The following is a 57,671-nucleotide window of genomic DNA, read 5'->3' as shown; positions in this document are numbered from 1 at the left end:
TTCGACCGCCAGGACTGGAGAACCCATGGCAACCGACCTGCTGACCCGAACCCGGGGTCGCATCGACACGTACTTCGGCGTCGGCCAGAACGGCTCGACGATGCGCCGCGAACTGATGGCGGGCACGGTGACGTTCCTGGCCATGTCCTACATCCTCGCGGTCAATCCGGCGATCCTCGGTGACGAAGGCCCGTTGGGCGACAAGGGTATTCCGATGCAGGCGGTGTTCACCGCCACCGCCGTGGCCGCGCTGTTCGGCACCCTGGTGATGGGACTGTGGGCGCGGTACCCGATCGCGCTGGCGCCCGGCATGGGGCTCAACGCGTTCTTCGCGTTCTCGGTGGTGCTGGGCATGGGCATTCCGTGGCAGGTCGCGCTGTCGGGGACCTTCCTGTCCGGCGTCATCTTCTTCGTGCTGGCCGTCACCAAGGTCCGCGAGAAGATCCTCAATGCCATTCCGCTGCAACTGAAGCTGGCGGTGGGCGCGGGCATCGGCATGTTCGTCGCGTTTCTCGGGCTGAAGAACGCGGGCATCGTCACCGCGAGCGAGGCGACCTTCGTCAAACTGGGCGATTTCACCGCGGGCACCACGCTGCTGGCGCTGTTCGGCCTGCTGGTGACCGTGGTGTTCCTGGTCAAGGGCTGGCACGGCGCGGTGCTCTACGGCATCGTGCTCACCGCGCTGCTCGGCATCGTCACCGGGCTGGTGGAGCTGCCGGAAGGCATCGCAGCACTGCCGCGCGGACTCGACGAGACCTTCGGGCAAGCGATCATCCACCTGCCCGACGCGTTCACCGCGCAGATGGCCGTCGTCGTGCTGACCATGTTGTTCGTCGACTTCTTCGACGCCTCCGGCACACTCATCGGCGTGGCCAACCAGGCCAGGCTGCTGGACATGGACGGCAAGCTGCCGCGCGCCGCGAGCGCGTTCGCCGCCGACTCGGTCGGCACCGCGGCGGGCGCCGTCATCGGCACCTCGACCACCACCGCCTACGTCGAATCCACGGCGGGCGTCTCGGCGGGCGGCCGGACCGGGTTGACCGCGGTGACGACCGCGGGCTGGTTCCTGCTCGCGATGTTCTGCTATCCGATCTTCGCGGTGGTCGCGGGGTCTCCCGAGGTGACCGCGCCCGCGCTGATCGTTGTCGGCGTTCTGATGGCGCGTTCGCTCGGCGAGATCGATTGGAACCGGCTCGAGTACTCGGTGCCCGCGTTCATCACCGTCATCATGATGCCGCTGACCTATTCGATCGCGAACGGGCTGGCCATGGGCATGATCTTCTACCCCGTGGTGATGGTCGCGCGCGGCCGGATCAAGGAGATCCATCCCGCCATGTGGGCGCTGTTGGTCATCTTCGCCGGATATTTCTTCTTCCTGGCCGAGTAGCCGGAATAGATCCCCGCAACGCGGAGTTGGCACAAACTGTGTGACAATCGGACCGCGGTCCGATTAGTTGCCGAAACTGACGATCGTGTCCACGACCACGTTGCAGGGATGAGGAACCAGCATGACCACGAAGTCCACGGCACTGCCCGATATCAAGACCACCAGCTCGCTCGACGGCGTCTCGAGCGACATCGGCCTGCTGATCCTGCGGGTCGTCTTCGGCGCGCTGCTCGCCGCGCACGGCGCGCAGAAACTGTTCGGCTGGTTCTCCGGCTACGGGCTCGAGGCCACCCAGGCGAGTTTCGAGCAGATGGGCTACAACCCGGGCAAATTGTTCGGCACCCTGGCCGGTCTGACCGAGGTCGTCGGCGGTCTGATGCTGGTTGCCGGTGTGCTCACCCCGCTGGCGGCGGCCATCGTGCTCGGCACCATGCTCAACGCGATCAACGCCACCTGGGGTCCCGGCCTGTTCGGCCAGGGCGGCTGGGAGATGCCGCTGCTCTTCGGCGCCGTGGCCGCCACACTGGCCTTCACCGGCTCCGGCAAGTTCTCGGTGGACGCCGGACGGCCTTGGGAGCGCAACGGTTTCGTGTGGGGCGCGGGCGCGGTGGTGCTCGCCGTGGCCACCGGCATCTTCACGCTGATCCTCAAGTGGGTGCTCTGAGCAAGGCCTGACGTGGGCGGCGCGGCGATCGGATCGCCGCGCCGCTTTCGTTTGTCACACCCGGCGGTGCCGCGTCGTCGTCTGGGTGCGGCCCGATCAGAGATTGAAGGAGACAGTCGGATGACCATCGAGATCAGCAACCCCGCCGAACTGCACGACCCGACCGGGTTCGGCTACAGCCACGTCGCGCGGGTGTCCGGGGAGCTGGTGCTCATCGCCGGGCAGTACGACTCGGACGCCGAAGGACACACCACCACCGAGGACTTCGCGGGACAGGTGGACCGGGCCTTCGCCAACCTCGGCATCGCCCTGCGCTCGGCGGGGCTGGACTACGCCGACGTGGCGCAGCTGCGCACGTTCATCGTCGAGCACGATCTCGACAAGCTCACGGTCCTCGGCAAGAAGATCGCCGAGATCTGGGGTGAGCGGCCGCCGACGCAGACCTTGCTCGGTGTCGCGGCGTTGGCGTTGCCGGGCATGCTTTTCGAGGTCGACGCGGTGGCGGTGCGGGGCTGAGTTCCCGGTGCCGGGCGGGTGCCGTGCGCATCCGCCCGGCTCGGCTTGCAACATCGAATCGGCCGTGCGCGAGGCTGACGGCCGAATCGCGTGGGCCCGCTCCAAGCTGCGGACATTACGATCGCTGGATCATGAGTGCGGAAATCGAGCTGGTCGCCGTCGCGGCGGGGCGGGTGAGGCTGTCGGATCGGCGCACCGAGCGCAGTTGGGAGGTGGATCTCGCGCCCTATCGAATCGGCGCGGTCGCGGTGACGCAGGAGCAGTATCTGTCGGTCACCGGGCTGCGGCCGAGTTCGGTCGAAGGGGATCGGTCTCCGGTGGAAAGCGTTTCGTGGTTCGGCGCGGTCGGCTTCTGCAACGCGCTGTCGGAACGTGCGGGGCTCGCGCCCGCCTATGGGGTGGACGGGTCGGCTGTGGAATGGGATGTGTCGGCGGACGGCTTTCGCTTGCCGACTGAGGCGGAATGGGAATATGCCTGCCGCGCGGGCACTTCCGGTCCGCGTTACGGTGAGCTCGACGAGATCGCTTGGTATCGCGGTAATTCTGGCGGGCGCGCGCACGAGGTCGGCGGGAAAGTGCCCAATGCCTGGGGTTTGTACGACATGCTCGGCAACACCTGGGATTGGTGCTGGGACGTGTACGACGCCGAGGTGTACGGGGAATATCGGGTGCTGCGCGGGGGCGGGTGGTCCGATCAGCACTGGAGCTGCCGTGCGTCGGTGCGGCGGCGGAGCCATCCGACCTTTCGGATCGATGACGTCGGGTTCCGGGTCGCTCGCTCGGGGTAGCATCGGCACGCTTGCCGGTGGATGGACGAAGGAGGGGGCGGCGTGCTGCACGAGGGGGAGGTCTTCGCGGGCTACGTCATCGAGCGACAGCTCGGTCGCGGCGGCATGGGCTCGGTGTATCTGGCCAGGCATCCACGTCTGCCCCGACGTACCGCGCTGAAGCTGCTGAACCAGGAGATGTTCGCCGACAACGAGATTCGCGCCCGCTTCGAACGGGAGGCCGACCTCGTCGCACAACTGGACCACCCGAACATCGTTACCGTCTACGACCGCGGGATCGAGGACTCGCAGCTGTGGATCTCGATGCGGTACGTCGACGGTTCCGACGCCGCCGAAGCCGACCCGAACTCGCTCGCGCCCGACCACGCCATCCGGATCGTCGCCGAGACCGCCGAGGCGCTGGACTACGCGCACGGCACGGGCATCCTGCACCGCGACGTCAAACCCGCCAACATCCTGCTCGCTCGCGCTGGCGTCGACCGAGAACGCGTCTTCCTCACCGATTTCGGCATCGCGCGCCTGCGCGACGACGCGGGACACCTGACTCAGACCGGCACCTTCACCGCCACCCTGACCTACGCCTCCCCGGAACAGCTGACCGGCGCGCCACTCGACGGCCGCACCGACCAGTACTCGCTGGCTTGCACGCTGTATTGGCTACTGGCGGGCGTGGTTCCGTTCGATTCCACCAATCCCGCGGTCGTCATCCAAGGGCATTTGCAGCAGCCGCCGCCTCCGCTGAGCAGTCTTCGTCACGGCCTGCCGGTCGCGTTGGACGGTGTGCTCGCGAAGGCGTTGTCGAAGCGGGCCGAGCAAAGGTTCGGTAGCTGTGGGGAATTCGCCGAGGCGGCGGCGCGGGCGCTAGCGGGAGTGGCGGTAGGGGTTCCGATCGGTGGCGCGACGGTGACACCGCCCCAGCCGTACTTCGCGGCTGGCGGGGCGCCGATGTCGCATGGGCCGGTTGCTCCGGCGCCGAGCCGAGCGCCGATGTCGCACGCGCCGGTTGCGCACGGGCCTGTTCCCGCGCCGAGCCGAGCACCGATAGGACACGGACACGTCCCTCCGGCACGAATGGGACCGGGCGGCATGATGCCCATGGGCGCTTCGCCACAACGGCGTTCGCCACTCGTCCTTCTCGCCGTCTTGTGCGCCGTCGCGGTGCTCGCCGTCGGCGGTGTCGCCACCGCGATGGCGCTCAACAGCTCCAAGGACCCCGCCGACGTCGACCTCATCCACCAAGAGTTCCCCGGCATGGTGCCCGCCGACCGATTGGATCCGGGCTTCCGAAATGCGAAGTGCGACAAACGCACCACCCGGAGTACCGAGAGTTCGAACATGCAGCAGCGCCCGGACTTCGGTAGTTGGACCGAAGCTTGGTTCTGCTACAGCGGCGACGGTGTCGGTCCGAACAGCCTCAACCCGCCCTACTACGAGTTCTATCGTTACCGGTCCGCCGCCGACGCCCGAGCGGTCGTTGCCGCACTCCCCAGCAACAAACGCTCCGAGGACGCACACGGATCGAAGACGTACACCAACTACACCCTCGACCGCCAAGAAGCCGGCTTCACCTACACCCGCATCGTCACCGTCTTCACCGGTGACGCCGACCGCGAAACCGTCCTCATGTACACCCACAGCATGGAAGGCTCCCTCCACCTCGACCTGGACGGTGTGCGGAAATGGTGGCGCGAAGCGCCGCTCTCGTGAGGACGACCCACGAGGCGCCGATCGCCGTACTCGGCGCGACTACAACGCTCGAGGCAGCGCCATCCAGATTCGGTCCGTAATCCGATCGTCGGGCTCGGCGCCGTCGCTGACTCCAGCCGAATGCAGGACGTGAAGTAGGCTTTCGCCGAATCAGGAGGGGGTGGCCAGTGCGGCGACTGAGACATGTTGGTGACCGCTTGATCGGTGACCAGTACCGTCCCAATAGTGGTGACTTCGAAGCGGATCCGCTACCGCCGACTCCAATGGTGTATCAGCGGCCGTGGACGCACGAGAACGATGTGACGATCAAGCTGCGCCGGTGCCGGGAGCCCTTGCCGAACACCCGAGCCCATTGGATGAAAACGGACCGGCCGCTACGCGTCGAACCGCTCGAACTGGAGATCGCGCAGCCACTGCCCGACGTGTGTCCCGGGCATGGTCGCTCGGCAGTGTCCCGAAGCGCGGTGCGGGCTTGCTTCTACGACACCGACCTGCATCCTCGCTTCCATAGCTCGAACTTGCCGCGAGACATGGCCAAGACAGTCGTGTCGCCGAGAAGGCTTGGCATCTCGCCTGTTTCGACGATCGTTGTCGGTGAGTGGCCCGTCTGTGACCGATGTGTCCGCACTGCCCGGCTATACCGCTGGCTCGCCCGCGCACTCCTGTTGCTGATGGCCGTCAATCTCGTCGCGGTGGTGATAGCGAGCGTGGCGAACATTGATCCCTTGCTCGGCCCGGTGGTATTGGCGCTGTTCCCGGGTTCGCTTCTGGGCTTGGTGGTGGTCGTTCACCTGTTCCGCAAGAGTGCCCAGCGAGTGACCTACCGGCCCATCTATGACGAGAGGTTCGCCTTCGTCCAAGCGCACCCTCGCTTCCGTGCGGCGATCGAACAAGATCCGCGCTATCACCCTCCGCTTGGTGCAGATCCCGACACGCCGTGATCAGTGCAGTGGTGGTGAGAGGCGCCAGCTCTGCTGAGCCGTTGGGCGCTTGGTCGCCGTCGGATAAGCTGGGCGGGCCCTAGTGGGAACCGAGGGGGATTCTGTTGCGTCCTATCCTGTGAGGGCTTGTCGGCGCTGGATGTCAGGAGGGGTATGCGAGCCATGGGGATGTCGAAGAGGTTCGCGGTGCGTCTGGCTGTTGGCGCGGCTGCCGTGAGTTCTGTGCTGGCGGGTTGCATGTCGACCGTTGGTGGTAATGCTACGGAGGAGGGGAGTAGTCCGGTCTCGCACAACGAGTCCGTGCCGCTGTTCAATCCGTGTACGGAACTGTCGGATGAGGTGTTGCGGGGGGACAAGTTGGATCCGGCGACCAAGCAGGTGACCGCCGACCGTGAGTCGAACGATGAGGCTTGGTGGAAGATCTGCAATTGGCGGTCTACCGAGGGCCCGTATGCGGTGAGCGTCTTCTCCACTCGCCGCACTGTCCCCGAGCGGCGAGCGAATGACCAAAGCCTCATCATCGGAGACGTCGCCATAGGATCGAGGGCTGGTGTGGTGCACACCAAGAGGCACGATCCTGACCAGCTGACCTGTTACGTCAGTGTTCCTGCGACGCAGGGGATGTTCGAGGTCGGAATCGCTTGGCGATACAGCGAGCGTGAATCCATGCCGCAATCACCGCCCTGTGGCTTGGCTGAGCGACATATGACGTACTTCGAACAGGTTCTGCCGAAATAGGGTTCGACTTTCTGGAGGCGGCCGAGCGGCCTCCTTTCGCGACGAGTGCCGATGTCGCGGTTCACTTCGAAGACTGGTCAGAGAGGGAGGGGCTGATGGCGCATGAAAACCAACCTGCAGGGACTCCGCAGAACCCTCAGTCAATAGATGATTCCTTAGCGCAGTGGCGCGGCTATAAGCAGAAGGCCGAGTCAGGTGAGTTTCGGATGGATCCCCAGATCGGCGATGCGTTGCGCAACCGCGCCGAGACGATGCTCAACGGACTCGAGGATGTCCTTCTCGTCAAGGCATCTGATCTTGGCCAAATAGGCGGTTTCGGGACACTTCCTTCCGCCCTAGCATTGAAGGGGAAGTTCGAGAACAAGGCGGTCAACGACTCCGACTCCGCGGTCAATCAGCTGAAGAAGCACATCGATCTCGTTACGTTGATGCGCGATACCTATGCCTTGTCGATTCGCAAGCTTTCCGACACCGATCAGGCCAATGCCAGTCAGTTCAATAACTCGGATGTATAAGCAGGCGTAATGGGGACTCCTCCGCACGAGTGGCTGGCCAACGTCGCCAGCTATGGCGTTCCAGTGATCGCGGTTCCGCGTCACGCGTACAACTTCTTCCACGCGCGATCCGAAGCGCAGACCCAGGAGGAAGACTTCAACGATCGCCAATCGAAGTACCAGAACCAGTGGGATACCGACCGGCAGTTCGTCAACAAGACATGGTCGGATCTGCAGTCGCAGTACGACGGACGATACGCGGACCGAGTGATCGTGGGGGACAAGAAGGAATCTTTCCTCTCGCAGTCGCACGAGTGGATCTACGACCACTTGAAGGACGTCAAGCAACCCGAGATCAACAAGGCCGCCGACGGCTGGCGCGATATGGTCCGCGCCGCCGAACGTCTCGTCAACGACTTCTCCACCGGCGTGCAACGCGACATCGACGACTTCATGGAGGGCAAGACCGCCAACGCGGTGGTCGAATCCACCAAGTCCTACGCGGACGAGATGAAGAAGCTGATCGTCACGTTCAACATGGTCGCCCGTGGACTGGATCTCACCGAGGGGTATCTGACCCAGGCGCAGCAGACCGTCGACGAGCCGCACAGCCTGTCGTTCATCGATCAAGTGATCGGTCACATTCCCGGCAACGGGGTTTTCAAGAGCGCCCAGTACCGCGCCGACGAAGCCGAGAATCGGGTGCGGGACTTCATGGATCGGGTGTATCAGCCCGGGGTCGTGGACGAAGTAGACCCGTACACGCCGATCCTGCCCGAGCCGAAGAGCAAGATCGACGACAAGAAGGACGAACCGGTCATCCCCGGACCTGGTCCAGGCCCCGGTCCTGGTCCCGGTCCGGGACCAGGACCGGGTGATCCTGGCACCGACGACCCGACGGACACGGAAACCCCTGAGTACCCGACGACCGACGACCCGCAGAGCACGACTCCGCAGAGCACGACTCCGACCGATCCGACGTCGACCACGCCGGCCTCCACCACACCCGCCGCGACGGTTCCCGACACCAAGCTGCCGAGTACGGGTCTGCCGACGCCCTCTGGGCCGGGCCCAGGCCCGGGGGCTCCCGGGCCGGGCGTGCCGACGATCCCGTCGCCCGGGCGGTCGGTGCCGGGCGGGAATGTTCCGGGACAGTCGGGGCCCTCCGGCGGGTTGGCCAACAGCCGCCCGGCGGGCACCGGCAGAGCGGGCATGCCCGGCATGGGTGCTCCAGCCGCTCGCGGTAAGGGTGATGACGACGATGAGCACAAGACGCCCGACTATTTGATCTACGACCATGGAGATGAATTGCTCGGGACTCAGCCGCCCGCGCTTCCGCCGGGTGGAGTGATCGGCGGATGAGTGAAAACCATTGGCGTCTGGATGGTTTCATGTTCCAGCTGGCGCTGGAGGCGTTCGGGCGTGACCGGCTGCCGTATCCGTTGCGCTACACGGTCGAGGGTATCGAGGCGCACGACGACTACCTACGTGCGCGCGCCGAAGCCGGGCAGCGACTCGGCCGGATCGCCGATCATCGCTTGCACGGCGCATTGCAGGTGCTACTCGAGCCACAAGTCCGCGTCGAGGTGCACGGCTTCTTCGGGCGCGATTTCGCTCAGGTCGTTCGCATTCACGCGGGCGTGGAAGGTGATTGGGCGGCCGTCGCGGTGCAGTTGCCGGGGCCGACTCAGCAGTACGGCCGCGACGTGCTGCTCTGGCACTGTCCCGCACGAGCCGTCGGTCGGCATATCGTTGCCCATCTACCGAGATGCGCGGAAGGTCGGCATTCTCCGATCCGGGGGCGTCGCTCCGATCTGGGCCGGACGGATTACGCCCAGCACCCCACCCGCTTGTCCCACACCGAGGAGTTGAACCGCATTCTGCGGCGTCCCCGATCCGGTCTCGGAGAGATCACCGCCTATCGGGGTGCGGCGTACGACAGCAGGCCGACGAACGACGGGCGTGGATTCCATTGGCTGGATTACCTTCCCGCGGACGGCAGGTATCTGCTCTATCACCAAGGCGGCGAGGATTTCACCGTCACGCCCGGTGGCCCGGAGGAGATCGAGCGTCAGTTGACCACCCTGATCGAGTCGACACACCGCCCGGTTGCCCGTCGCTGGTGACAGCCGTCCTCAACGGAGCCACAGGACGCCAGTCGCCGTACTCGGCGAGTGCGACGCCCTGAAGCCATCGCCACCCTGGCTCGGTCCGCAACCAGGCACCCGGGGTGTGGTTGGCGCCCTGGGCCGCCCGGCATCACCGTCCGAGATACACCACGACACCCGCGACGATCATTGCCGCGAACAACCCCACGATCACCCAGCTGAAACGCATCCAGTTGAGCGCGGGATAGCGTTTCGGCTCCGCGCCGATCGCACCCTGGTAGTACTGGAGACCAGGCGACCGGTAATAGACCGGCGTCTGCGCGCCGGGATGTACCGGCACCTCGGCCACCGCCTGCCCCATGTCCTCCCACCACACCCGGTTGATGGTCCATCGCACCCATGCCGCGGGCGGGCGAGTGCGGACCTCCACCGTATAGCGACCGGGCTGGGTGGGGATGTGCGTCTCACCCCAGCTGGTATCCGGTATCTCGTTGCCGTTCAACAGGATTCGCGGTCCGGTCGTGCCGTAGACGAAACCCAGCGGCCACGGCCGGTAGTACTGGGCATCGACCCGGATGCCCGTCGGGCCCGGCTCGGGACGATAGGCCTCGAGCGGGTCCGGCGGTGCGGTGGGCAACATTCGCCACCGGTTCCGCGTCCCACCCGGTAGACCGTCTGCCGCGTGATCCGGCCGTGACTCATCCTGCTGTTTACGCACAGCGATCTTCCTCCTATGCACCGCATAGCGGTTCGACTCCGGCTAGGCGGGTTGTGGTTGCGGCTGCTGTTGTTGCGCTTGGTCTTCCGCGATCCCGGTGATGACCGCCGTGAGGGCTTCCTTGTACGGGCCCAGATCCTTCAGTGCCTCGAGCATTTTCACGATCAGCATGGAAACCTTGACCGAGTCGCGGGCGATCCGCGCGCCAGCGGCAGGACCCACATGCACGATGGCGGCACCGGCGGTAACGATCAGCTCGAGCGTCCAGCCGATCAGGGCGCCGGCCAGACTCGCCAGCACGTCCTGGACCAGCGTGCGGAAAGCGTCGATGACCTTCTGCACGATCTCCATGATCTTGCCCATGGAGGCGGAGACACCGCCTGCGGCCGAGATCTTGCCGATCAGCGCGTTCGCGGTGGCTTTGTACGCTTCGCCAGCATCGCCGGTCCAGGTGGAGATGTCCTTGGCCAGGCCCGTCTCCCAGCTCGTCGCCGTCTCGACCATCTTCTCGGCGATCTTCGTCCACGAATCCGCGTAGGCCTGGACCATATCGGGGGATCCGGCCAGTTCGTCGAGCCACAGCCGGAGCGGCTCGACGTGCGTGAGCATCCAATCGACGATCTGCTCGGCCACGAAGGCGAAGGGATCTATGAAGGCGTCGGCGATGGTGACGCCCGTGGCGATGCCGCCGGTGACCACCGACAGCACATCACCCTTGCCGAGGTCGGCGAAGACTTTCCAGGCGTCACCGGCGACGGTGCCATCGATGACCCCCGGTACGCCGTCGTCGTTGCTCGCGAAACCGACTTCGTGCAGCCAGGAGACATCCTCCTGGTAGTAGTTGTTTCGATGGTCGACCGCGAGCTCGTCGTCGTCGTTCTTCAGTAGTTCGTTGTCGGGCGCTTCCGCGTCGTTGTGCGCCATGGTCTACTTCGTTCCCCCGGATTCGCCGATGGTCTCGCGCAGGTCGCTCAAAGCCTTACCGAAACTGGCGTCTTTGGCTTCGAACGTGGTGGCCACCGTTGTGAGTTTGTCCGGCAGCGCCGCGACGCTCTCGGCGACTTTTCGAATCGCGGAGACGGCGCCCTCGAAGTTGTCGTCGAGCAGCCAGCTCACGACCGGGCGCGGTATCTTCCCGTACCCGTCGTCGGCGTTGCCCAGGTAGGAGGCTGCCTCCAAGGCCAGGTCCAAGTCCTGGATCACGGACTTCAGATTCTCCGCGTGGTTGCGGACCTCGTCGGGATCTACCGACAGTGCTTCGCCGCCCATGTCTACACCAGCCAGGATTTCTTGTTGAAGTAGTCGTCATCGTCGTCCGGTTCGTCCGGGGTGACGATTTGCTCGCGGTCGGGCTTGCGCGAACGCGGTTGCGGCGCAGGCGGTTCGCCCGGCCAACCCGGAGCATGACCGAACGCGGGCGGCACCGGTGGCGGCACCGGATTCGGAACAGGTGGCGTCGGCGGCTGGACAGGTGGCGGCGGGGTGACCTGCTCGGCCGCTTGCTCCTCGGGGAAGCGCTCCCTGAAATTCTGGATGATCGCGGCACCGACCGGGTCGTCGCCGACGGAATTACGCACGGTATCGGACACCGCAGTGCGCAGACGTGCCTGCGCACTGCGCATGGTGGACATGATCTCGGCGGCCAGCGTCGACGGATCCGCGCCGCGCGCGGCGGCCGACAGGGTGATCGCGGAGGGAACGCCGTTGTTGTCGACCGTGACGGTGACCCGGCCGCTCGGGCTCGACCCCGTAGCGGTGACCGCCGCCATCCGCCCCTGCAACTCCTCGAACTGTCTGGCTCGGCGTTCCATATCCGCCGCGTAGCGCTCCATAGCTTCCGCGGTGAATCCGACCATGAACACTCCCCTCATCGCAGCCTCGACGACTGTCGTCCTACACGGCGATCTCCCGCCGCACACACCATGTCGTCTGGGGTCGTCCCGCGCAAATCTCGCTCCGAAGGTTTCGGAGTGCGGGTTACTACTTCATTCGACGTGACGGCGATCCGATCGGTTCCATCGAATTTCGGCGCCATACGGCACCCGCCGAGCACACCGTCTCCGCCAGCCGCTGCCCGGCGGCTCGAAAACGCCTACGTTGCCCTGTGATCCAGACGCCGCGCTGGCGCATCCACACCGCGTCGGTACGCGGCCGACCGGACGCTCACCCTCGTTTCCGGGGCAGCGATCGAACAAGACCCGCGCTGTCGTCCTCCGCTCGGCGAACAGCCCGGCACACCATGACCAGCGGCCGTTGTGCGGAGAAGCGCGACTCTCCGGAGCTGTTGGGCGCTTGGTCGCCTTTGGATAAGCTGGCCTTGCCCGAGTGGGAACCGAGGGGGATCCGGCGCGTAGAACGCTGGCTGGGTGCTCCGCGTCGAGCATCAGGAGAATCATGGGAACGAGCGCTGTGAGCAGGGGAGTGGCGGCGTTGTTCGCCGGGGTTGCGTTGGCGGGGAGTGTGGTTGGGTGCTCGTCGGTGGTGGACGGGAATGCGCGAACCGAGGGGGCGGCGAGTCCGACCAATGGTGAGAAGACTGTGATGTTCAATCCGTGCACCGATTTGTCCGCGGATGCGTTGAAAGCCGCCAAGGTCGATCCCGCTTCGAAGGACACCGTGACTGATCCGCCGTCGGGAGCAGCGGCCTGGCGTGCATGCCAGTGGGTCTCTACACAGGGTCCTTACCTCATGACAGTCGCAGCCTCGACTCGTACGCAAGACGAGGTCCTGCAGAACAGCACCGTGACCGGTTTCCAGCCGGTGACGATCGGTGCGAGGGCCGGACTTACGTACCGAGACAAGAACGATCCGGACCAGCTCGAGTGCTACGTCAGTTTTCCGTCGGCGGATGGCATGTTCAACGTGATCGTTGGTTGGCGCTACAGCGAGCGCGCGTCCATTACGCAGGCTCCTCCGTGCGACCTCGCGGTGCAGCATGCCAAACAGGTCGAGCCGTTCCTGCCGAAGTGATTGGCGGCGAGCAGGTCTAGGGAGAAAACGAAAAGTGGCGACTGAGCAGCCTGGCGCGCGAGTCCAAGGGATGGTGGCCCATTGGCAGACCTTGAAGCAACAGGCCGAATCCGGTGAATTGCGGATGGATCCAGAGATTGGCCGCGAACTGGCCGGTCACGCCGAACAGATGGGCAAGAAGCTTGACGGGTTGGTCCGGCAGGCCGGGTTCCTCGCATACGTGAGCGGGTTCGGCACACTGGCTTCCGCGGTGGCACTGAAGGACAAGTTCGCGCTCAAAGCCTCGGATGGTAATGACGCTGCCGTCTTGCGACTGAAGCAGAGCATCGAAGTCCTGACCCTGATGAAGCAGACCTACGAGCTCGCGGCGAAGACGATGTCCGAGACCGACCAGGCCAATGCGCAGCAGCTCTCACAGCAGGGCCAGGAGTGGTAAGTGATGGTTGCTTTCGAAGACTGGAAGTACGCATTCGGCGTTACCGGCATCGTCGGCGATTCGATCCTGGATGCGGGTAAAAACGAACGCGACGACAAGAATCGCGAAGAGCAAGAGAACAGTAAGTGGAACCAGGATCGGCAGATCGTCGGCAGCGAATGGGCGGGATTGCTTGCCGAATACAACAACTCGCGGTTCGCGGACACTGTCATCAAGGTCGACGATCCCTTCGACACCATGTCGCATGAGGAAATCTACAACGCGCTCGAAGGGGTCAACCACAGCGAGATAAACAGCAAGGCGAACGGTTGGCGTGACCTCAGCCGCGATTCGCGTGCCGCGGTAGACGAGTTCAAGACCGCAGTCGAAAAATCCATCGAGGAAAAGTGGAACGGCAAGTCGGGGACCAAGGCCATCGAGGCCACCCGCCAGTTCGCCACGACGTTTACTCAGCTCGCCGCATCGTTCCAAATGGTCGCTCACGGTTTGGATCTCATCGAAGGCCATCTCGAGCAGGCAAAATCCTCGGTCGGCAAGCCCGACAACCTCACCGTCGGCGACAAGATCATCGATGTCCTACCCTTCCAGAACATCGTGAAGGGTCCCTCGTATCGCGCCGAGGAAGCGGAGAACCAGGCGCGATACGTCATGAAGACGTACTACATGCCCGGCGCGAAGGACGTGGACAAGAACACGCCCATCCTCCCCGAACCGTCCAGCACGACCGACGGCAAGAAAGACGAACCGGTAATTCCCGGACCCGGTCCAGGTCCCGGCGGTCCTGGCCCCGGTCCGGGCCCAGGACCGGGTGGTGATCCGGGCACCGACGACCCGACGGACACGGAAACGCCCGAGTACCCGACGACGGACGACCCGCAGAGCACGACTCCGCAGAGCGCGACTCCGACCGATCCGACATCGACCACGCCTGCCTCCACCACGCCCGCCGCGACGGTTCCCGACACCAAGCTGCCGAATACGGGTCTGCCGACGCCTTCTGGGCCTGGCCCTGGCGGGCCGGGTCCGGGTGTGCCGACGATCCCGTCGCCCGGGCGGTCGGTGCCGGGCGGGAATCTACCGGGACAGTCGGGGCCGACGGGAGGGTTGGCCAACAGTCGCCCGGCGGGCACCGGTCGGGCGGGCATGCCCGGTATGGGTGCGCCGGCCGCTCGCGGCAAGGGCGATGACGACGATGAGCACAAGACGCCGGACTATCTGATCTATGACCATGGCGATGAATTGCTCGGGACGCAGCCGCCGGCGCTGCCACCGGGTGGAGTGATTGGGGCATGACCGAACACCGTTGGCGTTTGAGCGGTTTGATGTTCGAGTTGGCGGTGGAGGCTTTCGGCCGGGATCGATTGCCCTATCCGCTGCGCGTCCTCGTGGACGATCCGAGCATCGAGGGTGCGGAGGACTACGAGCGGCTGCGCAGGCAGACGGCGCGGGAGATGTCGGGCTTTGCCGGGCGCGAGTTGTTCGATGCGTTGAATGTGCTGTTGGAGCCGCAGGTTCGGGTCGAGGTGCACGGTTTCTACGGGCGTGACTTCGAGCAGGTGGTCCGGGTGCACGCCGGAATCGTCGGCGACACCGCGACCGTGGCGGTACAACAGCCCGGGCCGAACCAGAACTACGGCCGTGACATCGCGTTGACGGTCTGTCCGTCGCAGGGCGTGGCCGCGCATGTCGCCGCAGCGCTGCCGAAATGTGCTGCGGGACAGCTGCGTCCGGTGACAGCCCGGCGATCCGAGGTGAATCGTGCACCGCACGGGGAACGTCCGGCCTCCTACACCGAGGAGGCCCGTCGGATCGTGCAGCGGCCGCGTTCGGGGCTCGGGGAGATCAACGTCTTCCGCGGCGGCGCCATCGACTCCAGGCCGACCACGGACGGCCGCGGGTTCCACTGGATGGACTATCTACCCGCCGACGGTCGGTACCTGTTGCACAACCACGACAAGGACGAGTTCACGCTGACGCCCGGCCCCGCCGAGGAGATTCAACGGCAGCTGCAGCATTTGATCCAAGCGCATCGCCCCGTTGCGCGCAGTTGGTGAGCGGCCGAGGCGCTGCCCCATGGATCGTTTCCGTCGCTGGTCACGCTCGCTGACCGGTGATCTCGCGGATGCGTCCAACAGGTCGAGTCGGCATCGAGCGGAATCATCCGGCCGCGGGTCAATTCTGGTTCGGGTGTAGGACGAGCATGGTGGTCGCCCCGTGGTGGAATTCGTAGCCGGTGGGGCGGAGGGTGGTAGGGATTCCCTTGTCGTGGAGACTCTTTCGGAGATAGGTGACGAGGTTGTCTTGGGGGTGGCCGGTGTGGTCGACGAGGGGGTAGAGGCGGGTTTCGCCGTGGGTGACGCGGGCGAGTTCGAGTAGGGCGGCGAGGTGGAAGTCGGCGTCGAGGCGGTCGGCGTAGGTGAACAGCAGGTGGGAGCTCAGGGCGAGGTCGAAGCTATTGTCCTGGAAGGGGAGTGCCGGGAGCTGGGCGGCGACGTAGCGGTCGGGGTGGGCCGTGAGGTCGGCGCCGAAGCGGGTGGCGGCGGACAGCCGGACGGACTGGAGGTTGTCCGGGTCGCCGTAGAAGTCCCAGCGGTAGCGAGTGTGGTGGGCTCCGGCGTAGGCGCTTCCGCGTTCGGTCTCGGTGCGGGCGAGCTCGCGCAGTTCGGCGGCGGTCCTGGCGTAGATGGGGTCGGTGGCGGTGACGTCGGCGTCGAGCGCGGCGGCTTCGGCGGCGAAACTCGCTGCGCCGCCGGGGCAGTCGAGTATGCGGCGGCCGCGCAGGTCGGCTTCGGAGAGTTCGAAGATGGCGCGATACTCGGCCAAAGATCTTGCGCTGATCAGGAATTCACCGAGTGCGTCGGTTTCGGTGGGGTGCTTCATCTGGAAACCGTCTCATACGCCGCAGGGGTGCGACAGCGAATTTTGCGCCGAGAAAGGTTCTTGGCGATATCCCCGCGCCGCGTGCAGGGCTTGGCGCGGGGATCGCCGATACGTCCGGTGCGGGAATTGGGGTCCACCGAAGTACCACCACCCAATTTACTTCCATGCGGAATCAACGACAGTTGATTGTGAGAGGTGTCACAGCTTGGTTCCCACAGTGCGGTAGGCCGGGATTCGCGATCCGGCCTCGACGGCCGGGCAACGTAGGGCACGAGCGGAAACCGACCGCCGGTGAGTCCGGTCGAGCGTCTTCCCGGCGGGGACGTACGCGGTCAGACGTTCGCCGTGAGACGTTTCAACGCCTTCACGACTACCTCCGGATCCGCGGTCTCCCAGTACGGCGGGAGCGTGGCCCGCAGATAACCCCCGTAGCGGGCGGTGGCCAACCGGGAGTCGAGGATCGCGACGACGCCGCGATCGTCCACGCTGCGCAGCAGCCTGCCTGTGCCCTGGGCGAGCAACAGCGCCGCGTGATTGGCCGCGACGGTGAGAAAACCGTTGCCGCCGCGGGATTCGACCGCGCGCTGCCGGGCGGCGAGCAGCGGGTCGTCGGGCCGGGGGAACGGAATGCGGTCCAGGATCACCAAGCTCAGCGACGGGCCGGGCACGTCGACGCCCTGCCACAGCGACAGGGTGCCGAACAGCGAGGTCTCCGGATCGTCGGCGAACTTGCGCACCAGCGCGCCCGTCGAGTCCTCGCCCTGACAAAGCACCGGGGTGTTCAGGCGGTCGCGCAGGGCGTCGGTGGCGGCGCGGGCGGCGCGCATCGAGGAGAACAAGCCGAGCGTGCGTCCGCCCGCCGCGTCGATCAGGCGCTCGATCTCGTCGAGGTAGGCGGGCGGCAGACCGTCGCGGCCCGGCGGTGGCAGATGCTTGGCGACGTAGAGGATGCCGGATTTCGCGTGGTCGAAGGGGGAGCCGACGTCGAGCGAACTCCAGCGCACGGTCTCGGTGTCGGACGGCGCCTGCGCGCCGTTGGCCGTCCCGGTGTCGGGGCGGTTCGGGGATTGCGCGGGCAGGCCCCAGGTGACCGCGAGCCCGTCGAAGGACCCGCCGATTTGCAGGGTGGCCGAGGTGAGCACGACGGTGGCGGTGCCGAACAGCCGCGAGCGCAGCAGTCCGCCCACCGACAGCGGCGCCATGCGCAGCGTCTTGCGCGGCACGCCGCCGCGCGCGTCCTCGGCCGCCAGCCAGATGACGTCGCGCCGGGACGCCGGATCGGGTTCGTCGAACGCGGTGAGCGCGCGGACGGCGCTGTCGTGGATCTCGTCGATCGCGGCGACCGCCAGGTTGCGGGCGGCCGCCGTCTCGGGATCGCCCTGCGCGGTGCTGCTGCCGGGCGGCGCGAGTTCGGTGCGGGCGTTCCACGCGGCATCGCGCACCAGGGCGAGCACCTGCGCGACGCCCTCGGGCATCGTGTCCCAGCGGGCGGGCGGCAACGCGTCGAGGACCTCGTGCCAGGCCTCGGCCGCCCCTTCGAGCCGATCCAGCTCGCGTTCGTCGATGAGCTTGGCGCAGCGGCGGGCGGCGGCGCTGATCGCGGTCGGCGCCAGCTCGGCGGTGGCCACCCCGGTGACCCTGTCGACGAGCTCGTGCGCTTCATCGATGACGACGACATCGTGTTCGGGCAGCACCTGGATGCCACTGATGGCATCGATGGCGAGCAGCGCGTGGTTGGTCACCACCACGTCGGACTGTGCGGACTCGGCGCGGGCGCGCTCGGCGTAGCAGTCCTGGCCGAACGGGCAGCGCGATTTGCCCAGGCACTCGCGCGAGGACACGCTGACCTGGCGCCATGCGCGGTCGGTCACACCCGGCGCGAGTTCGTCGCGATCGCCGGTCTCGGTGTTCGAGGCCCAGTCGTTGAGGCGCTGCACCTCGCGGCCGAGGCGGGAGATGGCGAACGCGTCGAACAGCTCGGCCTCGGCGGGCTCGTCGGGAATGGCGCTGTTGATCTTGTTCAGGCACAGATAGTTGTTGCGGCCCTTCAGAATCGCGAAGCGGGCCGGGCGGCCGAGCGGCTTGGCCAGCGCCTCGGCGAGGCGGGGGAGGTCGCGGTCGACCAGCTGGCGTTGCAGCGCGATCGTCGCGGTCGACACCACCACCGTGCGCCCGGTGCGCACCGCGTGCCGCAGGCTCGGCACCAGGTAGGCCAGCGACTTGCCGGTGCCGGTGCCGGCCTGCACGGCCAGATGCTCCTTGGTATCGATCGCGTGGTCGACGGCCGTCGCCATCGTCACCTGCCCGGAGCGCTCCTTGCCGCCGAGCGCGTGCACGGCGGTGGCCAAAAGGTCGGAGACTGGGGGCAGTTCGGGCACGCGTGCAGCCTACTGCTCGGCACCGACACGGTTCACCGGTCGGGCCGCACGAAGTCGTCCAGGTTGGCGCGCGTGTACTCCAGCACGCGTCGCTGGAAATCCGCGGGTTCGTTGGCGTCGTAGAGCGCGTCCGCATGGTTCTTCCGCGAGCTGTCCGGCGGCTGCCTGATCTGGTCGGGGTGGTCGAGCACGGCGTACTCGTCGTCCCACAGTCGATCCAGGTCGGCGTCGTCGTGCGATTCCGCGAGCGCTTCGTACCCGGCGACCACCACCGCCGCCGCCAGCCCCGGCATACCCGCGGCCCGCAGCGCGCCGGGTACCCAGGGGAGTTCGTCGACCCGCCGCGCGAGGTAGCGGCCGAAGCCGCGGTCGCCGACATGCTCGTCCAGCGAGGCGAGCACCATCAGGTTGGCGAAGGCGGGCGGCAGCGCGGTGCGGCGGCGGACCGGGTCGGCGCGCAGTTCCTCGGTCGCCGGGTTGGACCAGAAGACGATGTCCGCGGCGCGGGCGATGTCGTCGGCGTCGGCCAGCGCCCGGGCGACGGCTGCGCGAGCGCTCGCCGGAAATCGGTAATCCACGGGCGGGACTCTAAAGGGCAGCCGAAGGTCCGGCCGTGCCGGGACGAGCGGCGGTGTGACCAACCGTCTAGCGAACGGGCAGTTCCCCCGCGACCTCGATGCCTGCGGTTCGCATCTCATCGATCGCCTTGTCGGTCGTGGCCTGGGCAACGCCCGCGGTCAACTCGAGCAGCACGCGCGTCTCGAACCCGGCCGACCTGGCGTCCAGCGCGGTGGCGCGCACGCAGTGATCGGTGGCGATGCCGACCACGTCGACGGTGTCGATGTCGTGCTCGCGCAGCCACTCGGCGAGAATGACGCCTTCGGCGGTCGAGCCCTCGAAACCCGAATAGGCGGCGGAGTATTCGCCCTTCGAGAAGACCGCCTGGATCGGCGCGGTGTCCAGATTCGGGTGGAAGTCGGCGCCCGGGGTGCCCGCGCGGCAGTGCGGGGGCCAGCTGTCCACGTAGTCCGGGTCGGCGGAGAAGTGCGCGCCCGGGTCGACGTGATAGTCGCGGGTCGCGACGACGGCGGCGTAATCGCCGGTGGTCGCGTGGTCGCTGATGCGATCGGCGACCGCGGCGCCTCCGTCGACGGCCAGCGAACCGCCTTCGCAGAAGTCGTTCTGTACGTCGACGATGATCAACGCCCGGTTCATCTCATGACACCTTTCGCGTGATGTAAGCGAAGACTACCCCGCCGGTGATTACCTCTTGCCGCCTCGTCTCACCCGGCGAATTCGATTCGTACGGAGGGAATCATGAGCGCCAACCCGACCTTCATCCCGCCTGACACGCTGGAGGTCACCTCGAGCCGGTGACCACTCAGCTCAGGAACGTCGTCGGAATGGCGGGCTCGCCGTCGGAGAGCTTGAGGCCCTCCCACGGCAGGCTGATCAAACCGCTCGACACCAGCGCGCGGCCCTCGGCCAAGGTCGGCAGCCCGTCGACGACTTTGCCGTCACGCACCAGCGGGACCAGCAACTGCCGCGCCTCGAATTCCCCCGACGCGGGCGCGGGGCCGGTCGCCGGGTAGACGATCTCCTCGACGATGGTGCCGGTGTCGCGCGCCAGCCGAACGGCTTTCTTGGTGCCGCCGCGCGATTCCTTGTGGCTGCTGCGCTTGGCGACCGGCAGCCCGTCCACTTCCACCAGCTTGAAGACCATGCCTGCCGTCGGCGCGCCCGATCCGGTGACGAGCGCGGTGCCGACGCCGTAGACGTCGACGGGTTCGGCGCGCAGCGCGGCGATCGCGTTCTCGTCCAGATCGCCGGAGACGATGATGCGGGTCTTCTTCGCGCCGAGTCGGTCGAGCTGATCGCGCACCTGTCTGGCCAGCACGCCGAGATCACCGGAATCGATGCGCACACCGCCCAATTCGGTGCCCGCGACCTCGATCGCGGCGGCCACGCCCCTTGTGATGTCGAACGTGTCGACCAGCAAGGTGGTGCCGACGCCGAGCGTCTGGACCTGGCTGCGGAACGCGGCGGCCTCGTGCGCGCCATCGGCGCCGCTGTGCAGCAAGGTGAAGGCGTGCGCGCTGGTGCCCGCGCCCGGCAGTCCGTAGCGACGTACCGCCTCCAGGTTCGAGGTGGCGTCGAAGCCCGCGAGATAGGCGGCCCTGGACGCCGAGGGCGCGGCCAGTTCGTGAGTGCGCCGCGAACCCATCTCGATCATCCTGCGGCCCGCGGCGGCGCTCACCATGCGTGCCGCGGCCGAGGCGATCGCGCTGTCGTGGTTGAGGATCGACAGCGCCAGCGTCTCCAGCACGACGCACTCGGCGAAGCTGCCGCGCACCGAAAGAACCGGTGAACCCGGGAAATACAGTTCGCCTTCGGCGTAGCCGTCGATGTCGCCGGTGAACCGGTAGTCGCGCAGCCAGTTCAGGGTCCGCTCGTCCAGGAATTCGGCGACGATCGCCAGTTCCGATTCCCCGAACCGGAAGTCCGCGAGCGCCTCGAGCAAACGTCCGGTTCCGGCGACGACGCCATAGCGACGGCCGTGCGGCAAGCGCCTGGCGAATACTTCGAAGGTGCACGTGCGATGCGCGGAGCCGTCGGCGAGCGCGGCGGCCAGCATGGTGAGTTCGTACTGGTCGGTCAGCAGCGCGGTGCTGGCGACGGCGTCGCGGTGGTCCACACCGGCCACTGTAGCCAGCGGGACTCGCGGGGCGGGCGGTGCGCGGGTGTTGTATCTCCGGAGTCGAGTCGTACCCTGGACGTTATGAGCTTGTGCGAAACGAACTCGACACTGTCGGCGGCACAGGCGACTCCGGAAGCGGTCGAGTACACCGAGATCCTGGAGGCGGAGGACCGTCCGTGGGTGACCGTGGTGTGGGACGACCCGGTCAACTTGATGCACTACGTCACCTACATCTTCCAGAAGCTCTTCGGGTACAGCAAAGCCAAGGCGACCGAATTGATGCTGCAGGTGCACAACGAAGGGAAGGCTGTGGTGTCGTCCGGATCGCGCGACAAAATGGAGCAAGACGTCCGTCGACTGCACGCGGCTGGCCTGTGGGCGACCATGCAACGGGACGACTGATCGGTACGACTACCCTGGCGCTCGTGCGTGAACGGAGCAGGCGCGGTGCGTAAGTGGAGCCGCAAGAACTCGTTGAGCGGCCTCAAATTGCGGACCGAGATGGACGCGAGAGAGGCCGGGGTACTGCGCTCCCTGGTCGGCGCGGTGTCCGGGCTGCTGACCGAGCGTTCGCAGTCGGCGCCCGAGGACGAACTCGCCGCGCTCACCGGCCTGCGCACCGGCAACACGGCCCCGCCGGACGACCCGCGGCTGTTGCGGCTGCTGCCGGACTTCCATCGCGCCGAGCCCGGTTCCCCGGATGCCGATCGCGCCGATCTCAACAGCGCGCTGCGCGGCCTGCACGAGCCGGAGATCATCGATAACAAGCTCGCCGCGGGCGCGGTGGTGCTCGACACCGTCCCGCCGGACGGCGGCAAGATCGTGCTCACTCCGGAACAGGCCGACGCGTGGCTCACCGCGCTCACCGACGTCCGGCTCGCGCTGGGCACCGTGCTGGGGATCGAGGCCGACACGCCCGACCATTTGGAGCCCGATGATCCGCGCGGTCCGCACCTGGACGTCTACCACTGGTTGACCTGGATGCAGGACACGCTGCTGCAGGCGCTCGCTCCCTGACCATGAACGCAGTGCCGGGCCCCCGCGATTCGCTCACCGACGTCGCCGGTCTGCTCGTCGGCCATCACCACGCCCTCGACCCCGACGCCACCCTCGGTTCCGGCGCGGCCACCGGCTGCACGGTGGTGCGCGCGCCGGGCGGTGCGGTCGCCGCCGTCGACGTGCGCGGCGGCGGACCCGGCACCCGCGAGACCGATCTGCTCGACCCGTCCAACACTGTTCGCCAGGTCCACTCGATCTTGCTCACTGGCGGCAGCGCCTACGGCTTGGCCGCCGCCGACGGCGTCATGCGGTGGCTGGAGGAGCACGGCGAAGGCATTCCGATGGATCCCGAAGACGCCGACCGGGTGGTGCCGATCGTGCCGGGCGCGGTGATCTTCGATCTCCCGGTCGGCGACTGGTACACGCGGCCGACCGCCGATTTCGGGTACCGCGCCGCCGCCGCGGCGTCCGCCGATTTCGCGCGCGGCTCGGTGGGTGCGGGGGTCGGTGCGCGCGCCGGATCGATCAAGGGCGGCATCGGCAGCGCGAGCCTGGTGCTCGGTGACGGCCCGGCCGCTGGCGTCACCGTTGCCGCGCTGGTTGTCGCCAACCCGGTCGGGTCGGTATTCGATCCGCGCACCGGTCTGCCGTGGGGAGTCGGCACCGACGGACCCGAGTGGTTCGGCTTGCGTCCGGCCAGTCCGGAGCGCCTCGCCAGGGCGAACGCGTTGCCGGTGAAAGGCACCGTTCTCAACACCACGATCGGCGTCGTCGCCACCGACGCGCCACTGGAACCAGCCGGATGCCGCCGGATGGCCACCACCGCGCACGACGGCCTCGCCCGCGCCATCCGGCCCGCGCACTCCCCGCTCGACGGCGACACCTTGTTCGCCGTGTCCACCGGAACCGCTCGGATCGCGCCCGTCCCGCTCCCGCCCGCCTTCCCCGACGACCTGCTGCTCCTCGACGCCCTCTGCACCGCCGCCGCACTGTGCGTCGAACGCGCCCTCGTGAACGCCATCCTCACCGCCACCCCCGTCGCCGCCATCCCCACCTACACCGACCTCTTCCTGGGCTGACCCCACAGACCTTTTCGCCCTGCCACACATCGACTCGCCGCGCGACACGCCGTACCGATGATCAGAACCTGTGTGCCGACGAACGTGGGAAACAAGGACCGGGGAGCGAGGCGGCGGGAATAGGCGAATATTCTGGCTCGTTGTCGGCTGTGACCGGTCGGCGAAGATATGCGGAAGGGTTCGACTAGTGCTGGTGATCAGAGCCGACCTCGTGGCGGCGATGGTGGCGCACGCCCGCGCCGACCACCCCGACGAGGCCTGCGGGGTCATCGCGGGGCCGGAAGGGTCCGATCGGCCGGAGCGGTTCATCGCGATGGTCAACGCCGAACGCTCGCCGACCTTCTACCGCTTCGATTCCGGCGAACAGCTGAAGGTGTGGCGCGAGATGGACGCCGCCGACGAGGAGCCGGTGGTGATCTACCACTCGCACACCGCCACCGAGGCCTACCCCAGCCGCACGGACATCTCCTACGCGTCCGAGCCCAACGCGCACTACGTGCTGGTCTCGACCCGCGACCCCGAACAGCACGAGCTGCGCAGCTACCGGATCCTAAACGGCGAGGTCACCGAAGAACCGGTGCGGATCGTCGCCTCCTACGAGACCGCCTGACCCCCGAGCCCTGACGAAAACCGAGGAGTACCCATGTCGGTAACCGTGTCCATCCCGACCATCATGCGCGGCCTCACCGGAGGCGAGAAGCGCGTGCAGGCCGAGGGCGCGACCCTGTCCGCGCTGATCGACGACCTCGACGCCAACCACCCCGGCCTGGCCGAGCGCCTGCTCAAGGACGGCAAGCTGAACCGCTTCGTCAACATCTACGTCGACGACGAGGACGTCCGCTTCTCCGGTGGTCTGGCCGCCGAGGTGCCCGCGGGCGCGAGCGTCACCATCCTGCCCGCGGTCGCCGGTGGCTCGCGGACGCACGTCGACCGGATCAGCTGAGTCCGTGGCCCGCTACGAATCGCTGATCGCGACCCTCGGCAACACCCCGCTGGTCGGCCTGCGCACGCTGTCCCCGCAGTGGGACGGCGAGAACCACGTGCGGCTGTGGGCCAAGCTGGAGGATCGCAACCCCACCGGGTCGATCAAGGACCGCCCGGCCCTGCGCATGATCGAGCAGGCCGAGGCCGACGGTCTGCTGTCACCCGGCTGCACCATCCTCGAGCCCACCAGCGGCAACACCGGCATCTCGCTGGCGATGGCGGCCAAGCTCAAGGGCTACCGGCTGGTGTGCGTGATGCCGGAGAACACCTCGGTGGAGCGGCGTCAGCTGCTCACCATGTTCGGTGCGGAGATCATCGATTCGCCCGCGGCGGGCGGCTCCAACCAGGCGGTGGCCAAGGCGAAGGAGATCGCCGCGGCCAACCCCGACTGGGTGATGCTCTACCAGTACGGCAATCCCGCCAACGCGCTCGCCCACTACGAGACGACCGGACCCGAGCTGCTCGCGGACCTGCCCGAGATCACGCACTTCGTCGCGGGCCTCGGCACCACCGGCACCCTGATGGGCACCGGACGCTTCCTGCGGGAGAAGGTCCCGAACATCGAAATCGTCGCTGCCGAACCGCGATACGGCGAACTCGTCTACGGCCTGCGCAACATCGACGAGGGCTTCATCCCCGAACTGTACGACGAGACCGTGCTGACCACCCGCTTCTCGGTCGGCCCGTTCGACGCGGTCAAGCGCACCCGCGAACTGGTGCTCGAGGAGGGCATTTTCGCGGGCATCTCGACGGGCGCCATCCTGCACGCGGCGCTCGGCGTCTCGCGCAAGGCGGTCAAGGCGGGGACGCGCGCCGACATCGCGTTCGTGGTGGCCGACGGCGGCTGGAAGTACCTCTCGACCGGCGCCTACGACGGCACGCTGGAAGAAGCCGAGGAGCGGCTGGAAGGTCAGCTCTGGGCTTGATCGGCACGGGTCCCGGTTCCGCGTCGGTACGCTCGAAGAACGAGCTGTGGCATCGATCAGGAGGTTGCCATGACCGGCGGACTCGGGCCCTCGTTCGATTCGGATCGCATCGCGGCCTTGCGCGCGCGGCTGGGTAACCCCGGCACGGTGACACCGGGCGCGGCGCCGACGCGACCGCAGCGGGCGGGCGACTTCGCGGCGCTGCGGCAACTCTGGCTACGGGCCGGTGCGCTGATCGCCGGGTTCGTGCTGCTGCTGTACGCCATCGAGGGCGTCGACGCCGTCGACAGCCGCGAACTCGACCGCGCGGGCATCGAACCGCGCGAGGCGGACGGCTTGTGGGGCATTCTCTGGGCTCCGGTGCTGCACGGCGGCTGGGACCACCTGATGGGCAACACGGTGCCGGTGCTCGTCCTCGGTTTCCTCGTCCTGGCGGCTGGCATCGGCCGCGGGCTCGCGGCGACGGGCGTCATCTGGGTGGTCGCGGGGCTGGGCACCTGGCTCACCGGCGCCGACGGCACCGTGCACATCGGCGCCTCCTCGCTGGTCTTCGGATGGCTCACCTTTCTCATCCTGCGCGGCTGGTTCACCCGCAGTGTCGGGCAGATCGTGCTCGGGCTCGTCGTCTTGGTGGTGTACGGCTCGCTGCTCTGGGGTGTGTTGCCCGGACAGGACGGAATCTCTTGGCAGGGACACCTTTTCGGCGCGCTCGGCGGTGTCGTCGCGGCGTGGTTGCTGGCGCCGCGGCAACGGCGCGCCACACCGCCGACGGTCGCCTGAGACCATCCGGAATCTTTTGGCGGATCCGTGATTTCGCGGGTGCTGCGTGAGCCGCCCTGCGGCTGGGTACGCTCTGACAATGGACGTCGACGCCGTAGGAAGGATCGAGCGGGGATCCTTGGCGCACCACGGTGAGAGCGCAGCCCGTCGGAGATTTTGGGGGACCATTTCGTGACCGAGAATTCGTCGTGGCAGCATGAGGGCATGCGCCTTACCGTCCTCGGGTGCTCGGGCAGTGTGTCCGGCCCGGACTCCCCAGCGTCGGGATACTTGCTGACCGGCCCGGATATGAATCCGACCGTCATCGATTTCGGCCCGGGTGTGCTCGGCGCGTTGCAGCGCTACGCCGATCCCGGCGAGGTCGACGTCTTCCTGACCCACCTGCACGCGGACCACTGCCTCGACCTGCCCGGTCTGCTGGTGTGGCGGCGCTACCACCCGACCCCGCCGGTCGGCCGGGCGATCGTACGCGGACCCTCCGACGCCGCGCTGCGCATCGGCAACGCCTCGGCCGAGGTCGGCGGCGAATGCGACGACTGGTCCGACGTGATCGACATGCGGCCGTGGATCGAGGACGAGCAGATCGAGTTCGGTCCGGGCCACACGGTCGTCGCGCGACGGATGTACCACCCGCCGGAGTCCTACGGTCTGCGTATCACCACCAAGGCGGGTCGCACCTTCGTCTACACCGGCGACACCGCGATGTGCGACGCCGTGCTGGAACTCGCGCTGGGCGCCGACGTCCTGATGTCGGAGGCTTCCTGGACCCACGATCCGGCGAATCGTCCGCCGGGCATCCACCTTTCGGGTACCGAGGCGGGTCAGATCGCGGCGCGCGCGGGCGTGAAGGAACTGCTGTTGACCCACATTCCGCCGTGGACCTCGCGCGAGGACGTCATCGCGGAGGCCAAGGCCGAGTTCACCGGCCCGGTGCACGCCGTCGCGCCGGGGGAGACCTTCGACATCTGACGGGGCGCCGGGGTTGCGGTCGGAGCGCGTCGTAGTCGTCCACTAGGCTGGCCCCGTGTCGAGACGAGCCGATGGCAGGGCGGACGATGAGCTCCGCGAGGTACGTATCACCCGTGGATTCACCACGCATCCAGCCGGTTCGGTGCTGGTGGAGTTCGGTCAGACTCGGGTGATGTGCACGGCGAGCGTCACCGAGAGCGTGCCGCCGTGGCGGCGCGATTCCGGACTCGGCTGGCTCACCGCCGAATACGCGATGCTGCCCGCGGCCACCCACACCCGCTCCGGTCGTGAGTCGGTGAAGGGCAAGGTCGGTGGGCGCACCCAGGAGATCAGTAGGCTGATCGGACGCTCGCTACGCGCTTGCATCGACCTGGCGGCCATCGGCGAGAACACCATCGCCATCGACTGTGACGTGCTCCAAGCCGACGGCGGCACTCGCACCGCGGCCATCACCGGCGCGTACGTGGCCCTCGCCGACGCGGTGACCTGGCTCGGCGCCTCCGGCGGGCTCGCCGATCCGCAGCCCATCTCGTGCGCGATCGCCGCGGTGAGCGTCGGCGTCGTCGACGGACGGGTGCGGCTCGACCTGCCCTACGAAGAGGATTCGCGCGCCGAGGTCGACATGAACGTGGTCGCCACCGACACCGGAACCCTGGTGGAGATCCAGGGCACCGGCGAGGGCGCCACTTTCCCGCGCTCCACCCTGGACAAGCTGCTCGACGCGGCGCTGGCCGGATGCGAGCAGCTGTTCACGGTGCAGAAGGAGGCGCTGGCGCTGCCGTATCCCGGCGTGCTGCCGGAGCCGGTCGAGACGTCGAAGAAGAAGTGATGAGCCGCCGCGTCCTGGTCGCCAGCCGTAATAGCAAGAAGCTGAAGGAACTGCGCCGCATCCTGGACGAGGCGGGCGTAGCCGGGGTGGAGATCGTCGGCTTGGACGACGTGCCCGCATACGAAGAGGCTCCCGAGACCGGCGCGACCTTCGAGGAGAACGCGCTGGCCAAGGCCCGCGACGGTGCGGCCGCCACCAAATTGCCCTGTGTCGCGGATGATTCCGGCATCGAGGTGGACGCGCTCAACGGCATGCCCGGCGTGCTCTCGGCCCGCTGGGCGGGCAGGCACGGCGACGACGCCGCCAACAACGCGCTGCTGCTGGCCCAGCTGACCGACGTCCCCGACGAGCGGCGCGGCGGGCGTTTCGTCTCGACCTGTGCCCTGGTGGTGCCCGGCGGCACGGAACTCGTGGTGCGCGGCGAGTGGCCGGGCACGATCGCACGGAAGCCGGTGGGCGAGGGCGGTTTCGGCTACGACCCGCTGTTCGTTCCGGACGGCGGCACGGTCTCGGCCGCGCAGCTCACCCCCGCCGAGAAGGACGCCGCCTCGCACCGCGGGCGGGCGCTGCGGCAGTTGCTGCCCGCGTTGGCCGCGCTCGCCGAGGACTGACACCGCGCGGGGTTGATCGCGGAGCCCAGTCGCACGCGCGCCGCGCTCGCGAGGACTGACCCGCGGCCGGTCGCGAAGGCCAGTGACCTGTGCGCCGTGCTCGCTCGAGACCGACACCGCGCACGCTGAGGACTGACGTCGCGCGGGTCGGTCGCCGAACCAATGGCCTGCCGCGCTCGCGGAGGACCGCACCCCACGGGGTGCGGCTTCGCGGCCTAGTGGCCTGCACGGCAGCCGGAATTCGGCGGGTTACGCGTCGGATCGAACGCCGCCCGATCAGACGCCGAAGTCGTTCTTGACCTGCTTGGCGTTGGTGTGCTCGACGAAGAACGACAGCAGCGGGACGGTGCCCGCGATGAGGGTGCCGACGGTGCGGCCGATCGGCCAGCGCACCTTGACCGCCAGGTCGGCTGTGGCGATCAGGTAGATGAAGTACACCCAGCCGTGCACGACCGCGATCCAGCTGGGCGGGTTGGCGTCGAAGCCGTACTTGGCGATCATCTCGCCGGTGAGCAGCAGCAGCCACAGTCCGGTGGTCCAGGCGAGCACCCGGTAGCGCAGCAGCGCCGAGGCGATCTTGGCGGTGTTCGCCGCCTTGGCCTGCGCGGGAGCGGCCTGGGGCTCGGTGGCGACGGTGGTCTCGTTCTCGCTGGCGCTCAACCGGCGCTCCTCTCGGTGTTGCGGGTGTCCAAGCCCGCCCGGCGAACCTGGCCGTCGAGCTCCTTGGAGTTCAGCGCCGCCAGGTACCTGTTGTATTCGGCGAGCACCGGGTCGTCGTCGCGCGCGGCCGTCGGACGCTCCGGCAGGATGCCCGCCGGAATCTCCCGCGGCGCGGCCTTCCGCGCGGGGTCGGTCCGCTGCGGTGCGGTGCTCGGCGCGTCCTGCTCCTCGGCTTCGGTCTCCAGTCGCACGAACCGGAAGTAGGCGAACACCGCGAACCCGGCGAACAGCGGCCACTGCAGCGCGTACCCGAGGTTCTGGCCGGTTCCGCTGGACGACTCGAAGCGTTCCCACTGCCACCAGCCGAGCGCCAGGCAGGCGAGGGCGGCCACCATCACCAGCAATATCAGGGCCGGGCGATTGTGTGCCGAGCGGCGGGGAGAAGCGGACACGCCTCCTACGGTACCCGTCTACTACAGGGTGCGTAGGAGCAGGTCGACGCTCGGCTCTCCCCGCCGCGCGCGCCTCAGAACTTGTACGTGACTCCGGTCATCCGCTCCGATTCCGCCCAGAGTCGGCGCTGCAATTCGGGGTTCTTCGACAGCTTGGTGGAGGACGACGGCTGGACCGGTCCCTGGCTGCCGAACAACCAGGTCGGGCCCCAGTAGGTGTCGGGATCGGGGTCGGGCATCCCGGCGGCGAACAGCGTCGAGTGCGCGGCCTTGGCGGGCGCGTGGCCGATCAGGCGGATGAACGGCTTGCTGATCCGGTCGAGCGGAGTCTCGGTCCTGGCGAACAGGTCGGTGGCCGAGACACCCGGGTGCACCGCGTACGAGCGCTTCTTCGAGCCGGACTCGGCGAGGCGGCGCTGCAACTCCCTCGCGAACATCAGGTTCGACAGCTTGGCCTGCGCGTAGGCGAGATTGCGCTGGTAGCGGCGGTGCTCGTAGTTGAGGTCATCGATCCAGAGCTTCGGTGTCTGCTTGTGCGCGATGCTCGCCAGCGTGACCACCCGGTCTCGGATGCGGTCGAGCAGCAGCCCGGTCAGCGCGAAGTGACCGAGATGGTTGACGCCGAACTGGGTCTCGAAGCCGTCCGCGGTCCGGGAGAACGGGATGTTCATCAGGCCCGCGTTGTTCACCAGCACGTCGATCTCGCCGGACTGCTCGGCGAACTTGCGCACCGAGGCCAAGTCGGCGAGGTCGAGCGCGGCGACACGCACGTCACCGGGGATCGCGGCGGCCACCTCCTCGGCTTTCGCGGCATTGCGGCAGGCCATCACAACGGTCGCGCCCTTGGCGGCCAGCACCTTGGTGGTCTCCGCGCCGAGGCCGCCGTTCGCGCCGGTGATGACAAAAGTGCGCCCGGTCTGGTCCGGGAGTTCGGTAGGTTTCCACGCCATGGGCCAACCTTACTCTGGAGTAAGTTCGGAGGGAAGGAAGCGCGCGCACCCGTGGGGAGAATATCGGCCCAGACACTCGCACCGGCACTGCCGCGCCGGGATTCGGTGACGCTACCCCCGCGCGAGGTTCGCTACGGTGAAGACGTGACGACCACGGTGGGGAGGCAATACGGCGGGCGCGCCGTCACCGAGCGCAAGGCGGAACGGCGGCTGCGGTTCCTGGAGGCTGCGACGCGCCTCTTCGCCGAACGCGGGTACACGGAATGCTCGCTCGCCGACGTGTGCGCCGCCGCAGGGCTCTCCAAGCGGCAGTTCTACGAGGAGTTCGAGACCAGGGAGGACGTGCTCGCCGCGGCCTACGACCGCATCCAGGACGACGCCGTCGCGGCCGTGGGCGGCGCACTGGCCACCCTCGACCCGCGCCTGGACCCCAGCGCCGCGATGACCGCGGTGCTCACCGCCTACCTCGGCTCGCTGGGCGCCGACCCGTACCGCGCCAAGGTGGCCTTCATCGAGGTGGTCGGGGTCAGCGATCGGATGGAGCGGCACCGGCGCGAACGTAGGCATGCCTGGGCCGCCGTGCTCGAATCGGCCGTGGTGCCGCGCGTCGCGCCCGGCGGGCACATCCGCGGCGGTCCCGGTCTGGCGGCGAGCGCCCTGATCGGCGCGATCAACGGACTCACCCACGAGTGGCTGCTCTGCGATCCGCGGCCGCCGGTCTCGGCTCTGGTGGAGCTGTTGGTTCCGGTGGCGATCGCGTTGATCGAAAACCCCTGACCGCCACCGGAACTCGGCTACCGCGTCACGCGAGCAGGCCTTCGAGGCGACGCGCGCGCGCGGGCTGGCGCAGCTTGCCCATCGCCTTCGCCTCGAGCTGACGGACCCGCTCGCGGGAGACGCCGAGTGCGGTGCCCACCTGCTCGAGCGTGCGCCCCTCGCCGCGATCCAAGCCGAAGCGAAGCAGGATCACCTCGCGTTCCCGGTCGGTGAGAGTGGCGAGCACCGTGTCCAGCTTGCCGCGCAGCATGCTCGCCGCGACCACATCGGCCGGGTCGGGGGCGTCGTCGGGGATGAGCCCGCCGAACTCGGTTTCCCCGTCGCCGATCGGAGTGTGCAGCGATATCGGCTCGCGCCCGTGCCGCAGCACCTCCTCGACCTGGGCCACCGGCATTTCCAGCTCCGCGGCGACCTCCGCCTCGGTGGCCTCGCGACCCAGATGCTGGGCGAGCGTGCGCCGGGTGCGGTTGACCCGGTTGAGCAGCTCGACGACGTGCACCGGCATGCGAATGGTGCGGCCCTGGTCGGCGAGGGCGCGGCCGATGGACTGGCGGATCCACCAGGTGGCGTAGGTGGACAGCTTCAGCCCGAGCCGGTGATCGAACTTCTCCACCGCGCGGATCAGGCCGAAGGTGCCCTCCTGGACCAGGTCGAGCAGCGACATCCCGGTCGGCGTCGGATAGCGCTTGGCGATCGAGACCACCAGGCGCAGGTTCGCTCGGATCATGTGGTCCTTGGCGCACAGCCCGTCGGCGGCGGTGCGGCGCAGCTCGCGCCGCGCGGCGGGGGTGAGTTCGATTCCGGCGTGGGCGCTTTCGTCGAGGCGCTGCTGCGCGAGCACGCCCGCCTCGATGCGGACGGCAAGGGCTACCTCCTCGCCGGAGGTGAGCAGCGGGGTGCGGCCGATGTGGCGCAGGTAGTCCCGCACCGGGTCTTCGGTGAGGGTGGCGGTGACGGAGTGGGGCACGGGTGGTCCTTTCGGTCGAGCGAGGAGCCGGTCCGGTGGCGGCGCGGTTCGGGAATGCCGGTCACCGGTGGCGGCGGGCGGTGCGGTTCGCGCGCGGCCCGCCGCCGGGGGATTGCCGAGCGGGTTTCGCTCAGCGACCCGGGATGCGCAGCGGTCGGCGCGGCTTGCCCCGATGGGTCTGCGCGCGCTGGACGCCGCTGTCGTGGCGAGCGGGCCCGCCGTGGAAGAGGTTGTGCGATCCGGTGATCGGGCTGCCGGTGCGGATCGGCGTGGCGCCGAGGTGTCGGCGGATCGCGGTCTCGAGGTGCGCGGTGTCGATGTCGGCCACGGTGGCTGCTCCCTGTCGGTCGGTCTGGCTGGTCTGAATCGGGGCTGCGGTCTGGGGGCCGTGGGTCATGCGCAGGGGGTCTCCTTCTCGGTTCGTGCCGTCGTCTCCGGCGGCGAAGACAAACTTAGATCAGACATAAAAATATGTCAACTATAAATTTATGTCGGGATCGTATACGCTCCCGATATGACCGAACAGGGACTTCGTGCGCGCAAGAAGCAGCAGACGCGCGAGAACATCTCCCACCAGGCCACGCTGCTGTTCCTGGAGCGCGGATTCGACAAGGTGACGATCGCCGACGTCGCGTCCGCGGCCGACGTCGCCAAGATGACGGTGACCAACTACTTCCCGCGCAAGGAAGACCTCGCCCTCGACCTCGGCGAGGTCTTCGTCGACCAGCTCGCCCGCACAGTGCGCGAGCGGGAGCCGGGCCAGTCGGCGCTGGCCGCGCTGCGGCACGCCTATCGCACCGCGGCCACCGAGCAGGACCCGGTGGTCGGCTTCTCCGGTCTCGAGTTCGCCAGGATGATCGCCGAGAGCCCCGCGCTGCTCGCGCGCCTGCGCGAGTTCCACGAGGAAAGGGAGGCGGCGCTGGCCCGCACGCTGGCCGCGGAAACCGATGCGGCGCAGGATGACATCGCGCCACGGGTGGCCGCCGCCCAGCTCGGCGGCGTGCACCGGGTGCTGTTCGAGGAGACCATGCGCCGCACCCTGGCGGGCGAATCGAACGACGAGATCGCCGCGGCGCTGACCGAGTACATCCGGGTGGCCTTCGACGCGCTGGAACCGAGCCTGGGCGACTACGCCGTGCGCGCCGGATAACGCGCGAGGGGGGCCTGGCGGCGGCGTTCGCTGCCGTGTCGCTGGCCCGGAGGCGTTGCGTGCGTTGCCGCCGGCGCAGTCCGCGCCGATCGTCGACGCCTACGCCATGACCATCGATCACGTGTTCCGCTGGGTCGTTCCGGTCGCGCTGGCCGGATTCGTGGTGGCCTGGTTCCTGAAGGAGGTGCCGTTGCGCGACAGCGCACGCGCGGGCGCTTCCGATGTGGGAGAGGGCTTTTCGGTGCCCGAGAACAGCGACCGCGCGGGTCTGCTCGAACGCGCCGTCGCGGTGGCCATGCGCAAGGCGCGTGCGGAAAAGCCCACGACGATCGCGACCCCGCCGATCGGGCGCTCCTCGACCAAGCCCTGATGAGCGTCGCCGCCAAGCTTGTGGAGGAGCACCTGGACGAGGTGGAAGCTGCCAGAGTCGGATGACTCCGTGCGTGAAAACCCAAGAGTGCGGGTAGTGCTCGCCGGGCATGCGCCGCCCCGTCCGCCGCGCCGAGCGTCAACGTGGCCGGCGAAGTCCTGTCCCGTCGCGAACCGGTCGAGTGCGACCCGGAGCGGGCTTGCGCGCCGGGTTCGCTTGCCTTTAGGTTGAATTCGTGACTGCCGGGTCGGCGATACGCCGCACACAGATGGGCCGCCCGGCCGTTCGGTGACCCTCCGGCGGGCGCGTGGCCCGCCTCCTCCTTCGCTTCTTCTCTGTACCGCAAGGTTTCTCAGGGACTGCGAAAGGAGGTGAACTCATGTCCCGCACCGATTTCGACGTCGACGCGTGGCAACGATTCGCGGCCGCGCACGGCGTGCAGAGTGTGCTCGACGCGACCGTCGTCCAGATCGTGCCCTTCGGCGCCTTTCTCGAAGTCGCGCCCGGCGTGCACGGTCTGCTGCACCGCAACGCATGGTCGGACTGGTCGGCGGAACCGCAGGTCGGCGCCGCCATGGCGGTCCGGATTCTGGCCATCGACGCCGAGCGCTACCGCGTGAGCCTGGCCGTGGCGTGATGTCGGGTCGCTCTTCGAATTCCGGATGAGAGGGTGTGCGGAGGCGGACTCCACCCGCCTCCGCACACCCTCAGCCTATGCGTATCTCCGTACCGCTCAGGCCAGTTCGTGGGCGGGACTTCGGGCGTTCAGCGCGCTTACCTCCGCATCCGCTCCGGGCATACGCGGGCTGTGGACGTGCGTCCGCAGCGCTCGATCGGGCTATGCCTCCGCCTCCGCGCCGCCCACGAATCCTCGATGCTTACCCGCGCGAACGATACTTGTACGCGAATACTCGCGCACGTATATTCGTAAACGAGTAAGGAGGTGCCATGGCCACGAAGCGCAAGGTGAACAACCTGCTGGCGCTCGCGATCCTCTCGGTGATCATCGAACGGCCGATGCACCGCTACGAGATCGCCTCGAAACTGCGCGAGCGCGGCAAAGACCAGGACATGGACATCAAGTGGGGTTCGCTCTACACGGTGGTTCAGAACATGGTCAAGGCCGGTTTCCTCGAACCCGTCGGCAGTGAACGCGAGGGCTCGCGCCCCGAGCGCGTCATCTATCGGATCACCGACGCGGGCCGGACCGAAATGTCCGACTGGACAAGAGAATTGATCGCCACTCCGGTGCTCGAGCGCGACGCCTTCACGGCGGGCCTCTCGGTGATCGGCGCGCTGTCGCCGGACGAGGTGATCGAGTTGCTCGCCACCCGGATCGCCGCGCTCGAAGCGATCATCGCGGGCGTGCGCCGGGAACTGGACGGGCTCGCGGGCACGCTGCCCCGCCTGTTCGTGATCGAGACCGAGTACGGGCTCGCGATGTTGGAGGCCGAGGCCGCGTGGGCTCGCTCCTGGCGCGCGGAGCTGGTCGACGGCACCTTCCCCGACTTGGCGATGTGGCGGCAGATGCATACCGGCGGCATGGCGTCGTCGGACGTCTTCGACATGGTGGAAAGGGGGCAAGCGCCTCAGTAGACCGAACGTCTCAGTAGGCACAACGCCGAAGCAGAGAGACACCGGCCCCGGCGACAGCCCGGGGCGACACGAGACCGGACCCGGCGGAGGTGCGGCAACACCACCGCCGAGCCCGATGAAACCGTCTCGAACCGTGCCCGCACGGAGCGCACCCGGCCACGAGGCTGGCAACCACAGGATAGCTGGGTGCGCGGTACGCGGGTCGGTTCGAGGAAACCAACCGACTCACATTCGGAGATACCTCATGTCCAGAATCCGTTCCGCACTCGTCGTCGGCGGCGGCATCGCCGGGCCCGTCGCGGCCACCGCCCTGCTGAAGGCGGGCATCGACGCCCGCGTCTACGAGGCCTACCCCGGCCCGTCCTACGGCATCGGCAGCGGGCTCGCGCTCGCACCGAACGGCGTGGCGGCGCTCGATGTCATCGGCGCGGGCGATCCGGTGCGCGGCATCGCGCAGCCGGTGTCCAAGATGATGCTTTCGGTCGGCCGCACCCGGCACCACGTGCCCACCCTGCGCGGCGAACCGCCGCTGCAATTGGTGGATCGCGCCGAACTGCACCAGACGCTGCACGATCACGCGGTGGCCGCGGGCGTCCCCGTCGAGTTCGACAAGCGTCTGGTCGGCGTGGAGGAGCACGCCGACGGCGTCACCGCGCGCTTCGCCGACGGCAGCACCGCGACCGCGGACGTGCTGATCGGCGCCGACGGCATCCGGTCGACCGTGCGCGGCCTGATCGACCCGAACGCGCCGGGCCCCCAGTTCACCGGCATGCTCGGTTTCGGCGCGGCCACCGAGTGCGATGCCGAAATACCCGCCGACACCATGGTTTTCGCCTTCGGCCAGAAGGCGTACTACCTGTACTGGTCGACCGGTGACGGACGGGTCTTCTGGGGCGCCAACCTGCCGCACAAGCAGTACCTGACGCTCACCGAGGCCCGCGCCGTCCCGGCGTCGCACTGGTTGTCGATCCTGCGCGAGACCTACGGCGCGGACACTCCCGGCGGCGAACTGGCCCGGAGCACCACCGAGGACCAGCTGGAGGTCACCGGCGGCCTGCACATCATGCCGCCGGTGCCGCACTGGTACCGCGGCCGCATGGTCCTGGTCGGCGACGCGGTGCACGCGCCGTCCAACAGCTCCGGGCAGGGCGCCTCGCTGGCCATCGAGAGCGCGGTGCAGCTGGCCAGGTGCCTGCGGGATCTGCCGGAGCCGGAGGCGGCCTTCGCGGCCTATGAGCGGCTGCGCCGCGGCCGGGTGGAGGGTGTCGCGGCGCGCGCCGCGAAGATCAACCGCAGCAAGACGCCTGGTCCGGTGGGTCGCAAGATGATGAATCTGCTCATGCCGCTGATGGTGAAGACGGTGATGAACCCCGAGAAGACCATGGGCGCCGAGCAGCGCTACCGCATCGACTGGGCCGCGCCGGTCCAGTCGGAGCCGGTCCCCGCCTGACGGCGGACCGCACGACCGCCGGTCGCGAAAACCGTTCGCGACCGGCGGTTCGCGTGTTCCCCCTTGGGTGGGGAATCGTTCACCCTCGGAGGTGGGGAGGCAGCACTGGGGTTCCTGTCGAGGAAGGCCCCGGACGGCGAGATTAGTAGTCAGAAAGAAACGCCGCCCGAATACCGAGGAGCACCGCAATGCCGACCGAAACCATCGCACCTGCCGTTCCGACCCGGACGGGCGCGCTCGCGTCGGTCACCCGCTTCGACCCGGCCGCCATCGCGGTGTCCACCCCCGACGGCGACCTCACCTACGGCGAACTGGACTCATGGTCGAATCGGCTCGCCAGGGTGCTGCTCGGCGAGGGGGCCGGACCGGGCACCACGGTCGCCATGGCGGTGGAGCCGACCATCGAGTCGGCCGTCACCCGGTGGGCCATCGCCAAGTCCGGCGCGACCCCGGTGCTCGCGACGTCCGGTTCGGTGGAGGTCGAGTCGGCCGTGCTCGGTGTCACCACCCACTCGCGGCGCGGCGAACTGACCGACGCCATCGGCTGGCTGCTGCTCGACGACCGCGCGATGCTGGTGCGCTACCTCACCGGCTCGGACGCGCCGATCACCGACGCCGAGCGCGAGCCCATGCGGCGCGCGTCCTGACGACGCGCCGACGTCCCGCTTCGGGAACTCCTTCCTGACATGCGGATTTCGAGTTGTCGACCAGCGTGCGGAGCTAGACTCTCCAGGGGAAGTACTCCTATGCGCACGCTGGTCGACTCATCCGCGGGAAGGCTCGTTCCCACACGAGTCGAAGCCCGTCGCGGGCGACAGCGCGCTCACCCCGCACGGGCACCGCGCGCTCTCGACATGTTCTCTTCCGTCTTTTCCTGAGCCCAGCAGGGACCTTGTATGCCACAGCCGTCTCTCACTCCAGTGGCCGCGGCCGACCGGCTGCCCGCAGGCGCCTTTCCGCTTTCCGCGGCGCAGCGCGGCATCTGGTTCGCCCAGCACTTCGCGGGTGACACCCCGATCTCGATCGCGCAGTACGTGGAATTCCACGGGCCGCTGGATTTGGATCTACTAGCCGATGTGGCGCGCCGAGCCGTCGACGAGTTCGGCAGCGGCTACCTTCGGTTGATCGAGGTGGACGGATTTCCCTACCAGGTCATCGATACCTCGCTCGAGGACGAGACGCTGGTGGTCGATCTGCGCGACGAGCCCGATCCGGTGGCCGCCGCGCACGCCTGGATGCGCGCGGAGTACACCGCGCCGCTGAATCTGCTGCGCGACCGGCTCGGCAAGTACGCCATGCTGCGACTGGGCGACCAGCACTGGTACTGGTACCAGCGCATCCACCACATCCTGCTGGACGGCTTCGGCGCGATGAGCCTCGTGCAGCGCACCGCCGAGCTGTACAACGCCGAGCTCGCGGGCCGCGAGGCGCCGCCGAACAAGGCCGCCGACCTGCGCACCATCGTGGACGCGGATGTCGCCTACCGGGATTCCGAGCGCTTCCAGGCCGACGCGCAGTACTGGCGCGACCATCTCGCGGGCATGTCCGAGCCCGTCAGCCTGGCGGGCCGGGCGGCCGAGGTGGATGCGCATCCCGCCCTGGTGGCCGGTGAATTGCCGCCTGCCACCGCCGAACTGCTGGACGCGGTGGCCAAGTCGGTGTCCTCCAGCATCGCGCCCGTGGTGGTGGCCGCGTTCGGCGCCTATATCGGCGCGATGACCGGTGCGCCCGAAGTGATACTGAGCCTGCCCGTCTCCGGTCGCACCACCGCCGCGCTACGGCGCTCCGGCGGCATGATCGCCAACGTCGTGCCGCTGCGACTGCCCCTCGGCGCCGAGAGCTCCGTCGGTGGACTGATCAGGTCCGCGCAGGGCGAACTGACCTCGGCGCTGCGCAGGCAGCGGTACCGCCAGGAGGACATCGTCCGCGACCTCGGCTGGTCGCTGGACGAGGCGGCCTCGTTCGGCCCGACCGTCAATCTGATGATGGTGGACACCAGGATTCAGCTGGGCGAGGTCACCGGCCGGATGCACGTGCTGACCTCGGGACTGATCGAAGACCTGTTCCTGAACCTGTATCCGGGCATGGGCGCGGAGAACACCCACATCGATTTCCAGGCCAATCCCAACCTGTACGACGACGAAGAACTCGCCGCGCAGCACCGGAGATTTCTGGACTTCCTGCACCGCTTCCTTGCCGCGGGACCGGACGCGCCGCTGCACGCGGTGCCGGTCCTCTCGCCCGAGGAACGTGCCGAGCTCGAGCCCGCCCGCGGACCCGCGTCGGTGCCGCCGCGCACGCTGGCCGAGATTCTGGCGGACGGCGCGGCCGTCGATCCGGACGCGGTCGCCATCCGCGCCGACGGCACGTCGCTGACCTATCGCGCGGTCGAGTCCTACGCCAACCGCCTCGCGCGGCTGCTCATCGCGGCGGGCGCCGGACCGGAAAGCGCGGTGGCCGTGGCCATTCCACGCTCCGTCGAGTCGGTGCTTGCGGTCTGGGCGGTCGCGCGCACCGGCGCCGCGTTCGTGCCGATCGATCCCGGGTATCCCGCCGACCGCATCGAGCACATGGTCGCGGACAGCGGCGTCGTCGCCGGGCTCACCGTGACGGGCGCGCGTTCGGCGCTGCCCGACCGCATCACCTGGCTGACGCTCGACGACTCCGACACCGAAGAGGTGCTGGCGCACCAGGATTCGGCCCCGATCACAGATGCCGAGCGGACCACCGCGATCCACCTCGACCAGCCCGCCTACCTCATCTACACCTCCGGTTCGACGGGCATGCCCAAGGGCGTCACCGTGACCCATCGTGGCTTGGCGAACCTGGTCGCCGGGTCCGGCGCGTCGTTCGGTGTGGACGCGAATGCCGTGGTGGCGCACGCGGTCTCGCCGAGCTTCGACATTTCGGTCGAGGAGCTGCTCGTCGCGTTCGCGGTGGGCGCGTCGATCGCCGTCGTTCCGCCCGCCGCCTACGCGGGCGAGGACTTGGCCGAAGTGCTGCGGGCGCACCGGGTCACGCATCTGAACGTGACACCCGCCGTGGTCGGCTCGCTGGACCCGGAAACCTTGCCCGACCTGCGCACCGTGGTGGTCGGCGGAGACGCGTGCCCGCCGGAGCTGGTGGCGAGATGGGCGGGCCGCACGCTACTCAATGGGTACGGCCCCACCGAGACCACGATCACCGTCACCGTCAGCGCGCCGCTGGCGCCGCACGGTCCGGTCAGCATCGGCAGCCTGGCTCGTGGCGTGGTCGGCCTGGTGCTCGATCCGTGGCTGCGACCGGTCGCGCCCGGTGTGGTCGGCGAACTGTACCTGGGCGGGCCCGCCGTCGCGCGCGGCTACCACCAGCGCACCGGGCTGACTGCCAGCCGGTTCGTGGCGAACCCGTACGAGCCCGGCGGTCGCATGTACCGCACCGGTGACCTGGTTCGGTGGCGGCAGCGCGAGGGCAGGCTGGAGCTGGATTACGCGGGCCGCGGGGATTTCCAGGTGAAGGTGCGCGGCTATCGCATCGAGCTCGGCGAGGTGGACGCCGCGCTGGAGCGGCAGCCGGAGGTCGAGTTCGCCCTCACCATCGGCGCGACCACGCCGAGCGGCGCCACCGCCCTGGTGTCGTACGTGCTCGGCGCGCCGGGTGTCGAGGTGCAGCCGGAGGCGCTGAAAGCGGCTGTCGGCGAAAGTCTTCCGGCCTACATGGTGCCGACGGTGATCATGGTGCTGGACAGTGTCCCGTTGACGCCGGTGGGCAAAGTCGACCGCAGAGCTCTGCCCGCACCGGATTTCGGTATGCGCACCGTCGTGCGACGCCCACCGTCCACGCCCCGCGAGGAAACGATCGCGGGGCTCTTCGCGGAGGTGCTCGGCCTGGACGCGGTCGGCGTCGACGAGAACTTCTTCGCGCTCGGCGGCGACAGCATCATCTCCATCCAGCTGGTCTCCCGCGCCCGCTCGGCCGGTCTGCGGTTCAGCGCGCGCGACGTGTTCGAGCGCAAGACGGTGGCCGCGCTGGCCGCCGTCGCCACCGATGCCGCCGACACCGCGGTGCTCGAACTGCCCGGTGGCGGTGTCGGTTCCGTCGAGATCACCCCGATCGTGCACGCGATGCTCGATCAGGGCGAGACCTGGGACCGCTACAGCCAGGCCGTCCTGATCGCGCTGCCGCCGGACGGCGACCGCGCGCGGCTGACCGCCGCGGTGCAGACGCTCATCGACCACCACGACGTGCTGCGCAGCACGTTGCGTAAGGGCGAGGACGGCTGGGAATGGGTTGTCGCGGAGCCGGGTTCGGTGCGCGCGGCCGAACGCATCGATTCGGTGGTCGCGGGTGACGACCTCGAGGTGAGTTGCGAGTATGCCTTGCAGCGCGCCGCCGATCGGCTTGATCCGGCGGCAGGGGTGGTCGCCCGGTTCGTTCTGGTGGAACCGAATTCGGCCGCCGGTGAATCGGTCGTCGATGCTCCAGGCACCGGCACCACCGATGGAGTGGGCGTCGTCATTCCCGGCGTCATCGGTGGTGCGGCGGAGTTCGCCGAGGGGACTGTCGTCGATGTGGCCGCTGCCGAGGGTGGTATCGACGCGCGGGCCGCCGAAGAGGTCGGAATCGCCGGTGCGGGCGGTGGAATGGATGCTCGCGCCGCCGAGGGTGTCGGCTTTGCCGATGAGGCAACAGGCGGCCGCGGCATCGCCGGTGCGGGCCGTGGCGCTGATGCGCGGGGCGCCGATGGTGTAGACGCCGCCGATGGTGGCCGTGGCATCGCTGATGCGGGTCGTGGCGCTGGTGCGCGGGGCGCCGATGGTGTAGACGCCGCCGATGGTGGCCGTGGCATCGCCGGTGCGGGTCGTGGCGCTGATGCGCGTGCCGCCGATGGCATCGGCCTTGCCGATGACGCCGCCGATGGTGGCCGTGGCATCGCTGATGCGGGCCGTGGCGCCGATGTGCGCGGCACCGATGGTGTCGATATCGCCGATGGCGGCCGTGGTGCCGATGCTCGCACCGCCGATGGTGTAGACGTTGGCAGGGAGGGCCGCGGCGCCGATGCGCACGCCACCGGCGGTGTCGACGTCGCCGACGGCCATGGCATCGCCGAGGGCACCCGGCTCTGGTTGGTTCTCCACCACTTGGTCACCGATGGCGTCTCCTGGCGAGTTCTGTTGCCCGACTTGGCCACCGCCTTCTCCGGCGGCGAGCTGGAGCCCGTCGGTACCTCGTACCGCCGCTGGGCGCACGCGAACGTCGAGCAGGCGGCGGCGCGCGCGACCGAACTCCCCGTGTGGCGGCGCGTGCTCGCCACGCCGGACGCCCCACTCGGTGCGCGAGCGGCGGACCCGGGGGTGGACACCGTGGCCACCGCGGCCGAGGTGCGGACCACCGTGCCGGTGGAGACCGCGACCGCAGTGCTGGACACGGTGCCCGCGCTGTTCCACTGCGGCGCCGACGATGTGCTCCTCGCCGCGCTCACCATGGCGGTCGCGCGGTGGCGGACCAGGTCCGGTGCGCTGTTCACCCTCGAGGGGCACGGGCGCGAGGAATCGGTGCTGCCCGGCGCGGATCTCGCGCGCACGGTGGGCTGGTTCACCAGCGTGTATCCGGTCGCGATCGATCTCGCGGGCATCGACATGGACGACGCGTTCGCGGGCGGACCCGCGGCCGGTCTCGCGATCAAGGCGGCCAAGGAGCAGTTGCGCGCGATTCCCGACCGCGGCGTCGGATACGGCATGCTGCGGTACCTGAATCCGCGGACCGCGGGCGAACTGGCCGCCGCGCCCACCCCACAGATCAGCTTCAACTACCTCGGTCGCGCTGCGGGCGGACCCGAAGGGCCGTGGTTGCCGAGGAGATTCGCCGCGACGCAGGACGACCGCGCGCCGCTGCCCGCCGTCGTGGACGTCAACGCCATCATGGGCGCCGCGGGCCTGGAGGTCACCTGGGCCTACGCCACCGAACTGCTCGCCGAGGACGACGTCCGCGCGTTCGCCGAGCACTGGACCACCGCGCTCACCGCGCTCGCCGACCACGCGCGGACGACCGGTGCGGGCGGCCACACCCCGTCGGACTTCCCGCTCGCCACGGTGACTCAGCAGCAGATCGAGGGCTGGGAGCGCACCTACCCGAACCTGGCCGACGTGTGGCCGCTGTCGCCGCTGCAATACGGCCTGCTCTTCCACGCCTGGTACGACACCGACACCGCCGACGGCTATACCGTGCAGACCAGGCTCACCCTGGCGGGCCGGGTCGACGCCGCGCGGTTGCGCGCCGCGGCGCAGGTGCTCGTCGACCGGCACGAGAACCTGCGGGTCGCGTTCGTCGAGACGCCGGACGGTCCACGCCAGCTGGTGCTCGCCGACGCCGAAGTGCGCTGGCACGAAGCAGATCTCACGCACCTCGCCGAAGACGGCCAGCGCACAAGGGAACTCGACCGGATCCTGGCCCTCGACGCGAACACTCGCTTCGACCTCACCCGCCCGCCACTGCTGCGCTTCCAGCTCATCCGCACCGCCGACGACACCTACACCCTGCTGATGACCAATCACCACCTGGTGCTGGACGGTTGGTCGACGCCGCTGCTGGTCCGCGAGCTGCTGACCGTCTACATCGCCTCGGGCGCGGGCGCGAGCGCCGCGGACGTGCTGCCCCCAGCCCCGTCCTATCGCTCGTTCCTCGCCTGGCTCGCCGAACAGGAAGCGGCCGAGCGTATCCCGGCCACAGCTGAACTCCGCCCCGCCGCCGACGAACGCGGCCCTGTCGCAGCGGAACCCAGCGGGGCTGGTGAACCGCCCGTTGCCGCGGCGGAACCCCCTGCGACGGCCGAGTCGCAGGTGACCGATCTCGAACGTGCCGCCGAAATGCTCACCGGTCCCGCGAGTTCCGCGTCCCTGGCCGCGTGGCGTGAGGCGCTGGCCGGAATCGACGCGCCGACTCGCGCGGTCCCGACGCTGGCGGGCATTCAGTCCACTGAATCCGGCATGGTGTCCTTCGACCTGCCCGCCGAGACCGTCTCGCGGCTGGAGGCGACGACCCGCGCCGCGGGCGCGACCGTCAACACGGCCGTGCAGGCGGCGTGGGCGCTGCTGCTCGCCATGCTGACCGGACGCACCGACGTGGTGTTCGGTGGCACGGTGTCCGGCAGGCCGCCGCAGCTGGCCGGGGTCGAGGACATGGTCGGCCTGTTCATCAACACCCTGCCGGTGCGGGTGCGGCTCGATCCGGCGGAGCGGGTGGCGGATCTGCTGACCCGCGTGCAGACCGAGCAGGCCAGGCTGCTGGACCACCAGCACGTCGGACTCGCCGCCATCCACCAGGCCGTCGGCCTCGCCGAATTGTTCGACACCCTCACCGTTTTCGAGTCGTATCCGATCGATCGCGAGGCGCTGTCGCAGTCGCTGGACATCGCGGGCATGCGGATCCTCGACATCGCGGGGACCGACGCGACGCCGTACCCGTTGAACCTCATGGTGATTCCGCTGCACGGGATGCCCGGCGAGCCGGGCGACAAGCTGCGGGTCACGGTCAAGTACATGGCCGACCAGCTGGCTGAGTCCGCCGCGCGCAGGTTGCTCGACCGGTTCGTCATGCTGCTCGAGCAGATCGCCGAGCACCCGGAGATCGGTGTCGCGCGGTTGCAGCACTGCGACGCCGTCGAGCGCGCCACACTGCTGCCGGTGCACGGTCCCGATTCGGTGCCGCAGCGCACCCTGCCCGAGATCCTCGCCGCGGGCGCAGCGGTGAACCCTGATGCCCTCGCGGTCAGCGCGAACGGCGACACCATGACCTACCGCGAACTCGACGCGTGGTCGAACCGGTTCGCCAGGGTGCTGCTGCGCCGCGGCATCGGTGCCGAGGTCTTCGTCGTGCTCGCGCTGACCCGCTCGGTGGAGTCCGTGGTCGCGGTGTGGGCGCTGGTCAAGACGGGCGCGGCGTTCCTGCCGCTGGATCCGAACTACCCGGTGGAGCGGATCGAGCACATCCTCACCGATTCCAAGGCGCCCATCGGCGTGACGGTGCGCGCCACCGGCGAGACCTTGCCGAGCACGATCGACTGGCTGCTGCTCGACGACCTGAACACCATGCGCAGGGCGCTGACGGTGCCGGACGGGCCGATCACCGACGAGGAGCGCGGCGGCGCGATCCGGATGGACCAGACCGCCTACCTGATCTACACCTCCGGCTCCACCGGCAAGCCGAAGGCGGTACTGCTCAGCCATCGCGGTGTCGCGAATCTGACGACGGCGCAACGCGAATCGATGGACCTGGACCACACGGTAAAGGCCTTGCAGGTCGCCTCGCCGAGCTTCGACGCGTCGGTCTTCGAGCTGCTCGCCGCGCACACGGTCGGCGGACAACTGGTGCTCTCTCCGCCGGAGGTGTACGGCGGCGAGGAGCTCGAGCGCCTGCTGCGCGCCGAGCGGGTCACCCACGCGGTGATCACGCCATCGGTGCTGGCCACGATGGACCCGGCCGGTCTCACCGACCTGCGCGTCCTCTCGGTCGCGGGCGAAGCCGCCGGGCCGGAGCTGACCGCGCAGTGGGCGGTCGGCAGGCGCATGCTGAACCTCTACGGCCCAACGGAATTCAGCATCTGGGCGACAGGTCCGGGCGAGCTGGAGCCCGGTGAGCCGGTCACCATGGGCGGCCCGATCCGCGGCGCCGCGGTCATGGTGCTCGACACCTGGTTGCGCCCGGTTCCGGTCGGGGTCGAGGGCGAGCTGTACTTGGCGGGCCCCGGGATCGCGCGCGGCTACTTCAACCGCTTCGGGATGACGGCGGCTCGTTTCGTGGCGAACCCGTACGGCGCGCGCGGCGAGCGGATGTACCGCACCGGCGACATGGTGCGCTGGGTCGAATCCGACCGCCCGGGCGGACCGGTGCTGGAGCTGGAGTACCTGGGCCGCAGCGATTTCCAGGTCAAGATCCGCGGTCTGCGCATCGAACTCGGCGAGATCGACGCGGTGCTCGCCGCCGACGACCACGTGGAATACGCCGCGACCGTCGGCATGCCGGGCCCGGCCGGTGAGACCGTGCTCGTCTCCTACGTGGTGCTCAGCGACGCGGGACGCGAATCTGTCGGTGCCGCCGAGGAATACGACACCGAACGGTTGCGCTCGCGTATCGCGGGCGCGTTGCCCGGCTACATGGTGCCCGGCTATCTCGTCGTGCTGGACGAGGTCCCGTTGACGCCGGTCGGCAAGCTGGATCGCAAGGCGCTGCCCGTGCCCGATTTCGCGGCGTTCCTGCGCAGGTACCTGGCGCCGCGCACACCGGTCGAGCAGGCCGTTGCCGAGGTGTTCGCTGAGGTGCTCGACACCGAGCGCGTCAGCATCGACCATTCGTTCTTCGAGCTGGGCGGCAACTCGCTCAGCGCGACCAAGGTGGTGGCCAGGGTCAACGCGGCGCTCGGCGCGACGATCGCGCTGCGCGACCTGTTCGACGCGCCCACGGTCGCGCGGCTGTCGGCGCGGGTGGTCCCGGCTGCGGCGGGGGAGCGCGCCCGCTTCGCGCTCGCGCCGCGCATCCGGCCGGACCGGATTCCGCTCTCGCCCGCCCAGCAGCGGATGTGGGTGCTCAACCGGCTGGATCCCACCTCGCCCGCCTACAACATCGCGGTCGCGCTGCGTCTCACCGGCGACCTGGACGTGGCGGCCATGCAACGCGCGCTGCGCGCGGTCGTCGACCGGCACGAAAGCCTGCGCACCATGTATCCGGCCGACGCGGAGGGCCCGCGCCAAGTCGTCCTCGACGCCGAGGTCGCCGCGCCGGAACTGCGCGCGGTCGACACCGAACCCGGTGCGCCGCTGCGGGATCGGATCATCGAACTGGCCGGTGTCGGCTTCGACCTGGTGACCGAGCGACCGCTGCGGGTCGGCCTGTTCCGTTTGCGCACGGCCGAAGGCAACGGCCGGGCGACGCCGGTGCACGTCGTCGTCCTGGTGGTGCACCACATCAGCGCCGATGGCGCGTCGATGGCGCCGCTGGCCACCGACCTGATGACCGCCTACGCCGCGGCCACCATGGGCCAGGAAGCGGCCCTGGCCGCGCTGCCGGTGCAGTACACCGATTTCGCGCTGTGGCACCGGGAACTGCTCGGCGACGAATCCGACCCGGAGTCACTGGCCGCCAAGCAGATTCGCTTCTGGACCGAATCCCTTTCCGGCGCACCGGATCTGCTCGAGCTGCCCGCCGACCGGCCGCGGCCCGCGGTGCAGTCCATGCGCAGCGCGGACCTGGACTTCGCGGTCGAGCGGCCGCTGCACCGGGCCATGGCGGAGTTGGCCGCGGACACCGAGGTGAGCATGTTCATGCTCGTGCACGCGGCGCTCGCGGTGCTGCTCGCTCGCCTCGGCAGCGCCGACGACGTGGTGATCGGCACCGCGGTCGCCGGGCGCGGGGAGGCCGCGCTGGACGAGATGGTCGGCATGTTCGTGAACACCCTCGCGCTGCGCACGCCGGTCGACCCCGACCGATCCTTCCGCGACTTCCTCGCCGCCGTGCGTTCTTCGGACCTCGACGCGTTCGCCAACGCCGACGTGCCGTTCGAACGCCTGGTGCAGGTGCTGAACCCGGCCAGGTCCACGGCGCACCACCCGATCTTCCAGGTGTCGCTCTCCTTGCAGAACTTCGTCGAGCCCGCGCTCGAGCTGCCCGGACTGCGCATCGCGGTGGAGGATCTGGATCGCGACGCGTCACAGTTCGACCTGACCCTCGACCTGCGCGAGCGCTACGACGACGCCGAGCGGGCCGGTATCGACGCCACGCTGACCTACGCCACCGATCTGTTCGACGCGCCGACGGTCGACACTCTCGCTCGCAGGTGGCTCGCGGTGCTGGCCGCGGTGGTGGCCGACCCGGAACAGCGCCTCGGCGACATCGATCTGCTCGTGCCGCTGGAACGCGCCGAACTGGTGCCCGCCAGCGGCCCGGAGTCGGCCGGGGTGCGCACGTTGCCCGAGGTGTTCGCCGCGACGGCGGCCGCGTATCCGGAGCGGCACGCGGTGGTCGCCGCGGGTGTGACGACGACCTACCGCGAATTGATCTCCCGTGCAGCGCAGCTCGCCCGTCTGCTGATCGAGGCGGGGGCCGGGCCGGAGACGGTGGTGGCGCTCGGACTGACCAGGGGCGCGGAGCTGCTGATCGGTATGTGGGCGGCCGCCGCGGCGGGCGCGGCGTTCCTGCCGGTCGACCCGAAGCATCCGGTGGACCGCATCGAGCACATGCTCACCGACTCCGGCGCGGTGCTCGGCCTCACCGTCGCCGCGCACCGGCCGCAGCTGCCCGCGGAAACCAAGTGGCTGGTCCTCGACGACCCCACCTTCGCAGCCCGCTGGCGCGGCGCAGACGACACCCCGCTGCGCGCCGACGAGCCGCGCGCACCGATCCGACCGGACCATCCGGCGTGGATGATCTACACCTCCGGCTCCACCGGAACGCCCAAGGGCGTCACGGTCTCGCACCGCGGCATCGCCGATCTCGTCGCGGCACAGTGCGAGTCGCTGGCGCTCGACGAGCACGCGCGGGTATTGCAGGTCGCCTCACCGAGTTTCGACGCGTCGGTGTTCGAGGCGATCATGGCCTTCGGCGCGGGCGCGGCCTCGGTGGTCGCGCCGCCGGAGGTGTTCGGCGGGGACGCGCTGGCCGAGCTGATCGAGGCCGAGGGCGTCACCCACGCGGTGATCACCCCGTCGGCGCTGGCCACGGTGGACCCGGCGCGGGTGTCGAGTCTGCGGGTGCTGGCCGTCGCCGGTGAGGCGGTCGGCGCGGAACTGGTGGAGCGGTGGGCGCAGGGCCGGACCATGGTCAACCTGTACGGGCCTACCGAATCCACCATCTGGGCAACGGGTTCGGGTCCGTTGGCGGTGGGCGCACCGGTCACCATCGGCGGTCCCATCCGCGGCGCGTCGGTGCTGGTGCTCGACGGGCGGCTGCGGCCGGCGCCGGTGGGCGTCGCGGGCGAGCTGTACCTCGCCGGGCCCGCGCTGGCGCGCGGCTACCACGCCCGACCGGACCTGAACGCGACCCGCTTCGTCGCGAATCCGTATGGCGCGCAGGGCGAGCGGATGTACCGGACCGGCGACCTGGTGCGCTGGATCGCCGACGGCGGACTGGAATATGTCGGCCGCACGGATTTCCAGGTCAAGGTGCGTGGTCAGCGCATCGAACTCGGCGAGATCGACGCCGTGCTCGGTCGCGCCGACGGCGTGGACTTCGCCGTGACGCTCGGTGTTCGCGGACCGTCCGGCGGTACCGCGCTGGCCGCCTACGTAGTCCACGAATCCGGCGTCGAGCTGGACGTGGACGCGCTGCGCGCGCACGCCGCCGAGTCACTGCCCGGGTATATGGTGCCCTCGGCTTTCGTCGTGCTGGACGCGATTCCGCTCAACGCGGTCGGCAAGCTCGACCGGAAAGCGTTGCCGGAACCGGTGTTCGCCGACGACCGCACCGAATACGTCGCGCCGCGCACGCCCACCGAGGAGACCCTGGCGGCGGTCTTCGCCGAACTGCTCGGTCGCGAGCGGGTCGGCGTCGAGGACTCCTTCTTCGCGCTCGGCGGCGACAGCATCCTGGCCATCCAGCTGGTCTCCCGGGCCAGGCAGGGCGGGGTGACCATCACGCCGTTGCAAGTGTTCGAACACCGCACCGTGGCTGGACTGGCCGCCGCGGCCGACGCCGCGGGCGAACTGGTGGTGCTGGAGGAACTGCCCGGCGGTGGCGTCGGCGATATGCCGCTGCCGCCGATCGTGCGGTACATGATCGAACGCGGCGGCGACTTCGACCGTTTCGCGCAGACCGCGGTGCTCGAACTACCAGTCGGCATCCGTCCCGAGCAGCTGACCGCGACCGTGGCGGCCGTGGTGGACCGGCACGACATGTTGCGCGCCAGGCTGTTCCGCGCGCCGGACTGGCGGCTGGAGGTGGCCGAGCCGGGCGGCGTCGACGTGGCGGGGCTGATCAGACGCATCGAGTTCGCCGCCGACGCGGACACGGTCGACCTGCGCGAATACGCGCTCACCGAACTGGAATCCGCGATGAACCGGCTGGACCCGGCGCGCGGTGTGGTGTTGCAGTTCGTCTGGCTCGACCCGGTCGGCGAGGCCGGAGACCGCAGCCGCGCCGGTCGTCTCATCGTGATCGCGCACCACCTCGTCGTGGACGGCGTGTCCTGGCGGATTCTGGTGCCCGATCTGATGGCCGCCTGGGCGCAAATCTCCACGGGTGCGACGCCGGTGCTCGCCGAGACCGGGACGTCGATGCGCCGCTGGTCGCACGCGCTCACCGAGGAGGCGCACCGGGCCGAGCGAGTCGCCGAACTGGGCTACTGGCGCGACCTGATCGACGGGCCCGATCCGCTGATCGGCGGACGGGAACTCGATCCGGCCGTCGATCAGGCGGGGACGTTGCGCATGGTGGAGGCGGAGGTCTCCGAGGACGTCACCACGGCGCTGCTGACCACGCTGCCGGCGCTGTTCCACGGCGGCGTCGAGGACGCACTGCTCACCACACTGGCGCTGGCCGTGCACAAGTGGCGCGCCACCGCGGATCGCAGCGTCCTGGTCCGGCTGGAAGGGCACGGTCGTCAGCAGGAAGTGATCCCCGGCGCGGACCTTTCCCGGACCGTCGGCTGGTTCACCAGCGTCTATCCGGTGCGCCTCGACCTCGGCACGGTCGACGTCGACGAGGCCATGGCGGGCGGCCCCGCGCTGGGTCAGGCGATCCGCGCGATCAAGCACCAACTGCTCGCCGTGCCGGACAAGGGCATCGGGTTCGGTCTGCTGCGCTACCTGAATCACGACACGGCCGAACAGCTTCCGCGTCGTCTCCCGGGGCGGGTCGCGTTCAACTACCTGGGCCGCTACGCGACCGGCGAGATCCCGCCTGGCCTGGAGGGACTCGGCTGGCTGCCCACCGACGAACTCGGCGACCTGCCCGCGACCGAATACCCGAACGTGCCGCTGCAAGCCGAGATCGACGTGAACGCCGTGGTTCTCGGCGACCGGCTGCGCGCCACCTTCGGCTTCCCCGCCACGCTGCTGAACCGCGCCGAGGTGGCCGAGCTCTCGCGCCTCTGGATCGAAATGCTCGGTGTCGCGGCCGAATTCGCCGCCACCCCGGAAGCGCGCGCCGCTGGCGCGGAGGAGGAGCGGGCGATGGCCGAACTCGCGGTCGCTGCCGCGCCGCCCGCGCCGGGCACCGCGCTCGGGCTCGACGTGCTGCTGCCGATCCGGCTCGGCGGCGACGAACCCGCGCTGTTCTGCATCCACCCGTCGTCCGGAATGGCATGGACCTACCTGGGTTTCGCGGAGGCGCTCGCGCCGGGCCGCCCGATCTACGGCCTGCAAGCGCCGGACCTGAGCGGTCGCGAACCGTCCATGCGCAGCATCGAGGAATTCGCCGAACGCTACGTGCGCGAGATTCGCGCCGTGCAGCCGGAAGGCCCGTATCACCTGCTCGGCTGGTCGTTCGGCGGGCTCATCGCGCACGCCGTCGCCACCCGCCTCGAGCAGGAGGGCGCGCCGGTCGGCGTGCTCGCCCTGCTCGACGCCGACACCGCCGACATCGACGGCGACAGCATCGAACCGCTCACCGCGGGCTCGTTCATCAGCACTTTCGGTGCGGTGTTCGGCATCGACGACGTGCCCGCCGACGCCACGGCGCAGGAGGCGGCCGCGCTGATCGCCGAGCGGACCGGCGGCGTGGCGCTGGTGGACGCCGACACTCTGGAGCGGATGGCCGGGTCCTACAACGCCTCGGCGCGGACCAGGACCGGCTATCAGCGTCCCGTCTATCACGGCGACGCCCTGTATTTCAGTGCCACCGTGGACACCTCGGACATCTTCGGCCCTGAGGGCTGGCGTCCGTACATCACCGGCGTGATCACCAACCACGACGTCGAGGTCACCCACGACGAACTGACCGCACCACACGTGCTTCCCGTCATCGCGCGTGTGCTCGACGAGCATCTTGGAGGCATGCAGTGAACGACAGCGGAGTTGTGGTGGAGGGCGTGGAGAAGTCCTTCGGTGAGGTACACGCCCTGCGCGGCGTCGACTTCACGGCCGCGCAGGGCGAGGTGCTCGGCATCCTCGGCCCGAACGGCGCGGGCAAGACCACCACGGTCAATATCCTGTCCACGCTCATCGCGCCGGATCGCGGCCGCGCCCAGGTCGCCGGGTACGACGTGGTCGCCGACCCCGCGGCGGTGCGCCGCTCGATCATGCTGACCGGCCAGTTCGCGGCGCTGGACGACATGCTCAGCGGCTACGAGAACCTGGTCATGTTCGGCAGGCTCATGGGCCTGCGCAAGGGGGCCGCGCGCGCACGCGCCGACGAACTGCTCGCCGAGTTCGACCTGGTCGAGGCCGCGGGCAGGCGGGTGGGCACCTACTCCGGCGGTATGCGCAGGCGCATCGATATCGCGTGCGGGCTCGTCGTCCGGCCCGACGTGGTGTTCCTCGACGAGCCCACCACCGGGCTCGATCCGCGCAGCCGACAGGGCGTGTGGGATCTGGTGTCGAGCTTCCGCAAGCACGGCATCACCACGCTGCTCACCACGCAGTACCTGGAAGAGGCCGACGCGCTGTGCGACCGGATCATCGTCATCGATCACGGCGTGGTCATCGCCGACGGCACCGCCGACGAACTGAAGTCGCGCACCGGCGGCAGCTACTGCGAGGTGGTCCCGCTGCGGTTGGAGGATCTGCCCGCCATCGCCACCGCGCTCGGCTCGCTGCTGCCCGAGGAGAACCGGGCCGCGCTCACCCCCGAGTCGGACCGCATCGCGATCCCCGCCCCCGAAGGAGCCAAGACGCTCGCCGAGGCGCTGCGGCGGCTGGACTCGTCCGGTCTCGAACTGGTCGACATCGCCCTGCGCCGTCCCTCGCTGGACGACGTGTTCCTCCAGCTCACCGGGCATCTCGCCGTCGCGGAAACCGGAGAAGTCGCATGACCGCCGGGGCCTGGCTGACCGACACGCGCGCCACCCCGGTCCGCGCGCAGCAGTGGTGGGTGCTCACCACGCGACTGGTGACGCCCGCGGTCAAGACCGGCGAGGTGCTCAGCTCCATCGTCGCGCCCGCCGCCTTCACGGCCAGCTTCTACATTCCGCTCAAGACGGTGATGACCGTCATCGGCACCGGCTTCAGCAGCTACGCGCAGTACATGATGCCTCTCGTCATCCTGCAAGCCTGCGCGTTCACCGCCATCGGCGCGGCCTTCCGTTCGGCAAGCGACGCCGTCTCCGGGCTCGACCGCCGCTTCGGCTCGATGCCCATCGGTCCGATGGTCCCGGTCGCGGCGCGGATGTCCGGCAACATGTTCCGGCTGTTCATCGCGATATCGGCGGGGCTGGTGTGCGGGCACGTGATCGGCTTCCGCTTCCGGCTCGATACCTGGCACACGCTCGGGTTCCTGGCCTTCTCGCTGCTCATCGGCGTCGCGTTCACGCTGGGCGCCGATGTCATCGGAACGGCGGCCAAGAGTCCGGAGGCGACGACGCAGGCACTGGTGCTGCCGCCGTTGATTCTCGGCATGCTGTCCACCGGGTTGGCTCCGGCGTCTCAATTCCCCGAGTGGATCCAGCCTTTCGTGCGCAACCAGCCCGTCTCGCAGTTCGTCGTCGGGCTGCGCGCGCTCGCGGGGGACACGACAGGCAACGCGGGCGAGGTGAGCTGGGCGCTGATGGGTCCGCCGCTGTTCTGGGCGGGGGCGATATTCGTCATCTGCCTGCCGCTCGCGCTCCGGCTGAGCAAGAGGAGGGCGTGATGGTACTGACAACGGAACGCGGGACGCTCACGCACGGCGAGACCTCGCCGTTCTCGCTGCTGCGGCACACCGCGATTCAGACCCAACGCCTGCTGCTGCGTTGGTCGCGCAATCCGGTGGCGTTGCTGGAGACCCTGATCATCCCGTGCCTGCTGCTGCTGATGCTCGACATCGTCATCGGCGGGCAGATCCAGAAGTTCTCCGGCACCGACGCGCTCTACGGGTCGGTGCCGATGGTGGCCGTCGTCGGCGCGCTGAGCGGCGCGGTGGCGAGCGGGGTGATGCTTGGCAGGGAGCGGGACGCTGGCCTGCTGGCTCGTTTCTGGGTGCTGCCGGTGCACCGCTCCTCGGGGCTGATCTCCCGCATCCTCGCCGAGGGCTGCCGGATCCTGCTCGGCACGCTCGTGGTGATCGTCGTCGGTCATCTGCTGGGTTTCCGCTTCCAACAGGGGTTCGTGCCCGCGCTGCTGTTCGTGTTCATTCCGGTGCTCTTCGGGCTGGCGTTCGCCACCATGGTCACCGCCATCGCGGTGTTCACCGCGAAAGCGACGCTGGTGGAGAGCATTACGATCCTCACCTCGCTGCTGATGTTCTTCAGCACCGGCTTCGTCCCGCTGATCGCCTTCCCCCAGTGGATCCAGCCCGTGGTACGCAACCAGCCCATGTCGGCCGCCGTGGACAGCATGAAGGCCCTGTCCCTCGGCGGCCCCCTCGCCCGCCCCCTCACCCTGACCTTCCTCTGGTCGATCGGCGCGATCATCGTCTTCGCCGTACCCGCCGTCATCGGCTACCGCCGAGCCAGCCGCCGCTGAGACCCCGCGACGGAGCCAGAGGTCTGGATGGGCACGACGCCTACTTCCGGCACGTACTGAGCCGCCCCGCCGACGCTGCCTCCGAGCTGCGTTCCGCGCTACCGGAAGCCGTTGCCGCGCGGGTCGATTGGGGCAGACTCGAACTACAACCGGGTAGCTTCGTGTCCAAACACTTGCGCTCGCGCTACGTCTTCGCCTGATCATCACCGGCACCACCGGAAGCCGAGCTCGGCCGCGGCCAGGCCATCATGACCACCGCTGATGGATTCGCCGAGGGCGCAGCCGTCGGCGGGACGGCTGTCAGGCCTCGAAGAACAACAGGTTGCCTGCCGCGTCACGCTTGCCGAGGTCGGCTTCGATGGCGGTGGCGAGTTCGGCGGTGGTTTTCCAGGTGCGTGGGGGATCGCCGTCGAGGTTGCCGATGGTCAGCCAGGTGTCGGTGCCGCGGTAGCGGACCAGCCCCTTGCCCGACTCGTCGACGGTGACATCGAGATCGCCGGACACCGTCCCTTCCTCCTCGGTCATGACGGCGGCCTTGGCGGAGATCTCGATGACGTCGATCAGCGGAACCCTCCTTGGCGGCCACAGTCGTCGATCGCGGTGCGCAACGCGGACTGTTCGGCAGGATCAATGGTCAGACCGTATTTTACTTTGACCGTGAGGTAGCGCTCGATATAGCCACACCGGAAACTTCCCGGCGGCAGGTAGTTCGCGGCGTCCTGATCGCCCTTCGACCTGTTCGCCGTCGGGTCCGAGGCTTCGAGGTTGACGGCGTCGTTGGCGATGCGGCGGCGGGTGTCCTCGTCCAGCGCGGCGGCGCCGGACCGCCAGGCCTCGGCCAGCGCGACGATGTGCTCGGCATCCACGCCCGAGGGGTCGGTGATCCACTTGTACTCTTTGAGCTGTCCGCTCTTGCGGTCGAGGACTCCGTACTGATCGCGCCAGCCGCCGTCGGAGCCGACCGTGAGTTCACAGGTCTTCGGATCGAGCCGAACAGTGCCGACGGCGTCGCGCAGCAGCATCACTTCCCGTGTGGTGCAACGACTGTACTGCGTGAAGTCGGCGCCGAAACCGTGCTCGGCCTTGTTCGGATCCCAGTGCGGGAACTTCTCGCGGCTGTACCCGGTCATCGGGGCCTCCGGCGCGACAGCGAGTTTCGCGAGCAGGTCGCGGACTTCCTCAGCGGACGCCGAAGTCTGCTGTCCGGGCGAGGCCGGTGGTTTGCTGTCGGTGCCGCGAGAAACGGTGCATGCGGCAGTCAGCAAGAGAGTGAAGACGATCGGCGCGACAACGGTCACCAACTTGCGGGATGCGGGCCACTTCACAGCGATCCCCCATCGCACGGGACCGGCGTGGCACCGAGAATTCTCCCGGCCACCGGATGCCAGGGCAACGACTGCCGGGCCGTGAGCTTCATCGAGTTGTTCCTAACGCCTACCTCGTCCAATTATCGCGGGCGCCAACGTACCTGTCTCGGCTACGCCGGAATGCCAACGCCGCGTATGAGGTTCGGCACACTCTTCGCGATCGGGTCGTGCGAAGGGGCAGAGCGGAAGCGCCGGACCACCCCCGAGTCGCCGTGCCGGCGCCGACTCAGGGGTGGCGGATCACGAACGATTTCGTCCGCGTGCGTGCGGGCGTGCGGTTGTCCAGGCCGCGGTCGCACCGCGCGACACCACGGGGCTGATGAGGGGTAGGTCCCGAGGTGAAGCTCCGCACGAGGAGATCGCGTTCGTGACGTTCGAGGGGCTCGCTCAGCGCGAGCCGCTGGCCGGGACGCGATCGCGCGCTGGTTTCCGGCGGTTGCGTCGCGTGCCGATCCGCGGCGATGGCCGATCCACGATGGGTCCTCCGTCCCGACCTCGTTGTCTACGTAGCAAGATAGTAGATACTCGACCGCCGCTTCACAAGCTTCATCGGAACCTCACAAGCGCCAGCATGTTTTGGAGAGGTGTCCGTACATCTACTGCGTTGCTACGGAAAACAGCTTGTGGTCGGCGTCTTCGAACTCGGCCCCCGGGCGAGCGAGCGTCGGGTGCTGTGGCAGGCCCCACCGCCGCCGACCGCGAAGGCGCGGTGCGGGTTTCGGCTCAGTCCTCGTCCGGCTCGGCGTCCGCGGGCTGCGCCATCGGCGGAACGCCGGTGTCCAGGAACCGGATCAGCCGCTCGATGCGGGTGGTGTGGTCGATGCAGCGCTCCAGATGATTACCGAGCAGGGCGAGATCGATGGCCGCGCCGGCGGATTGCGCGCGCTCCGGATCGGTCAACGCCGCGTGCAGCCGTCCACGCAGCTCGGCGAGTGTCGCGCTGACCGGTTCGGCGTCGGCGGACTGGTGGGCGGTGGCGACGGCTTCACCGGCGAGGGCGGTGCGGTGCGCGGCGTACTTGCCGAGCTCAGCGAGTACGTCCAGGATGGGTTGCGGTGCAACGTGATTCGGATGTGCCCGGTATACCTGGTCGGCGACGCGGCTGGTCAGCCAGCCGATGCGGGACAGCTCGTTGGCGATCTGGATCGCCGTCACGACGTGCCGCAGATCCCTTGCCACCGGCGCCTGCAACGCGAGCAGCACCACCGTCCGCGCCTCGCACGCGCCGTACATCTTCTGTAGCTGCTCGTCGAGGGCGAAGACCTCGTAGGTGGCCGTGAGGTCGGCGCTGGCGAGCGCGTCGTTGACTCGCTCGACTGCGTCATGGGCGAGTCGGCACATCAGCGTCAGATCATTGGTCAACGCGTTGAGCTCGTGGGTGAACTGGGTCCGCACCGGCAAATTCTCGCCTATGGTGGGGCGCGCGGGGAAACGATTCGCGCTGCCCGCCAATGGGATATCGAGCGCGAGGGGCGTGACGGCCCGGAAAGCTCGCCGCGTACAGGTCGAATAGCGGATGCGCATCACCGTCCGCGCGTCCGACGTACCCACCGATGCTGCCGGACGAAGTGCGCCGGTGGCCTCGGAGGCAAGACTGTGCGTACGCGTCGGGCCGGGTGCGAGAGGGTGAGTGACGGGATTCGAACCCGCGACCTCCTGGACCACAACCAGGCGCTCTGACCGACTGAGCTACACCCACCGCGCGCGGCTTCCTCGCGTGTGGCCACGGTAGCGACCGCGCCGGGCGACCCGCCAGCGATTTTCTCGC

General features: G+C 68.7%; 53 protein-coding genes and 1 tRNA gene. 36 read left to right on the top strand and 18 right to left on the bottom strand.

What is annotated here, in order from left to right; translation table 11 throughout:
- Positions 1-25: 25 nt before the first annotated feature.
- The 10 genes from ABZV58_RS17450 to ABZV58_RS17405 all read left to right on the top strand — a co-directional run bounded on the left by ABZV58_RS17450 (position 26) and on the right by ABZV58_RS17405 (position 9,361).
- The gene (locus ABZV58_RS17450) at positions 26-1,387 is read left to right on the top strand and encodes an NCS2 family permease (RefSeq protein WP_355001122.1); all 1,362 of its coding nucleotides are present in this window, start codon (positions 26-28) and stop codon (positions 1,385-1,387) included.
- 121 nt (positions 1,388-1,508) lie between these two features.
- Positions 1,509-2,051 (top strand): DoxX family protein, encoded by a 543-nt coding sequence (locus tag ABZV58_RS17445; protein WP_355001121.1) that lies wholly within the window; start codon positions 1,509-1,511, stop codon positions 2,049-2,051.
- A gap of 120 nt (positions 2,052-2,171) precedes the next feature.
- Positions 2,172-2,567 (top strand): Rid family hydrolase, encoded by a 396-nt coding sequence (locus ABZV58_RS17440; RefSeq protein ID WP_355001120.1) that lies wholly within the window; start codon positions 2,172-2,174, stop codon positions 2,565-2,567.
- 149 nt (positions 2,568-2,716) lie between these two features.
- The gene (locus ABZV58_RS17435) at positions 2,717-3,355 is read left to right on the top strand and encodes a formylglycine-generating enzyme family protein (RefSeq protein WP_355001170.1); all 639 of its coding nucleotides are present in this window, start codon (positions 2,717-2,719) and stop codon (positions 3,353-3,355) included.
- Positions 3,356-3,376: 21 nt separating this feature from the next.
- Positions 3,377-5,062 carry a protein kinase gene (locus tag ABZV58_RS17430; protein WP_355001119.1) on the top strand — a complete coding sequence of 562 codons (1,686 nt, stop codon included), beginning with the start codon at positions 3,377-3,379 and terminating at the stop codon, positions 5,060-5,062.
- Positions 5,063-5,259: 197 nt separating this feature from the next.
- Positions 5,260-6,003: a hypothetical protein gene (locus ABZV58_RS17425; protein ID WP_355001118.1), complete on the top strand. Its 744-nt coding sequence runs from the start codon at positions 5,260-5,262 to the stop codon at positions 6,001-6,003.
- A gap of 126 nt (positions 6,004-6,129) precedes the next feature.
- Positions 6,130-6,741: a DUF3558 domain-containing protein gene (locus ABZV58_RS17420; RefSeq protein ID WP_355001117.1), complete on the top strand. Its 612-nt coding sequence runs from the start codon at positions 6,130-6,132 to the stop codon at positions 6,739-6,741.
- 95 nt (positions 6,742-6,836) lie between these two features.
- Positions 6,837-7,256, top strand: coding sequence for a hypothetical protein (locus ABZV58_RS17415; RefSeq protein ID WP_355001116.1), 420 nt, complete (start codon positions 6,837-6,839; stop codon positions 7,254-7,256).
- Positions 7,257-7,265: 9 nt separating this feature from the next.
- The gene (locus ABZV58_RS17410) at positions 7,266-8,597 is read left to right on the top strand and encodes a hypothetical protein (protein ID WP_355001115.1); all 1,332 of its coding nucleotides are present in this window, start codon (positions 7,266-7,268) and stop codon (positions 8,595-8,597) included.
- A complete protein-coding gene (locus ABZV58_RS17405) occupies positions 8,594-9,361 on the top strand; it encodes an ESX secretion-associated protein EspG (protein WP_355001114.1) in 768 nt (255 codons plus the stop codon). Before ABZV58_RS17410 ends, ABZV58_RS17405 begins: the two co-directional genes overlap by 4 nt.
- A 133-nt stretch (positions 9,362-9,494) precedes the next feature.
- Here ABZV58_RS17405 and ABZV58_RS17400 read toward each other — a convergent pair whose 3' ends face one another.
- The 4 genes from ABZV58_RS17400 to ABZV58_RS17385 form a co-directional block, all read right to left on the bottom strand.
- Positions 9,495-9,983, bottom strand: coding sequence for a hypothetical protein (locus tag ABZV58_RS17400; RefSeq protein ID WP_355001113.1), 489 nt, complete (start codon positions 9,981-9,983; stop codon positions 9,495-9,497).
- Between the two features lie 120 nt (positions 9,984-10,103).
- Positions 10,104-10,985 (bottom strand): hypothetical protein, encoded by an 882-nt coding sequence (locus tag ABZV58_RS17395; RefSeq protein WP_355001112.1) that lies wholly within the window; start codon positions 10,983-10,985, stop codon positions 10,104-10,106.
- Between the two features lie 3 nt (positions 10,986-10,988).
- Complete coding sequence (locus ABZV58_RS17390) at positions 10,989-11,330, bottom strand: type VII secretion target (RefSeq protein WP_355001111.1); 342 nt, start codon at positions 11,328-11,330, stop codon at positions 10,989-10,991.
- A gap of 2 nt (positions 11,331-11,332) precedes the next feature.
- Complete coding sequence (locus ABZV58_RS17385) at positions 11,333-11,917, bottom strand: YbaB/EbfC family nucleoid-associated protein (protein WP_355001110.1); 585 nt, start codon at positions 11,915-11,917, stop codon at positions 11,333-11,335.
- A 538-nt stretch (positions 11,918-12,455) separates the two neighbouring features.
- On the opposite strand from ABZV58_RS17385, the gene ABZV58_RS17380 reads away from it, so the two are divergent.
- The 4 genes from ABZV58_RS17380 to ABZV58_RS17365 are packed head-to-tail and all read left to right on the top strand — an operon-like array spanning position 12,456 to position 15,521.
- Positions 12,456-13,031, top strand: coding sequence for a DUF3558 domain-containing protein (locus ABZV58_RS17380; protein WP_355001109.1), 576 nt, complete (start codon positions 12,456-12,458; stop codon positions 13,029-13,031).
- A 34-nt stretch (positions 13,032-13,065) separates the two neighbouring features.
- Entirely contained in the window at positions 13,066-13,467 is a 402-nt protein-coding gene (locus ABZV58_RS17375) for a hypothetical protein (protein WP_355001108.1), read from the top strand.
- A gap of 3 nt (positions 13,468-13,470) precedes the next feature.
- Positions 13,471-14,760 carry a hypothetical protein gene (locus ABZV58_RS17370; protein WP_355001107.1) on the top strand — a complete coding sequence of 430 codons (1,290 nt, stop codon included), beginning with the start codon at positions 13,471-13,473 and terminating at the stop codon, positions 14,758-14,760.
- Entirely contained in the window at positions 14,757-15,521 is a 765-nt protein-coding gene (locus ABZV58_RS17365) for an ESX secretion-associated protein EspG (RefSeq protein ID WP_355001106.1), read from the top strand. The genes ABZV58_RS17370 and ABZV58_RS17365 overlap by 4 nt, the downstream gene beginning before the upstream one ends.
- A 118-nt stretch (positions 15,522-15,639) precedes the next feature.
- Here ABZV58_RS17365 and ABZV58_RS17360 read toward each other — a convergent pair whose 3' ends face one another.
- The 5 genes from ABZV58_RS17360 to ABZV58_RS17340 form a co-directional block, all read right to left on the bottom strand.
- Complete coding sequence (locus ABZV58_RS17360) at positions 15,640-16,347, bottom strand: methyltransferase domain-containing protein (protein ID WP_355001105.1); 708 nt, start codon at positions 16,345-16,347, stop codon at positions 15,640-15,642.
- Positions 16,348-16,679: 332 nt separating this feature from the next.
- Entirely contained in the window at positions 16,680-18,725 is a 2,046-nt protein-coding gene (locus ABZV58_RS17355) for an ATP-dependent DNA helicase (RefSeq protein ID WP_355001104.1), read from the bottom strand.
- Positions 18,726-18,757: 32 nt separating this feature from the next.
- Positions 18,758-19,303, bottom strand: coding sequence for a hypothetical protein (locus ABZV58_RS17350; protein WP_355001103.1), 546 nt, complete (start codon positions 19,301-19,303; stop codon positions 18,758-18,760).
- Between the two features lie 67 nt (positions 19,304-19,370).
- Positions 19,371-19,940, bottom strand: a complete 570-nt coding sequence (locus ABZV58_RS17345; RefSeq protein ID WP_355001102.1) for a nicotinamidase — start codon at positions 19,938-19,940, stop codon at positions 19,371-19,373.
- A 166-nt stretch (positions 19,941-20,106) separates the two neighbouring features.
- Entirely contained in the window at positions 20,107-21,420 is a 1,314-nt protein-coding gene (locus ABZV58_RS17340; RefSeq protein ID WP_355001101.1) for a nicotinate phosphoribosyltransferase, read from the bottom strand.
- Positions 21,421-21,504: 84 nt separating this feature from the next.
- On the opposite strand from ABZV58_RS17340, the gene clpS reads away from it, so the two are divergent.
- The 10 genes from clpS (at position 21,505) to rdgB (ending at position 28,600) form a co-directional block, all read left to right on the top strand.
- Positions 21,505-21,825, top strand: a complete 321-nt coding sequence (gene clpS, locus ABZV58_RS17335; protein ID WP_067790717.1) for an ATP-dependent Clp protease adapter ClpS — start codon at positions 21,505-21,507, stop codon at positions 21,823-21,825.
- A gap of 45 nt (positions 21,826-21,870) precedes the next feature.
- The gene (locus tag ABZV58_RS17330; protein WP_355001100.1) at positions 21,871-22,440 is read left to right on the top strand and encodes a DUF2017 domain-containing protein; all 570 of its coding nucleotides are present in this window, start codon (positions 21,871-21,873) and stop codon (positions 22,438-22,440) included.
- A 2-nt stretch (positions 22,441-22,442) separates the two neighbouring features.
- A complete protein-coding gene (locus ABZV58_RS17325) occupies positions 22,443-23,501 on the top strand; it encodes a P1 family peptidase (protein WP_355001099.1) in 1,059 nt (352 codons plus the stop codon).
- A 187-nt stretch (positions 23,502-23,688) separates the two neighbouring features.
- The gene (locus ABZV58_RS17320) at positions 23,689-24,111 is read left to right on the top strand and encodes a M67 family metallopeptidase (protein ID WP_355001098.1); all 423 of its coding nucleotides are present in this window, start codon (positions 23,689-23,691) and stop codon (positions 24,109-24,111) included.
- Between the two features lie 33 nt (positions 24,112-24,144).
- Positions 24,145-24,444 (top strand): MoaD/ThiS family protein, encoded by a 300-nt coding sequence (locus ABZV58_RS17315; protein ID WP_355001097.1) that lies wholly within the window; start codon positions 24,145-24,147, stop codon positions 24,442-24,444.
- Positions 24,445-24,448: 4 nt separating this feature from the next.
- Complete coding sequence (locus ABZV58_RS17310) at positions 24,449-25,411, top strand: cysteine synthase (protein ID WP_355001096.1); 963 nt, start codon at positions 24,449-24,451, stop codon at positions 25,409-25,411.
- A gap of 69 nt (positions 25,412-25,480) precedes the next feature.
- Positions 25,481-26,191, top strand: a complete 711-nt coding sequence (locus ABZV58_RS17305) for a rhomboid family intramembrane serine protease (RefSeq protein ID WP_355001095.1) — start codon at positions 25,481-25,483, stop codon at positions 26,189-26,191.
- A gap of 204 nt (positions 26,192-26,395) precedes the next feature.
- A complete protein-coding gene (locus ABZV58_RS17300) occupies positions 26,396-27,160 on the top strand; it encodes a cyclic nucleotide-degrading phosphodiesterase (RefSeq protein WP_355001094.1) in 765 nt (254 codons plus the stop codon).
- A 55-nt stretch (positions 27,161-27,215) separates the two neighbouring features.
- Positions 27,216-27,989 carry a ribonuclease PH gene (rph, locus tag ABZV58_RS17295; RefSeq protein WP_067790707.1) on the top strand — a complete coding sequence of 258 codons (774 nt, stop codon included), beginning with the start codon at positions 27,216-27,218 and terminating at the stop codon, positions 27,987-27,989.
- On the top strand, positions 27,989-28,600 hold the full coding sequence (gene rdgB / locus ABZV58_RS17290) for an RdgB/HAM1 family non-canonical purine NTP pyrophosphatase (protein WP_355001093.1): 612 nt from the start codon (positions 27,989-27,991) through the stop codon (positions 28,598-28,600). Before rph ends, rdgB begins: the two co-directional genes overlap by 1 nt.
- A 276-nt stretch (positions 28,601-28,876) precedes the next feature.
- On the opposite strand, the gene ABZV58_RS17285 is transcribed toward rdgB, so the two are convergent.
- From ABZV58_RS17285 to ABZV58_RS17275, 3 genes are all read right to left on the bottom strand, one after another.
- Positions 28,877-29,176: a DUF3817 domain-containing protein gene (locus ABZV58_RS17285; RefSeq protein ID WP_355001169.1), complete on the bottom strand. Its 300-nt coding sequence runs from the start codon at positions 29,174-29,176 to the stop codon at positions 28,877-28,879.
- A gap of 80 nt (positions 29,177-29,256) precedes the next feature.
- The gene (locus ABZV58_RS17280; RefSeq protein ID WP_355001168.1) at positions 29,257-29,655 is read right to left on the bottom strand and encodes a transcriptional regulator; all 399 of its coding nucleotides are present in this window, start codon (positions 29,653-29,655) and stop codon (positions 29,257-29,259) included.
- A gap of 131 nt (positions 29,656-29,786) precedes the next feature.
- Positions 29,787-30,662, bottom strand: coding sequence for an oxidoreductase (locus ABZV58_RS17275; protein ID WP_355001092.1), 876 nt, complete (start codon positions 30,660-30,662; stop codon positions 29,787-29,789).
- A gap of 144 nt (positions 30,663-30,806) precedes the next feature.
- Here ABZV58_RS17275 and ABZV58_RS17270 point away from each other — a divergent pair, with 144 nt between their 5' ends.
- Positions 30,807-31,439, top strand: a complete 633-nt coding sequence (locus ABZV58_RS17270; protein ID WP_355001091.1) for a TetR/AcrR family transcriptional regulator — start codon at positions 30,807-30,809, stop codon at positions 31,437-31,439.
- Between the two features lie 25 nt (positions 31,440-31,464).
- Here the strand turns inward: ABZV58_RS17270 and ABZV58_RS17265 are convergent, their stop codons facing one another.
- Together ABZV58_RS17265 and ABZV58_RS17260 are read right to left on the bottom strand one after the other, a co-directional pair.
- Positions 31,465-32,406 carry a sigma-70 family RNA polymerase sigma factor gene (locus ABZV58_RS17265; protein ID WP_355001090.1) on the bottom strand — a complete coding sequence of 314 codons (942 nt, stop codon included), beginning with the start codon at positions 32,404-32,406 and terminating at the stop codon, positions 31,465-31,467.
- Between the two features lie 130 nt (positions 32,407-32,536).
- The gene (locus ABZV58_RS17260; RefSeq protein WP_355001089.1) at positions 32,537-32,803 is read right to left on the bottom strand and encodes a hypothetical protein; all 267 of its coding nucleotides are present in this window, start codon (positions 32,801-32,803) and stop codon (positions 32,537-32,539) included.
- A gap of 117 nt (positions 32,804-32,920) precedes the next feature.
- Between ABZV58_RS17260 and ABZV58_RS17255 the strand changes: the two genes are divergently transcribed.
- The 11 genes from ABZV58_RS17255 (at position 32,921) to ABZV58_RS17205 (ending at position 54,736) form a co-directional block, all read left to right on the top strand.
- A complete protein-coding gene (locus ABZV58_RS17255; protein WP_355001088.1) occupies positions 32,921-33,556 on the top strand; it encodes a TetR family transcriptional regulator in 636 nt (211 codons plus the stop codon).
- Between the two features lie 64 nt (positions 33,557-33,620).
- Positions 33,621-33,926 carry a hypothetical protein gene (locus ABZV58_RS17250; protein ID WP_355001087.1) on the top strand — a complete coding sequence of 102 codons (306 nt, stop codon included), beginning with the start codon at positions 33,621-33,623 and terminating at the stop codon, positions 33,924-33,926.
- Between the two features lie 379 nt (positions 33,927-34,305).
- Complete coding sequence (locus ABZV58_RS17245) at positions 34,306-34,563, top strand: S1 RNA-binding domain-containing protein (RefSeq protein ID WP_355001086.1); 258 nt, start codon at positions 34,306-34,308, stop codon at positions 34,561-34,563.
- 311 nt (positions 34,564-34,874) lie between these two features.
- A complete protein-coding gene (locus tag ABZV58_RS17240; protein WP_355001085.1) occupies positions 34,875-35,522 on the top strand; it encodes a PadR family transcriptional regulator in 648 nt (215 codons plus the stop codon).
- Positions 35,523-35,766: 244 nt separating this feature from the next.
- Complete coding sequence (locus ABZV58_RS17235) at positions 35,767-36,972, top strand: FAD-dependent monooxygenase (protein WP_355001084.1); 1,206 nt, start codon at positions 35,767-35,769, stop codon at positions 36,970-36,972.
- Positions 36,973-37,160: 188 nt separating this feature from the next.
- The gene (locus ABZV58_RS17230) at positions 37,161-37,619 is read left to right on the top strand and encodes an AMP-binding protein (RefSeq protein ID WP_355001083.1); all 459 of its coding nucleotides are present in this window, start codon (positions 37,161-37,163) and stop codon (positions 37,617-37,619) included.
- Between the two features lie 249 nt (positions 37,620-37,868).
- The gene (locus tag ABZV58_RS17225) at positions 37,869-51,941 is read left to right on the top strand and encodes an amino acid adenylation domain-containing protein (protein ID WP_355001082.1); all 14,073 of its coding nucleotides are present in this window, start codon (positions 37,869-37,871) and stop codon (positions 51,939-51,941) included.
- A complete protein-coding gene (locus tag ABZV58_RS17220; RefSeq protein WP_355001081.1) occupies positions 51,938-52,909 on the top strand; it encodes an ATP-binding cassette domain-containing protein in 972 nt (323 codons plus the stop codon). Before ABZV58_RS17225 ends, ABZV58_RS17220 begins: the two co-directional genes overlap by 4 nt.
- Positions 52,906-53,724 carry an ABC transporter permease gene (locus tag ABZV58_RS17215; RefSeq protein ID WP_355001080.1) on the top strand — a complete coding sequence of 273 codons (819 nt, stop codon included), beginning with the start codon at positions 52,906-52,908 and terminating at the stop codon, positions 53,722-53,724. The genes ABZV58_RS17220 and ABZV58_RS17215 overlap by 4 nt, the downstream gene beginning before the upstream one ends.
- Complete coding sequence (locus ABZV58_RS17210; protein WP_355001079.1) at positions 53,724-54,536, top strand: ABC transporter permease; 813 nt, start codon at positions 53,724-53,726, stop codon at positions 54,534-54,536. The genes ABZV58_RS17215 and ABZV58_RS17210 overlap by 1 nt, the downstream gene beginning before the upstream one ends.
- Complete coding sequence (locus ABZV58_RS17205) at positions 54,464-54,736, top strand: Rpn family recombination-promoting nuclease/putative transposase (protein ID WP_355001167.1); 273 nt, start codon at positions 54,464-54,466, stop codon at positions 54,734-54,736. The genes ABZV58_RS17210 and ABZV58_RS17205 overlap by 73 nt, the downstream gene beginning before the upstream one ends.
- 100 nt (positions 54,737-54,836) lie before the next feature.
- On the opposite strand, the gene ABZV58_RS17200 is transcribed toward ABZV58_RS17205, so the two are convergent.
- The 4 genes from ABZV58_RS17200 to ABZV58_RS17185 form a co-directional block, all read right to left on the bottom strand.
- Positions 54,837-55,061, bottom strand: coding sequence for a hypothetical protein (locus tag ABZV58_RS17200; RefSeq protein WP_355001078.1), 225 nt, complete (start codon positions 55,059-55,061; stop codon positions 54,837-54,839).
- Positions 55,062-55,096: 35 nt separating this feature from the next.
- Positions 55,097-55,861 (bottom strand): HNH endonuclease family protein, encoded by a 765-nt coding sequence (locus ABZV58_RS17195; RefSeq protein ID WP_355001077.1) that lies wholly within the window; start codon positions 55,859-55,861, stop codon positions 55,097-55,099.
- Between the two features lie 765 nt (positions 55,862-56,626).
- Positions 56,627-57,298: a PhoU domain-containing protein gene (locus tag ABZV58_RS17190; protein ID WP_355001076.1), complete on the bottom strand. Its 672-nt coding sequence runs from the start codon at positions 57,296-57,298 to the stop codon at positions 56,627-56,629.
- 230 nt (positions 57,299-57,528) lie between these two features.
- A tRNA-His gene (locus ABZV58_RS17185) sits at positions 57,529-57,602 on the bottom strand.
- Between the last annotated feature and the right edge of the window lie 69 nt (positions 57,603-57,671).

The sequence above is a fragment of the Nocardia sp. NPDC004654 genome, from assembly GCF_040609595.1.
In the GTDB taxonomy this organism is placed as follows: Bacteria; Actinomycetota; Actinomycetes; order Mycobacteriales; family Mycobacteriaceae; genus Nocardia.
The sequence above is the reverse complement of the archived record's forward strand: the minus strand, read 5'-3'. Positions and strand labels throughout refer to the sequence as shown.

Bases quoted from the DNA above. Each gene is read 5' to 3' on its own strand.
- ABZV58_RS17450 (WP_355001122.1), top strand. From the start codon at position 26: ATGGCAACCGACCTGCTGACCCGAACCCGGGGTCGCATCGACACGTAC.
- ABZV58_RS17445 (WP_355001121.1), top strand. From the start codon at position 1,509: ATGACCACGAAGTCCACGGCACTGCCCGATATCAAGACCACCAGCTCG.
- ABZV58_RS17440 (WP_355001120.1), top strand. From the start codon at position 2,172: ATGACCATCGAGATCAGCAACCCCGCCGAACTGCACGACCCGACCGGG.
- ABZV58_RS17430 (WP_355001119.1), top strand. From the start codon at position 3,377: ATGGACGAAGGAGGGGGCGGCGTGCTGCACGAGGGGGAGGTCTTCGCG.
- ABZV58_RS17415 (WP_355001116.1), top strand. From the start codon at position 6,837: ATGGCGCATGAAAACCAACCTGCAGGGACTCCGCAGAACCCTCAGTCA.
- ABZV58_RS17410 (WP_355001115.1), top strand. From the start codon at position 7,266: ATGGGGACTCCTCCGCACGAGTGGCTGGCCAACGTCGCCAGCTATGGC.
- ABZV58_RS17405 (WP_355001114.1), top strand. From the start codon at position 8,594: ATGAGTGAAAACCATTGGCGTCTGGATGGTTTCATGTTCCAGCTGGCG.
- ABZV58_RS17400 (WP_355001113.1), bottom strand. From the start codon at position 9,983: ATGTTGCCCACCGCACCGCCGGACCCGCTCGAGGCCTATCGTCCCGAG.
- ABZV58_RS17395 (WP_355001112.1), bottom strand. From the start codon at position 10,985: ATGGCGCACAACGACGCGGAAGCGCCCGACAACGAACTACTGAAGAAC.
- ABZV58_RS17390 (WP_355001111.1), bottom strand. From the start codon at position 11,330: ATGGGCGGCGAAGCACTGTCGGTAGATCCCGACGAGGTCCGCAACCAC.
- ABZV58_RS17385 (WP_355001110.1), bottom strand. From the start codon at position 11,917: ATGGTCGGATTCACCGCGGAAGCTATGGAGCGCTACGCGGCGGATATG.
- ABZV58_RS17380 (WP_355001109.1), top strand. From the start codon at position 12,456: ATGGGAACGAGCGCTGTGAGCAGGGGAGTGGCGGCGTTGTTCGCCGGG.
- ABZV58_RS17370 (WP_355001107.1), top strand. From the start codon at position 13,471: ATGGTTGCTTTCGAAGACTGGAAGTACGCATTCGGCGTTACCGGCATC.
- ABZV58_RS17365 (WP_355001106.1), top strand. From the start codon at position 14,757: ATGACCGAACACCGTTGGCGTTTGAGCGGTTTGATGTTCGAGTTGGCG.
- ABZV58_RS17360 (WP_355001105.1), bottom strand. From the start codon at position 16,347: ATGAAGCACCCCACCGAAACCGACGCACTCGGTGAATTCCTGATCAGC.
- ABZV58_RS17345 (WP_355001102.1), bottom strand. From the start codon at position 19,940: ATGAACCGGGCGTTGATCATCGTCGACGTACAGAACGACTTCTGCGAA.
- clpS (WP_067790717.1), top strand. From the start codon at position 21,505: ATGAGCTTGTGCGAAACGAACTCGACACTGTCGGCGGCACAGGCGACT.
- ABZV58_RS17325 (WP_355001099.1), top strand. From the start codon at position 22,443: ATGAACGCAGTGCCGGGCCCCCGCGATTCGCTCACCGACGTCGCCGGT.
- ABZV58_RS17315 (WP_355001097.1), top strand. From the start codon at position 24,145: ATGTCGGTAACCGTGTCCATCCCGACCATCATGCGCGGCCTCACCGGA.
- ABZV58_RS17305 (WP_355001095.1), top strand. From the start codon at position 25,481: ATGACCGGCGGACTCGGGCCCTCGTTCGATTCGGATCGCATCGCGGCC.
- ABZV58_RS17300 (WP_355001094.1), top strand. From the start codon at position 26,396: ATGCGCCTTACCGTCCTCGGGTGCTCGGGCAGTGTGTCCGGCCCGGAC.
- rdgB (WP_355001093.1), top strand. From the start codon at position 27,989: ATGAGCCGCCGCGTCCTGGTCGCCAGCCGTAATAGCAAGAAGCTGAAG.
- ABZV58_RS17280 (WP_355001168.1), bottom strand. From the start codon at position 29,655: ATGGTGGCCGCCCTCGCCTGCCTGGCGCTCGGCTGGTGGCAGTGGGAA.
- ABZV58_RS17275 (WP_355001092.1), bottom strand. From the start codon at position 30,662: ATGGCGTGGAAACCTACCGAACTCCCGGACCAGACCGGGCGCACTTTT.
- ABZV58_RS17260 (WP_355001089.1), bottom strand. From the start codon at position 32,803: ATGACCCACGGCCCCCAGACCGCAGCCCCGATTCAGACCAGCCAGACC.
- ABZV58_RS17255 (WP_355001088.1), top strand. From the start codon at position 32,921: ATGACCGAACAGGGACTTCGTGCGCGCAAGAAGCAGCAGACGCGCGAG.
- ABZV58_RS17245 (WP_355001086.1), top strand. From the start codon at position 34,306: ATGTCCCGCACCGATTTCGACGTCGACGCGTGGCAACGATTCGCGGCC.
- ABZV58_RS17240 (WP_355001085.1), top strand. From the start codon at position 34,875: ATGGCCACGAAGCGCAAGGTGAACAACCTGCTGGCGCTCGCGATCCTC.
- ABZV58_RS17235 (WP_355001084.1), top strand. From the start codon at position 35,767: ATGTCCAGAATCCGTTCCGCACTCGTCGTCGGCGGCGGCATCGCCGGG.
- ABZV58_RS17230 (WP_355001083.1), top strand. From the start codon at position 37,161: ATGCCGACCGAAACCATCGCACCTGCCGTTCCGACCCGGACGGGCGCG.
- ABZV58_RS17225 (WP_355001082.1), top strand. From the start codon at position 37,869: ATGCCACAGCCGTCTCTCACTCCAGTGGCCGCGGCCGACCGGCTGCCC.
- ABZV58_RS17215 (WP_355001080.1), top strand. From the start codon at position 52,906: ATGACCGCCGGGGCCTGGCTGACCGACACGCGCGCCACCCCGGTCCGC.
- ABZV58_RS17210 (WP_355001079.1), top strand. From the start codon at position 53,724: ATGGTACTGACAACGGAACGCGGGACGCTCACGCACGGCGAGACCTCG.
- ABZV58_RS17200 (WP_355001078.1), bottom strand. From the start codon at position 55,061: ATGACCGAGGAGGAAGGGACGGTGTCCGGCGATCTCGATGTCACCGTC.